54 protein-coding genes and 1 tRNA gene (2 of these 55 cut by a window edge) are annotated in these 57,061 nt (G+C 65.5%); 40 read left to right on the top strand and 15 right to left on the bottom strand.

Annotated features, from left to right (window positions below; translation table 11 throughout):
• A protein-coding gene (locus JOE41_RS03200) for a metal ABC transporter permease (RefSeq protein WP_209750823.1) crosses the window boundary here: on the top strand, positions 1–427 show its end. Its footprint begins 461 nt before the window's first position; the window shows 427 of its 888 coding nt (coding positions 462–888); its start codon lies beyond the left edge, outside the window; the stop codon is at positions 425–427.
• 29 nt (positions 428–456) lie between these two features.
• On the opposite strand, the gene JOE41_RS03195 is transcribed toward JOE41_RS03200, so the two are convergent.
• Entirely contained in the window at positions 457–921 is a 465-nt protein-coding gene (locus tag JOE41_RS03195; protein ID WP_011692479.1) for a Fur family transcriptional regulator, read from the bottom strand.
• Between the two features lie 120 nt (positions 922–1,041).
• On the opposite strand from JOE41_RS03195, the gene JOE41_RS03190 reads away from it, so the two are divergent.
• A complete protein-coding gene (locus tag JOE41_RS03190; RefSeq protein WP_209750821.1) occupies positions 1,042–1,698 on the top strand; it encodes an MBL fold metallo-hydrolase in 657 nt (218 codons plus the stop codon).
• On the opposite strand, the gene JOE41_RS03185 is transcribed toward JOE41_RS03190, so the two are convergent.
• Positions 1,695–2,789, bottom strand: a complete 1,095-nt coding sequence (locus tag JOE41_RS03185; protein ID WP_209750819.1) for a PLP-dependent cysteine synthase family protein — start codon at positions 2,787–2,789, stop codon at positions 1,695–1,697. The two genes, JOE41_RS03190 and JOE41_RS03185, sit on opposite strands and share 4 nt — an antisense overlap.
• Before the next feature lie 110 nt (positions 2,790–2,899).
• Between JOE41_RS03185 and JOE41_RS03180 the strand changes: the two genes are divergently transcribed.
• From JOE41_RS03180 to JOE41_RS03170, 3 genes are all read left to right on the top strand, one after another.
• Positions 2,900–3,736, top strand: a complete 837-nt coding sequence (locus JOE41_RS03180) for a sulfurtransferase (RefSeq protein ID WP_209750817.1) — start codon at positions 2,900–2,902, stop codon at positions 3,734–3,736.
• Between the two features lie 63 nt (positions 3,737–3,799).
• Complete coding sequence (locus JOE41_RS03175) at positions 3,800–4,963, top strand: NAD(P)-dependent alcohol dehydrogenase (RefSeq protein ID WP_245200608.1); 1,164 nt, start codon at positions 3,800–3,802, stop codon at positions 4,961–4,963.
• A complete protein-coding gene (locus JOE41_RS03170) occupies positions 4,960–5,388 on the top strand; it encodes an HIT family protein (RefSeq protein ID WP_011692474.1) in 429 nt (142 codons plus the stop codon). The genes JOE41_RS03175 and JOE41_RS03170 overlap by 4 nt, the downstream gene beginning before the upstream one ends.
• Positions 5,389–5,425: 37 nt before the next feature.
• On the opposite strand, the gene hrpA is transcribed toward JOE41_RS03170, so the two are convergent.
• On the bottom strand, positions 5,426–9,406 hold the full coding sequence (hrpA, locus tag JOE41_RS03165; protein ID WP_209750815.1) for an ATP-dependent RNA helicase HrpA: 3,981 nt from the start codon (positions 9,404–9,406) through the stop codon (positions 5,426–5,428).
• 144 nt (positions 9,407–9,550) lie between these two features.
• Complete coding sequence (locus JOE41_RS03160) at positions 9,551–9,718, bottom strand: hypothetical protein (protein WP_198011511.1); 168 nt, start codon at positions 9,716–9,718, stop codon at positions 9,551–9,553.
• An 81-nt stretch (positions 9,719–9,799) separates the two neighbouring features.
• On the opposite strand from JOE41_RS03160, the gene JOE41_RS03155 reads away from it, so the two are divergent.
• Positions 9,800–10,768 carry a GlxA family transcriptional regulator gene (locus JOE41_RS03155; protein ID WP_209750813.1) on the top strand — a complete coding sequence of 323 codons (969 nt, stop codon included), beginning with the start codon at positions 9,800–9,802 and terminating at the stop codon, positions 10,766–10,768.
• 56 nt (positions 10,769–10,824) lie between these two features.
• Here the strand turns inward: JOE41_RS03155 and JOE41_RS03150 are convergent, their stop codons facing one another.
• The 6 genes from JOE41_RS03150 to JOE41_RS03125 all read right to left on the bottom strand — a co-directional run bounded on the left by JOE41_RS03150 (position 10,825) and on the right by JOE41_RS03125 (position 15,394).
• Entirely contained in the window at positions 10,825–11,127 is a 303-nt protein-coding gene (locus tag JOE41_RS03150) for a protealysin inhibitor emfourin (RefSeq protein WP_011692471.1), read from the bottom strand.
• Positions 11,128–11,192: 65 nt separating this feature from the next.
• Positions 11,193–12,236, bottom strand: coding sequence for a M4 family metallopeptidase (locus JOE41_RS03145; RefSeq protein ID WP_209750811.1), 1,044 nt, complete (start codon positions 12,234–12,236; stop codon positions 11,193–11,195).
• A 114-nt stretch (positions 12,237–12,350) separates the two neighbouring features.
• Positions 12,351–12,423 (bottom strand) — tRNA-Arg (locus JOE41_RS03140).
• Between the two features lie 77 nt (positions 12,424–12,500).
• Positions 12,501–14,012, bottom strand: coding sequence for an FAD-dependent oxidoreductase (locus tag JOE41_RS03135; protein ID WP_209753519.1), 1,512 nt, complete (start codon positions 14,010–14,012; stop codon positions 12,501–12,503).
• Between the two features lie 5 nt (positions 14,013–14,017).
• Positions 14,018–14,890 (bottom strand): FAD:protein FMN transferase, encoded by an 873-nt coding sequence (locus JOE41_RS03130; RefSeq protein ID WP_209750809.1) that lies wholly within the window; start codon positions 14,888–14,890, stop codon positions 14,018–14,020.
• A gap of 39 nt (positions 14,891–14,929) precedes the next feature.
• Positions 14,930–15,394, bottom strand: a complete 465-nt coding sequence (locus JOE41_RS03125) for an FMN-binding protein (RefSeq protein WP_209750807.1) — start codon at positions 15,392–15,394, stop codon at positions 14,930–14,932.
• Positions 15,395–15,559: 165 nt separating this feature from the next.
• Between JOE41_RS03125 and argS the strand changes: the two genes are divergently transcribed.
• The 10 genes from argS to JOE41_RS03075 all read left to right on the top strand — a co-directional run bounded on the left by argS (position 15,560) and on the right by JOE41_RS03075 (position 28,334).
• Entirely contained in the window at positions 15,560–17,224 is a 1,665-nt protein-coding gene (gene argS, locus JOE41_RS03120) for an arginine--tRNA ligase (RefSeq protein WP_209750805.1), read from the top strand.
• A 5-nt stretch (positions 17,225–17,229) separates the two neighbouring features.
• On the top strand, positions 17,230–18,732 hold the full coding sequence (locus tag JOE41_RS03115; RefSeq protein WP_011692465.1) for a diaminopimelate decarboxylase: 1,503 nt from the start codon (positions 17,230–17,232) through the stop codon (positions 18,730–18,732).
• A complete protein-coding gene (locus JOE41_RS03110) occupies positions 18,733–20,049 on the top strand; it encodes a homoserine dehydrogenase (protein ID WP_011692464.1) in 1,317 nt (438 codons plus the stop codon).
• Positions 20,050–21,156, top strand: coding sequence for a threonine synthase (gene thrC / locus JOE41_RS03105; protein ID WP_209750804.1), 1,107 nt, complete (start codon positions 20,050–20,052; stop codon positions 21,154–21,156).
• Positions 21,157–21,158: 2 nt separating this feature from the next.
• A complete protein-coding gene (thrB, locus tag JOE41_RS03100; RefSeq protein WP_043429874.1) occupies positions 21,159–22,145 on the top strand; it encodes a homoserine kinase in 987 nt (328 codons plus the stop codon).
• A 349-nt stretch (positions 22,146–22,494) separates the two neighbouring features.
• Entirely contained in the window at positions 22,495–24,672 is a 2,178-nt protein-coding gene (gene rho / locus JOE41_RS03095; RefSeq protein ID WP_209750802.1) for a transcription termination factor Rho, read from the top strand.
• A gap of 108 nt (positions 24,673–24,780) precedes the next feature.
• Positions 24,781–25,854, top strand: a complete 1,074-nt coding sequence (gene prfA, locus JOE41_RS03090; RefSeq protein ID WP_011692460.1) for a peptide chain release factor 1 — start codon at positions 24,781–24,783, stop codon at positions 25,852–25,854.
• An 18-nt stretch (positions 25,855–25,872) separates the two neighbouring features.
• On the top strand, positions 25,873–26,769 hold the full coding sequence (gene prmC, locus JOE41_RS03085; RefSeq protein WP_209750800.1) for a peptide chain release factor N(5)-glutamine methyltransferase: 897 nt from the start codon (positions 25,873–25,875) through the stop codon (positions 26,767–26,769).
• A gap of 72 nt (positions 26,770–26,841) precedes the next feature.
• Positions 26,842–27,579: an L-threonylcarbamoyladenylate synthase gene (locus JOE41_RS03080; protein WP_209750798.1), complete on the top strand. Its 738-nt coding sequence runs from the start codon at positions 26,842–26,844 to the stop codon at positions 27,577–27,579.
• Positions 27,576–28,334: a WecB/TagA/CpsF family glycosyltransferase gene (locus JOE41_RS03075; protein ID WP_011692457.1), complete on the top strand. Its 759-nt coding sequence runs from the start codon at positions 27,576–27,578 to the stop codon at positions 28,332–28,334. Before JOE41_RS03080 ends, JOE41_RS03075 begins: the two co-directional genes overlap by 4 nt.
• Before the next feature lie 18 nt (positions 28,335–28,352).
• Here the strand turns inward: JOE41_RS03075 and JOE41_RS03070 are convergent, their stop codons facing one another.
• Positions 28,353–29,249 (bottom strand): glycosyltransferase, encoded by an 897-nt coding sequence (locus JOE41_RS03070; protein WP_209750796.1) that lies wholly within the window; start codon positions 29,247–29,249, stop codon positions 28,353–28,355.
• Between the two features lie 296 nt (positions 29,250–29,545).
• Between JOE41_RS03070 and JOE41_RS03065 the strand changes: the two genes are divergently transcribed.
• From JOE41_RS03065 to JOE41_RS03000, 14 genes are all read left to right on the top strand, one after another.
• Complete coding sequence (locus JOE41_RS03065) at positions 29,546–30,706, top strand: MraY family glycosyltransferase (RefSeq protein ID WP_209750794.1); 1,161 nt, start codon at positions 29,546–29,548, stop codon at positions 30,704–30,706.
• A gap of 107 nt (positions 30,707–30,813) precedes the next feature.
• Positions 30,814–31,305, top strand: coding sequence for a hypothetical protein (locus tag JOE41_RS03060; RefSeq protein WP_209750791.1), 492 nt, complete (start codon positions 30,814–30,816; stop codon positions 31,303–31,305).
• A 16-nt stretch (positions 31,306–31,321) separates the two neighbouring features.
• Positions 31,322–31,621 carry a hypothetical protein gene (locus JOE41_RS03055; protein WP_209753518.1) on the top strand — a complete coding sequence of 100 codons (300 nt, stop codon included), beginning with the start codon at positions 31,322–31,324 and terminating at the stop codon, positions 31,619–31,621.
• A gap of 91 nt (positions 31,622–31,712) precedes the next feature.
• Entirely contained in the window at positions 31,713–32,513 is an 801-nt protein-coding gene (atpB, locus tag JOE41_RS03050) for a F0F1 ATP synthase subunit A (RefSeq protein WP_011692452.1), read from the top strand.
• A gap of 80 nt (positions 32,514–32,593) precedes the next feature.
• Positions 32,594–32,812 carry an ATP synthase F0 subunit C gene (atpE, locus tag JOE41_RS03045; RefSeq protein WP_011692451.1) on the top strand — a complete coding sequence of 73 codons (219 nt, stop codon included), beginning with the start codon at positions 32,594–32,596 and terminating at the stop codon, positions 32,810–32,812.
• Positions 32,813–32,864: 52 nt separating this feature from the next.
• On the top strand, positions 32,865–33,413 hold the full coding sequence (locus JOE41_RS03040) for a F0F1 ATP synthase subunit B (protein WP_011692450.1): 549 nt from the start codon (positions 32,865–32,867) through the stop codon (positions 33,411–33,413).
• Entirely contained in the window at positions 33,413–34,240 is an 828-nt protein-coding gene (locus JOE41_RS03035) for a F0F1 ATP synthase subunit delta (RefSeq protein ID WP_011692449.1), read from the top strand. The genes JOE41_RS03040 and JOE41_RS03035 overlap by 1 nt, the downstream gene beginning before the upstream one ends.
• An 82-nt stretch (positions 34,241–34,322) precedes the next feature.
• Positions 34,323–35,960, top strand: a complete 1,638-nt coding sequence (atpA, locus tag JOE41_RS03030) for a F0F1 ATP synthase subunit alpha (protein ID WP_011692448.1) — start codon at positions 34,323–34,325, stop codon at positions 35,958–35,960.
• A 76-nt stretch (positions 35,961–36,036) separates the two neighbouring features.
• Entirely contained in the window at positions 36,037–36,930 is an 894-nt protein-coding gene (locus JOE41_RS03025) for a F0F1 ATP synthase subunit gamma (protein ID WP_011692447.1), read from the top strand.
• An 82-nt stretch (positions 36,931–37,012) separates the two neighbouring features.
• Complete coding sequence (atpD, locus tag JOE41_RS03020) at positions 37,013–38,467, top strand: F0F1 ATP synthase subunit beta (protein ID WP_011692446.1); 1,455 nt, start codon at positions 37,013–37,015, stop codon at positions 38,465–38,467.
• Position 38,468: 1 nt separating this feature from the next.
• On the top strand, positions 38,469–38,753 hold the full coding sequence (locus JOE41_RS03015) for a F0F1 ATP synthase subunit epsilon (protein ID WP_011692445.1): 285 nt from the start codon (positions 38,469–38,471) through the stop codon (positions 38,751–38,753).
• Between the two features lie 10 nt (positions 38,754–38,763).
• Positions 38,764–39,195, top strand: coding sequence for a DUF2550 domain-containing protein (locus tag JOE41_RS03010; protein WP_011692444.1), 432 nt, complete (start codon positions 38,764–38,766; stop codon positions 39,193–39,195).
• 5 nt (positions 39,196–39,200) lie between these two features.
• The gene (locus JOE41_RS03005) at positions 39,201–40,547 is read left to right on the top strand and encodes an alpha/beta hydrolase family protein (protein WP_209750789.1); all 1,347 of its coding nucleotides are present in this window, start codon (positions 39,201–39,203) and stop codon (positions 40,545–40,547) included.
• Positions 40,548–40,645: 98 nt separating this feature from the next.
• Positions 40,646–43,177: a bifunctional lysylphosphatidylglycerol flippase/synthetase MprF gene (locus JOE41_RS03000; protein WP_245200876.1), complete on the top strand. Its 2,532-nt coding sequence runs from the start codon at positions 40,646–40,648 to the stop codon at positions 43,175–43,177.
• A gap of 178 nt (positions 43,178–43,355) precedes the next feature.
• On the opposite strand, the gene JOE41_RS02995 is transcribed toward JOE41_RS03000, so the two are convergent.
• Both JOE41_RS02995 and nucS read right to left on the bottom strand, forming a co-directional pair.
• Positions 43,356–43,559, bottom strand: a complete 204-nt coding sequence (locus JOE41_RS02995) for a cold-shock protein (RefSeq protein ID WP_011692441.1) — start codon at positions 43,557–43,559, stop codon at positions 43,356–43,358.
• 295 nt (positions 43,560–43,854) lie between these two features.
• A complete protein-coding gene (gene nucS, locus JOE41_RS02990) occupies positions 43,855–44,550 on the bottom strand; it encodes an endonuclease NucS (protein ID WP_011692440.1) in 696 nt (231 codons plus the stop codon).
• 69 nt (positions 44,551–44,619) lie between these two features.
• Between nucS and JOE41_RS02985 the strand changes: the two genes are divergently transcribed.
• Positions 44,620–44,964 (top strand): hypothetical protein, encoded by a 345-nt coding sequence (locus tag JOE41_RS02985; RefSeq protein ID WP_043482553.1) that lies wholly within the window; start codon positions 44,620–44,622, stop codon positions 44,962–44,964.
• Positions 44,965–44,974: 10 nt separating this feature from the next.
• Positions 44,975–45,775 (top strand): alpha/beta hydrolase, encoded by an 801-nt coding sequence (locus JOE41_RS02980; protein WP_011692438.1) that lies wholly within the window; start codon positions 44,975–44,977, stop codon positions 45,773–45,775.
• Positions 45,776–45,784: 9 nt separating this feature from the next.
• Here JOE41_RS02980 and JOE41_RS02975 read toward each other — a convergent pair whose 3' ends face one another.
• A complete protein-coding gene (locus tag JOE41_RS02975; protein ID WP_043430814.1) occupies positions 45,785–47,083 on the bottom strand; it encodes an AI-2E family transporter in 1,299 nt (432 codons plus the stop codon).
• Positions 47,084–47,276: 193 nt separating this feature from the next.
• Between JOE41_RS02975 and JOE41_RS02970 the strand changes: the two genes are divergently transcribed.
• The 8 genes from JOE41_RS02970 (at position 47,277) to JOE41_RS02935 (ending at position 56,833) form a co-directional block, all read left to right on the top strand.
• A complete protein-coding gene (locus JOE41_RS02970) occupies positions 47,277–49,067 on the top strand; it encodes a hypothetical protein (RefSeq protein WP_052309695.1) in 1,791 nt (596 codons plus the stop codon).
• Positions 49,068–49,118: 51 nt separating this feature from the next.
• Positions 49,119–50,129: a tetratricopeptide repeat protein gene (locus JOE41_RS02965; RefSeq protein WP_209750785.1), complete on the top strand. Its 1,011-nt coding sequence runs from the start codon at positions 49,119–49,121 to the stop codon at positions 50,127–50,129.
• Positions 50,129–51,229: an NADH:flavin oxidoreductase/NADH oxidase gene (locus tag JOE41_RS02960; RefSeq protein ID WP_011692434.1), complete on the top strand. Its 1,101-nt coding sequence runs from the start codon at positions 50,129–50,131 to the stop codon at positions 51,227–51,229. The genes JOE41_RS02965 and JOE41_RS02960 overlap by 1 nt, the downstream gene beginning before the upstream one ends.
• Positions 51,230–51,284: 55 nt before the next feature.
• Entirely contained in the window at positions 51,285–52,091 is an 807-nt protein-coding gene (locus JOE41_RS02955) for an ABC transporter ATP-binding protein (protein ID WP_011692433.1), read from the top strand.
• On the top strand, positions 52,073–53,644 hold the full coding sequence (locus JOE41_RS02950; protein ID WP_011692432.1) for a hypothetical protein: 1,572 nt from the start codon (positions 52,073–52,075) through the stop codon (positions 53,642–53,644). Before JOE41_RS02955 ends, JOE41_RS02950 begins: the two co-directional genes overlap by 19 nt.
• 40 nt (positions 53,645–53,684) lie before the next feature.
• A complete protein-coding gene (gene nagB / locus JOE41_RS02945; RefSeq protein ID WP_209750783.1) occupies positions 53,685–54,467 on the top strand; it encodes a glucosamine-6-phosphate deaminase in 783 nt (260 codons plus the stop codon).
• Positions 54,468–54,505: 38 nt separating this feature from the next.
• Entirely contained in the window at positions 54,506–54,841 is a 336-nt protein-coding gene (locus JOE41_RS02940) for a DUF3039 domain-containing protein (RefSeq protein ID WP_043429870.1), read from the top strand.
• A gap of 216 nt (positions 54,842–55,057) precedes the next feature.
• A complete protein-coding gene (locus JOE41_RS02935; RefSeq protein WP_011692429.1) occupies positions 55,058–56,833 on the top strand; it encodes a DEAD/DEAH box helicase in 1,776 nt (591 codons plus the stop codon).
• Between the two features lie 51 nt (positions 56,834–56,884).
• Here the strand turns inward: JOE41_RS02935 and JOE41_RS02930 are convergent, their stop codons facing one another.
• A protein-coding gene (locus JOE41_RS02930) for an isochorismatase family protein (RefSeq protein ID WP_209750781.1) crosses the window boundary here: on the bottom strand, positions 56,885–57,061 show its final stretch. The gene runs 474 nt beyond the window's last position; only the last 177 of its 651 coding nucleotides appear in the window; its start codon lies beyond the right edge, outside the window; its stop codon occupies positions 56,885–56,887.

The following is a 57,061-nucleotide window of genomic DNA, read 5'->3' as shown; positions in this document are numbered from 1 at the left end:
GATGATTGCGCTGGTGGCCATCTGGCGCCCGCTCACCTTTGCCAGCGTGGACCCGGAAGTGGCGGAAGCCCGCGGCGTACCTGTCCGGACGCTGGGCATCGGCTTTATGGTGCTGCTGGGAATCAGCGTGGCGCTGGCCATCCAGGTGGTCGGGGCACTCCTCGTGCTCGCCCTGCTGATCACTCCGGCCGCTGCCGCGCTTCGCGTTACCTCATCGCCCCCGCTGGTGGTGATTCTCAGCGTGGCCTTCGCGGTGACCGCCACCGTGGGCGGCATCATGCTGGCCCTCGGCGGCCGGATACCCATCAGCCCCTACGTGACCACGCTGTCATTCCTGATCTACGTTGTGTGCCGGATCGTTGGCGGCATACGGGCCGGACGCGGCCTCAACGGACGCGTCCTCCCAGCCGGGGCGGGCGCCTCTTAGCCGGCGCCGTCCGTCAGCCCGGGCGGCTCTTAGCCGGCGTCGGCCTTGCGGGCCGTGCAGTCCGGACACAGGCCGAAAATCTCCACGGTGTGGGCCACTTCGGTGTAACCGTGCTCCGCGGCGGTCCGCGCAGCCCAGGTCTCCACGGCAGGTGCTTCCACTTCCACGGCCTTGCCGCAGTTGCGGCACAGCAGGTGATGGTGGTGGCCTGTGACGGCGCACCTCCGGTAGACGGCCTCGCCCTCGCCGTTGCGCAGGACATCGACAAGCCCGTCGTCGGCGAGCGACTGAAGGATCCGGTAGGCAGTGGCCAGTGACACCGAGGTGCCCTGGTTCTGCAGCATCCGGTAGAGCTCCTGGGTGCTGACGAAGTCGTCCAGCTCATCCAGGGCGGCGCTCACCGCCAGTCGCTGCTTGGTGACACGCTGCTCCCGGCCGCCGGCGGAAGCCGGTGCGGATAGCTTTGTGCCTTCGGCTTTGGCGCCGTGGGCCATGGATTGACTCGCTTCCCTAAGGGGTGTTGGCAATGTCCAAGATTACCAGCCGGGAGTTCACGAACGGGTTCGGGGACGGCTTCGTGGACACTGCCGCGCGGCCCACCCTAGGCTGGCTCCATGAAGCTGACTAAATACACCCACGCCTGTGTCCGGCTCGAGAAGGACGGCCAGGTGCTGGTGATAGATCCCGGCACGTTCTCCGAAACCGGGCAGGCCCTCGGAGGGGCTGGAGCCGTCCTGGTCACCCACGAGCACGGCGACCACATCGATGTACCGGCCATGGTGTCAGCGCTGCGGGACAATGAGTCGCTCCAGGTCTTTGCCCCGGCGGGAGTGGCGGCAAAGCTGCGGTCCGAGGCGCCGTTTGCCGGCTCCCGGATCAGGGACGTCGAACCCGGCGAGGCATTCACCGCCGTCGGCTTCGAGGTTCAGGCGTTCGGCGGCCAGCACGCCCTGATCCACCCCCAGATCCCCGTGGTGGCGAACATCGGGTACCTGATCGACTCCAACGTGTACCACCCCGGTGACTCGTTGGTGATTCCGGACGGGATTGGCGTCCGGACACTCCTGGTCCCGGTGCACGCGCCTTGGAACAAAGTGGGTGAGGTGGTCGATTTCGTCATTGGTGTCCGCGCCGCCAAGGCATTCCCTATCCACGACGCCCTGCTCAACGAAACCGGACTCGGCCTGATCGAAGGGCACGTGAAGCGGCTCGGGGCAAAATACGGCACCGAGTACGCGCACCTCTCCAGCGGGGAATCCGTGGAGGTCTAGGCGCGCCAGTTTCCGGTATCGAAAAAGTCCCTGATCGCGGCCTCGTGCGGCCTCGGGTCCAGCCCGCGCGCCGCCAGCCACTCCTCGTTGTAGTAACTCCCTGCGTAGCGGTCGCCGGCGTCGCACATCAGCGAGACCACGCTTCCCCGCTGTCCCTCCGCGATCATTCCGGCGATCAGCTGCCACACGCCCCACAGGTTGGTTCCGGTGGACGGGCCCGCATGCAGCCCCGCCAGGTCCCGCAGGTGCCGCATGGCCGCCACCGAGGCAGCGTCGGGGACCTGGATCATGTGGTCTATCACGGCGGGCACGAAGCTGGGTTCCATCCGCGGCCTGCCGATGCCCTCGATGCGGGATGGCATACCGGTGCTGAAGCCGGCGACGCCGTCCCGCCAGCCAGGGTAGAAGGCGGAGTTTTCCGGGTCCACGACCGCGAGCTCCGTGTGATGGCGGTGGTAGCGCAGGTAGCGGCCGATGGTGGCGCTGGTTCCGCCGGTGCCGGCACCCACCACGATCCAGCGGGGGACAGGGTGCTCCTCGAGGGCGAGCTGCTGGAAGATGGACTCGGCGATGTTGTTGTTGCCCCGCCAGTCCGTGGCGCGCTCGGCGTAGGTGAACTGGTCCATATAGTGCCCGCGGGCGGTGCGGGCAACTTCCTCTGCGGCGGAATACACCTCGGAGGCATGATCCACCAGGAGGCAGGACCCGCCGAACTGCTCAATGAGGGCAATCTTTTCCGGGCTGGTGGTGCGGGTCATGACGGCGATGAACGGCAAGCCAAGGAGCTGGGCAAAGTAGGCCTCCGAGACCGCCGTACTGCCGCTGGAGGCCTCCACGATGGTGGTGTCCTCCCGGATCCAGCCGTTGACCAGGCCGAACAGGAACAGTGAGCGCGCCAGCCGGTGCTTGAGGCTGCCGGAGCGGTGCGTGGACTCGTCCTTCAGGTAGAGCTGGACGCCCCAGTGCTCCGGAAGCGGAACAGAGTAGAGGTGCGTGTCCGCCGACCTGTTGTTTTCGGCGTTGATCCTGCGGACGGCTTCATCCGCCCATGCCCGGTCCTGTTTGCCCGGCCGGTTGCCTAGTTTGTTCACTAATTCAGCCTACCCGGGAGAGGGGTCGTCCGCGGATACAGTGGGTACCGGCTGCCCGTCCGCGTTGTGCGCCGGCCGGACAGCCTGTCATCCGAACCAAAGGAGATTTGATGAACCCCCTGATGGACGTGTCCGCGCTGAACCACCGGATGACCTCCGGCGGGCGCACCGTTCTGCTGGATGTGCGCTGGGCGCTGGGCGATCCCCACGGCCGCGAACACTATCTTGAGGCGCATATTCCCGGCGCCATCTACGTCGACCTGCCTACCGCGCTGGCGGGTCCGGCGGACCCTTGCCAGGGCAGGCATCCCTTGCCGCCGCTGCAGCAGTTCCAGGAATCGGCGCGGTGCTGGGGAATCCGGGACAACGACGTCGTGGTCGCCTATGACGACACAGGCAGCACTGCTGCCGCCAGGCTGTGGTGGATGCTGCGTAACGCCGGGATGTCCACGGTGTTCCTGCTCGACGGCGGCCTGTCCGCCTGGCGGGCGGCCGGATACCCCGTGGAGGGCGGCCTCGAGCAGGCCTCGCTGGGTGACGTCACGCTGACCGACGGAGCGATGCCCGTGATCGACTCGGCCCAGGCCGCGGAGTGGCCCGGGAGGGGAGTCCTGCTGGACGCGCGGGCGGGGGAGCGCTACCGCGGCGAGGTCGAACCGGTGGATCCGCGGGCAGGACACATTCCGGGCGCTGTGAGCGCCCCCACCGCCGGAAACATTGGAAGCGACGGACGGTTCCTGCCGCCGGAGGAGCTGCGCGGGCGTTTCACCGCCCTGGGCGTCAGCCCGGATGTGCCCACCGCTGTCTACTGCGGCTCCGGCGTCACCGCCGCGCACGAAATAGCCGCACTGGAAATCGCCGGCTTTCCGGCTGCACTGTATCCAGGCTCCTTTTCGCAGTGGTCCAATGACCCCGCCAACGAGGTGGCTACGGGAGCGGCTCCCTAAGGCTGGCGCCGCAAGCACCGCTCCGATTGGAGCACCGGCCGGCGGCGGGGGTAGCGTCTGAGGATGACTCCCGGACGCCCCGTACCGCCGCCCCTCGCCAAGCCGCTCCCCGGCACCCCGCCGCTCCAGGGCTCAAGCCAGCCGGCGCCGCCGCGGCTGGCCGCGGCCTACGGGGCCACGGCCGCAGGCGGCGGACTGGTGCCACTGACCGTCGCCCGCCGGGCCCCGAAGGACGACGACGTCGAGATCGCCATTGAGTTCTGCGGCCTCTGCCACTCGGACGTGCACGCAACGCGCGGCGAGTGGGGCGCGCAGAAATACCCGCTGGTGCCGGGCCACGAAATCGTTGGCCGCGTCAGCCGGGTAGGCCCCGCCGTCGACGACTTCGCGCCGGGCGACCTCGTGGGCGTGGGGTGCATGGTGGATTCCTGCCGTGAATGCGACAGCTGCCTCGAGGGGCTGGAGCAGTACTGCGAAAACGGCATGACCGGCACCTACGGAGCGGTGGATGCCCGCAACGGCGGCGTCGTCACACAGGGCGGCTACGCCACGTCCGTGGTGGTGGACCGCCGCTACGTGCTGCGGGTTCCGGAAAACCTTGACTCCGCCGCCGTCGCACCGCTCCTCTGTGCCGGCATCACCACCTATTCCCCGCTGCGGCATTTCGGCGTTGAGGCCGGAGACGTTGTGGGGGTGGTGGGGCTCGGCGGACTGGGCCACCTGGCCGTGAAGCTCGCCAAGGCGATGGGTGCCGAGGTGAAGGTGTTCACCACATCGGAGTCGAAGGTGGCCGCGGCCCGCGAGCTTGGCGCTGACGGCGTCATCCTGTCCCGCGACGAAGCGTCCATGACGGCCGCGGACCGCAGCATCGACGTCATCATCGACACGGTGGCGGCTCCGCATGACCTCAACCTCTACTTCCGGACCCTGCGCCGGGACGGAGCGCTCTTCCAGCTGGGCCTGCCTTCAGGCGCCATGCCGGCAGTCAACCCGGGGACACTGGTCCGGCGCCGGATCTCCTACGCGGGCTCACTCATCGGAAGCATCGCCGAGACCCAGGAGATGCTGGACTTCTGTGCCGGACACGGCGTCGTCTCCGACGTCGAGGTGGTGCGTGCGGAGCAGCTGAACGAGGCCTATGACCGTATGGTGGCAGGCGACGTCAAGTATCGTTTTGTCCTGGACACCAGTACCCTCGGAACCCCTTCGGAAAAGGCAGACGCATGAGCACCGTTTTCACAAAGATCATCAACGGCGAGATCCCCGGACGCTTCGTCTGGCGGGACGAGGACGTGGTGGCCTTCCTGACCATGGGCCCGCTTGCTGACGGCCACACGCTGGTTGTTCCCATTGAGGAAGTGGACCGCTGGACGGACGCTCCGCCCGCCCTCCTGGCCCGCGTGATGGAAGTAGCCCGGAAGATAGGCGCCGTCCAGGTCGATGTTTTTGATGCTGCACGGGCCGGACTGATCGTGGCCGGCTACGAGGTCAACCACCTCCACGTCCATGTGTGGCCGTCCAACTCCATGGCCGACTACGACTTCGGCTCGGTGGACCAGAACCCGGACCCCGCGCAACTGGACGCCAATGCCGAAAAGCTCCGCCAGGGGCTACGCGAGGCCGGCCACGGCGATCACGTCCCCGTCGCCTGACGGTCGGGTCCCGGCCGCCGGAGTTCCCCGGCGGCCGCTACGCCGGGGCCAGAGCCTTGTTCAATACCGCCCGGATCCGCTTCTCGGAGACCGAATAGGCTGTCCCGAGTTCGACGGCGAAGAAGCTCACCCTCAGCTCCTCGATCATCCAGCGCACCTGCGTTAACTCAGCGCCCGCACGCCGCCCGGGCAGAAGCGCCGAAACGGCGTCATCGTAGTCGTCTTCCAATGCCTGCACGGCGGCCATGTGCAGGGCATCCCGCTGGACGTTGCCGGGCAGTTTCTCCAGACGCTTCTCAATCGCGGCCAGGTAACGCGGCAGCTGGCTGAGTTGGGCGTAGCCCGTGCGTGCCACAAAGCCCGGGAAGACGAGTTGCTCGAGCTGGCTCTTCACATCGTTGAGTGCGCTGATAAGGGCCAGGCTCGTGGTGCCCTTCAGCTGCTTCTCGATCCGGCGCGTGCTGGCAAGGATGCGCTCGACTACCGCGGTGACCGTGAACACTGTGTCGATGAGTTCGGCCCGGACCTGTTCGTACAGGGCCTTGAAGGACGCCTCGTCCCACGGCAGTTCGGCCGGCGTGAGCTTGTCGATCGCGGCCAGCGCGCAGTCCGCGATCAGGGCGGACACCGAACCGTGCGGATTCTGGCTGAAAGTCAGTTTCTCGGTGTTGTTCAGGTGCTCCAGGACATACCGGTCCGGCGCGGGCACCTTCAGCGCGAGCAGGCGGATGACGCCGCCGCGCATGGCCTGTTCCTGTTCGGAGGGGGTCTGGAACAGCCGCAGTGCAACGGACGTGCCCTCGTCGACCAAAGCGGGGTAGCCGGTGACGGTGTGTCCTTTCACCATGCCCTGGACCTGTCGCTGGACGGTTCCGAAGGTCCAGTCCGTCAGCCCCGCCTTCTCCGCGAAGCCGGGTGCGACAGCACCGTTTGGGGACGGCGTGAAGGTGCCGGTGTTCTTCGGTGCCTCCGCCGACTTCCTGCCCTGTGCACCCTTCGGGGCTGTCGTCACTGGAGTTGCCCCCAGGGATTCGGCGATCGCCCGCCGGGTGGCCGGGGCCAGCCGCTCCTGCAGTGCCGCGAGGTCCTTGCCCTCATCCAGGACCTTGCCCTGGGCATCAACCACGCGGAAGCTCACCCTGAGGTGGGCGGGCACCGCATCCCAGTTCCACGAACCCGGCGGAATGACCTGTCCGCGGATCCGGCGGAGGACCAGTTCCAGTGAAGGTTCGAGATCGTCGGCGGTCGGATCGAAGTCCGCCTCCAGTGCCGCCACCGCCTGGCGGGCGACGTCCGGGGCGGGCACGAAGTTCTTCCGCACCTGCTTGGGCAGCGACTTGATCAGGGCCGTGACCAGTTCCACGCGCTGGCCGGGGATGAGCCAGCGGAAGGCGGCGTCGTCGAGCTGGTTCAGGAAGAGCACCGGAACCTCGGCGGTGACGCCGTCGGACGGGTTGGGCGGCGAGCCGGGCGCCACCGGATGGAATTCGTAGCTCAGCGGAAGCTCGAAGCCCTTGTGCAGCCAGGTTTTCGGGTAGGCCGAATCATCCAGCGCGTCGGCGTCTTCGCTGATCAGCAGGGACTGGTCGAAGTCCAGCAGGGCGGGGTCCTGCTGGCGTGCTTCCTTCCACCACTTGTCGAAGTGCCGCTCCGACACCACGTCCTTGCCGATCCGGGCGTCGTAGAACTCGAAGAGTGTCTCGTCGTCCACCAGGATGTCCCGGCGCCGCATCCGCGCCTCAAGCTCTTCGATCTCCTGGAGCAGGGCACGGTTGCGGTGGAAGAACTTGTGGTGGGTCTGCCAGTCGCCCTCGACGAGGGCATGCCGGATGAAGAGTTCCCGGCACAGCTCCGGATCCACCTTGCCGTAGTTGATCCGGCGGCTGGGGATGATGGGCACTCCATACAGGGTGACCTTTTCGTGGGCCATCACGGAGCCCATCTTCTTGGACCAGTGCGGCTCACTGTAGCTGCGCTTGACCAGGTCCGGCGCCACCTGTTCGGCCCAGAGCGGATCGAATTTCGCGGCGACGCGGGCCCACAGCCGGCTCGTTTCCACCAGCTCGGCGGCCATCACAAAGGTGGGGGACTTCTTGAACAGCGCCGAGCCTGGGAAGATCGCGAAGCGGCTGCCGCGGGCGCCGGCGTATTCGCGCTTGCGCTCGTCGAGAATGCCGATGTGGCTCAGCAGGCCGGAGAGCAGGCTTATGTGGATTCCCTCATGGTTGCCCACGGGGTCGGCCAGCCGCTTGTTGTCCAGGCTGATGCCCAGCGGGCGGGCGAGCTGACGAAGCTGGGCGAAGAGGTCCTGCCATTCCCGCACCCGCAGGTAGTTGATGTACTCGGCGCGGCAGAGCCGGCGGAAGGCCGTGGAGGACAGTTCCTGCTGCTTCTCCTGGAGGTAGTTCCAGAGGTTCAGGAAACCGGTGAAGTCCGAATTCTCGTCCCGGAACCGCGCATGCTTCTCCGCGGCGAGCTGCTGCTTGTCGGTCGGGCGCTCGCGCGGGTCCTGGATGGTGAGCGCAGCGGCGAGGATCATGACGTCACGGACGCAGCCGCGTTTGCCCGCCTCAACGATCATCCGGCCCAGCCGCGGGTCCACCGGCAGCTGGGCGAGCTTTTGCCCGACGGCGGTCAGTCCGCCGCCGTTCCTGCCTGCGGCAGCGCCCGCGGCGCCCTGCGGACGGGCGGCGCTCACGGCGCCGAGTTCGCGCAGGAGCGTGACGCCGTCGTTGATGGCGCGTGAATCCGGAGGCTCCACGAAAGGGAAGTTCTCCACGTCCTTGGGCCCGCGGGCCACCCCCATGGCGGTCATCTGCAGGATGACTGCCGCGAGGTTGGTGCGCAGGATCTCCGGGTCGGTGAACTGCGGCCTGGACTCGAAGTCGTCTTCCGAGTAGAGCCGGATGGCGATGCCGTCGGACACGCGGCCGCAGCGGCCGGAACGCTGGTTGGCCGAAGCCTGGGACACACGTTCGATCGGCAGCCGCTGCACTTTGGTCCGGTGGGAGTAACGCGAGATGCGCGCCGTGCCGGTGTCCACAACGTACTTGATGCCGGGCACGGTGAGGGACGTCTCAGCGACGTTGGTGGCCAGCACGATCCGTCGTTTGCTGCCGGGGTGGAAAACCTTGTGCTGTTCCTGCAGGCTCAGCCGGGCGAAGAGGGGGAGAACCTCCGTGCCGGCCAGCCGCCGGTTGGACTGGATCCGGGCGTTGAGCGCTTCGGCGGCGTCCCGGATTTCGCGCTCGCCGGAGAAGAAGATAAGGATGTCGCCCGGCGCTTCGAGCGCCAGCTCGTCGACGGCGTCGCAGACGGCGTCAAGCGGGTCACGGTCCTCCTCGAGTTCGTCGTCGGAGGCCGCGACAGCTTCGTCATCGTCTCCGCTGCCGGGCACCCCGCCCGCCGGCTGGGACAGCGGCCGGTACCGGATTTCCACCGGGAATGTCCGTCCGGACACCTCGATGATCGGGGAGGGCTCCTCCTCGGTGCCGAAGTGCTTGGCGAACCGTTCGGGATCGATGGTGGCGGAGGTGATGATGATTTTCAGGTCGGGGCGCTGCGGCAGGATCCGCTTGAGGTACCCGAGGATGAAGTCGATGTTGAGGCTTCGCTCGTGGGCCTCGTCGATGATGATGGCGTTGTACTTGCGCAGCAGCTTGTCCCGCTGGATTTCCGCCAGCAGGATGCCGTCCGTCATGAGCTTGACCTTGGTGGACCGGCTGACCTCGCCAGTGAAGCGGACCTGGAAGCCCACCTCCTGGCCGATCTCGACGCCGAGTTCCTCGGCAATGCGCTCCGCCACGGTCCGGGCCGCAAGGCGGCGCGGCTGGGTGTGGCCGATCAGTCCGTTCTCGCCCAGGCCCAGTTCCAGGCACATCTTGGGGATCTGGGTGGTCTTGCCGGAGCCGGTCTCGCCGGCGATGATCGTCACCTGGTTGGCCGCGATGGCGGCCATCAGGTCCTCGCGGCGCTCGGAAACCGGCAGCTCGGCGGGGTAGGAAATATGAAAAGTCATGGCTGGACACAGTCTACTGCGGCCGGGGCCGGCTGCTGCGTTCTGTTGTCCGACGGCGAAGGACCCGGCCCATAGGCGGGCCGGGTCCTTCCTTGTTCTTGTGCCCGCTGTCCGGGGTGAAACGGAATCCGGGCGTCACCGCTGTCAGTAGTTCCGCAGGGTGTAGCTGATGCTTGGCAGGTCCAGCGCGGACCAGTCCTGCTCCGAGCGTTCGGGAGGAGTGTGGCCCCGACCGTCTTTGAGGAGTGCGGCGATGGTGGCCGGAAGGACGATGAGCAACAGGACGATGAGTACAACTCCGAAGGTTTCCATGCCTCTATGTTTCTCCCGTTACCTTCGGCAAAACAGTGGCAGAAATGCCCAAAAAGCTCTAATTTCTGCCACAATGGAAGCATGCTCAACTCAGTGGCAGTGATTGTCGTACCCAACTTCTCCATCTTCGAGTTCGGGACCGCCTTCGAGGTGTTCGGCATTGACAGGTCGGCGCGGGGGAGCGGTGTGCCGGCCTTCGATTTCCGGGTCTGCACGCCGAAGCCGGGTGATGTCCGGCTCAAGTCAGGGCTGACCATGCACATCGACCTGGGCCTGGAGGCGGCTGCGGATGCCGACCTGGTGATCATGGCTCCCTACGGCCATGACCAGGACGTCCCTGAAACGGTGCTGGATGCGCTGCGGGCCGCCCATTCGCGCGGAGCCTGGGTGATGTCCATCTGTTCGGGCGCTTTTGCCCTGGCGCGTGCCGGCCTGCTCGACGGCCGCCGCTGCACCACGCACTGGCACTTTTCCCGGGAACTGGCCAGCCGCTACCCGGCGGCGCTGGTGGACGAGAATGTCCTGTACGTACAGGACGGCCGGATCATCAGCAGCGCCGGGACCGCGGCGGGCATCGACGCCTGCCTCCACTTGGTGCGCGTGGAACTCGGAGCCGGCGTGGCAGCGAGCATCGCCCGCGACATGGTGGTCCCGCCCCACCGCGACGGCGGGCAGGCCCAGTTCATCGACCGGCCCATTCCGTCCTGCGGGTCACAGCCCATGGAGGAACTGCTGCAGTGGATGGTCCGGAACCTCGAACACGACCACACAGTCAATGAGCTCGCGGCGCGGGTCCACATGTCGCCGCGGACTTTCGCGCGCCGCTTCCGGGCCGAAACTGGCGCCACGCCTGCTGCGTGGCTCAACTCCCAGCGGGTGCTGCGGGCGCAGGAGTTGCTGGAATCAACGGAGCTCAACATCGACGAGATTGCCCGGGAGGCGGGGTTCGGCCATTCCGTGCTGCTCCGGCACCATTTCGGCAAAGTGCTGGCGACGAGTCCGCAATCCTACCGGCGGGCCTTCCGCGGCCACCTGGAACCCGCCGTCTAGCACCCGGCACCTGAAGACAGGGCGGGTGGGGCAGGGCACGTGAAGACGGGGCGTTGCTAATCCGGACGGCGCTCGCCGTTCCTTGCGGCCTCGGCCGCTGCCCTGGTGTTGTCGACAAGGACGCGCCACGGGCCGGTGACGGCCTGTTCCGGGAGGGTGGCGCGGTGCTGGCCGGCTTTGATCGAATACATAAACCGGTCCGGCTGGCCGCCCGCCTCGGCCGTGCGCGGCACGGCGTCCCACGGGCAGGCCTCCACAAGCGGCTCCCAGCGGCTCTTGTCCGTGGGGGTCGTGGCCTGGATGCTCCACACCCGCTTGAGCGCAGCAATCCCGCCGCTGCGCTGGACAGTGATCTTCATGGCCTGGTTTCCTGTGCTTCCTGTACTGCCTGGCCGCCGGCTGACCGCTCCGGCGGCGATCCCAGTTACAGCTTTACCTTCACAGTTTCCCACGCCTTCCGGACGGCGTCATGTTCCGGGGAACCGGCGCCGAACAGTTCTGCGGCCGACGCGGCCGTGGCCTTGGCGAACTTGGTAAACGTTGCGTTGGCAGGCAGCGAACCTCCGGTAAGGGCGTCGTACCAGATCCGGCCCGGGGTTTCCCAGGCGTTGCCGCCAAGTGCCGACGCCACGAGGTAGAACGCGCGGTTGGGGATGCCGGAGTTGATGTGCACGCCGCCGTTGTCCGCGCTGGTCCGGACGTAGGAATCCATGGAGTCCGGCTGGGGATCCTTGCCCAGCACGTCGTCGTCGTACGCGGTGCCGGGAGCCTTCAACGACCTCAGGGCTGAGCCTTGCACCTTGTCGGTGAACAGGTTTTCCCCGATCAGCCAGCTGGCCTCCGATGCCGACTGCTGCGCGAGGTACTGTTCCACCAGTGCGCCGAACACGTCCGACAGCGATTCGTTGATGGCACCGGCCTGGTTCCGGTAGACGAGTCCGGCGGAATGCTGCGTCACGCCGTGCGCCAGCTCGTGGCCAATGACGCTCAGGGACCGGGTGAAACGCTGGAAGATTTCGCCGTCGCCGTCCCCGAACACCATCTGGTGTCCGTCCCAGAAGGCGTTGTCGTAGAGCTTCCCAAAATGCACGCTGGCATCCAGGGCGAGCCCCTGGCCGTCGATCGAGTTCCGGCCGAAGGCCTCTGCGTAAAGCCGGTGGGTGTGTCCCAGTCCGTCGTAGGCCTCATCCGCCGAGGGGTCTCCCGTGGCGGGTTCACCCTCCTTGCGGACCAGCTGGCCGGGAAGGGACTCGGAGGTCCCGGCGTCATACACGGTGCGGTTCGGCGGACCTGGCTTCAGCTGCCGGATACCGGACGGGACTGCCGGCAGCGGAAGCGCGCGGCTGGCCTGGATGGACCTGATATGAAGCAGGGCTTCCTTCGCCGCCCGGGCCACCGCGTACAGGCGGGGTTCGTGCTGTGCCGCAAGGCGCCGCAGCATGTAGGGCGGGATGATGGAGCAGTACATATATGTCCCCTTTACTCGTCGGCGATGAAGACAGCCTACGAGGGGGTTACGACATTGCGGCGGGACACGCCTTAAGCAGGAAACCCCGCCAGCTGGGCTGGCGGGGTTTGTCTGTGCCCTCGATAGGATTCGAACCTACGACCTTCTGCTCCGGAGGCAGACGCTCTATCCCCTGAGCTACGAGGGCAATCAGGGTTTCCTGCCGTTTCCGGCGGGACGTCCTAGAGCTTAGCAGGAAGGTGGCCTTCAAAGGAAAATCGGCGTTCAGTATCCGGAAAACGAATCGGTACGGATCCGCCGCGCACCTGCACTGCGGGCGGCAGCCCGGAGCGAGCGGACGCTGGCGGGCGAGCCGGAAATGAACACTTCGCGGGCGGCAATGTCCGGAACCAGTTCCTTGAGGGCCGCGCCGTCGATCCGCTCCGGCGGCGGGGAGACCGTGCTGGCGTCTTCCATGAACGGCGGCGGCGCGGAACCGTCGGAGAGCCGGGCAATGACCCGGGCGCCGGACTGTTCCAGCGCATCCGCGTAGGCGAGTTCTGCCGCCGACTTTGCCAGGTACAGTAGGACGACGTCCCGGTTCCTGGCCGCACCTGGGGCGAGCTGGGCAAGGTAGGGGGTGATGCCGATGCCGGCCGCCACCAGCAGGACCGGCCCGCGGGACCCGTCCGGGAGGACGAAGTCGCCACCCACCGCGGTGGCCGTCACGGAGTCCCCGGGCCGCAGCGCGAGCAGGGCACGCTTGGCGGCGGACACGGGCTCGGCCGTGCCCACGCCGATCGTCACGTCCTGTGCGTCCGGGGCGCTGGTCAGGCTGAAGACCCTCCGCAGGCCCTTGCCGTCCGACCTGCCATGGGGCAGGTGCAGTTCGATGTACTGTCCGGGCACGAACCGCACCGCGCGGTCGGGCAGGAAGCTGAATTCCGTCGTCGTCGGCGTCAGGGGCCGCGACTCCTGGAAGTTCAGCCGGATACCGCCGCGCTGCCCCGCCAGGAACGCGAGCAGGTTCCCCACCAGCAGGGCCAGTTCAGGAGAGTTCGCCACGAACCCCAGGTTGTAGGGGACGGCAAAGACAACGCCGACGACGGCGGCGAGCGCCAGCTGCTGCCGGCGCCGGGGCGGAAGGGTCAGCGGTTCGGTCAGCATGAAGCCCACGAAGAACAGCACGGGCCGTTGGGCGAGAGGCTGCCACAGTGCCTGGCCCGGCGACATCCCGGCCCGGAGGAGTTCCGTGGCCACGATGGAAACTGAAACCACGGTGAACACGGCGCCCATGAGCATCTTGCGGGTGCGGTAGAGCACCAGCAGGATGCCGGGGACCAGGAGGAAGAGCATCGCGGGAGTGGCCGCCCACCACGTGGCGATGTTAAGGCCGGTCAGCCCGGTCACAAACGCCCCGGCCGCAGCCGGGTTGAAAATGTGCCTGCCGCGCCAGGCCAAGGCGTATTTCGACGCTGATGCCAAGATGCAGGCGAGTGCGACGCCCCCAATATCCAGCGCCTTGAAACTGGGCCAGAACAGGAAATACAGCAGCAAACCGGTTATCAGGGATGATTCCGAGTGCGGCCGGACATGGAACAGCGCAGCAAGCCCGCGGTTCGAGACGTAGGTCAGTCCCAGGCAGAGCACCAGGTGCGTGAGCATTTCGGGGATGCCGAACGTCAGCCAGCCCAGGACATTGAGCACCAGGCTGTACGCGGCAAGTACGGCGAGCACCCACAACACCAGGCGGTACATGGTGAAGCGGTTCAAGGACGTGTCCGCACGCTGGATCATGGAACTCATTCGAACAGCACTCCTTCGAAACCTGCTGAGTAGGCGGCGCTTCCGTCCGAGAAGACCGTAAGCCAGGAAAAATCAAAATCCTGCTCAAGCGCCTTGCCGGAAACGAAGAACAACGCCGTGGCCAGGGCGTCGGCCGTCATGGCATTGCCGGCGAGTGCCCACGTGGCAACCACTGTCCTGACCGGAGCCCCCGTGGTGCCGTCCAGCACATGGTGAAGCCCGTCGCCCCACCCCCTGCGGTTGGCTGCCGAGGCGCACAGGGCTCCCGCGCCCAGGCTGATCGTGCCGATGGCGCGGCCGGGATCGTACGGGTGCTCCAGGCCCACGGACACGGGCACGGGGCCGGAATTGAGCAGGTCGCCGCTGGCGTCGATGAAGTGTTCCGTGATGCCCTGCGACCGGAGTTCCGCGGCTAGCAAATCCGCGAGCTGCCCCTTGCCGGCAGCTCCGACGTCCAGCACCACGGGAGCGCTGGTGGTCACCACGGTGTCCTGCCAGTCCAGCACCTCGTCCCACAGCGGGGCGGGCAGCGGGATTCCGCGCGGCCGGAGCGAATAATCCGGATCGTAGCCAAGCTGTTCCAGGCTGCCGCCGATCAGCGGCGTCATGGCGCCGTCCGTCAGCCGGTACAGGCTCCGGTACAGGCGGCCCAGCGCGCCTGCACCGTCCGGCATCCGGAAGCGGCCGGGCTCCCTGGCCGCCTGCGCCACAATCGAGTCAGGACGGAAACGGGACCACGCGGCGTCGTACGTCTCCACCACGTCGAGCAGCCGGCGGCGCTGGCCGCCGTCCAGGGTGCCCGGCGTTGAAATCTCCCAGCTGGTTCCGATTCCGTCGAAACTGAACGCTGCCCAGCCCGGGTGCGGCACGTTATCTCCTCTTGGCGTGGTAGGCGGGATCAGGGGTACTTACTGGGCTTCGGCCTTGATCTTCTCCACGGCCTGGTTGAAGCCTCCGCTCGTGAGTGAGGAACCGGCAACCTTGGAAACATTCAGTTCATCCAGCTTCTTGCCCACGATCTGCGCCGCGATGCCGCCGGCGAACTCGCCCTGGAACTTGCGGGTGTTGGGGTTGGACGGATGCTGGGTGATGTTTACGCCGGAGACCGTGCCGCCTGCAAGCGTCAGCTCAACGCCCACGGTTTCCGTGCCGTTGGGGGAGACATAATTTCCGTCCGCGCTGTACGTGCCGTCCTTGTAGCCGGTCGCCCCCGGGGAAGAGGCGCCCGTCCCGGCGATCGGGGCGCTGCCGGTTGTGGCAGCAGCGGACTGGGCGGCGGGTGCCTGGGCGGACGGCGCGCAGCCGGCTACGGTTCCGATCAGGGACATGCCGGCGATGCCGACGAAGAGGCTCTTGCGTACGGGGAAGCTCATGCAGGGCTCGTTTCGTGTAGTTGCAGGCAGTTACAGGATGGACAACGTTGGAATCAGCGTAATGGTTCAGCCTGTGACCAAGCCCATGCCTTCCGGTGCGCGCTATCGGCGTCATGGCCTTGCCCCGATTCCGCGGCTTTCGCGGGCCACCGGTAGGCTAGACGCGTGACTCCCGAAGAACTCTCCCTCGCCATATCCGCCTGCCTGAAAGACGCCGTCGCCGCCGGTGAAATCACTCTTTCCGCGTCCGCCGTGCCGGACGAGGTGCGCGTGGAGCGGCCGAAGAACCGGGACCACGGCGACTGGGCCACGAACATAGCCCTCCAGCTGTCCAAGCAGGCCGGGGTCAACCCCCGGGAGTTCGCCACCGTCCTCAGCACCCGGCTCGCGACCATCGACGGCGTTTCAGCCGTGGACATCGCCGGCCCGGGCTTCCTGAACATCACGGTGGACGCCGCGGCCGCAGGGGCTCTCGCCAAGGCCATCGTCGAAGCCGGCCCGGAGTACGGTACCAACTCGGCGCTCGCCGGGCATGTGGTCAACATGGAATTCGTCTCCGCCAACCCCACCGGTCCGCTGCACATCGGCCACACCCGCTGGGCGGCGCTGGGCGACTCGATCGCACGGGTGCTCCGGGCGTCGGGCGCAAAGGTCACTGCCGAGTACTACATCAATGACGCCGGATCGCAGATGAACGTCTTCGCCCATTCCGTACTGTCCCGGCTGCACGGACGCGGGGTGCCTGAGGGAGGCTACCCCGGCGAGTACATTTCCGAGCTGGGCCACCACGTCCTGACGGAACACCCGGACATCCGGGAACTGACCGACGTCGCGGCGCTGCCGGTGATCCGTGGCGCCGCGTACAAGGCGCAGATGAAGGACATCAAGGACACCCTCGCCGACTTCGGCGTCGCCTTTGACGTCTACTTCTCGGAGCAGGAACTGCACGACGCCGGCGCCATCGAAAGTGCCGTCGCCCGCCTTCGCGAGCAGGGCCACGTGTTCGACGACGGCGGTGCCGTCTGGCTGCGCACCACGGACTTCGGTGACGACAAGGACCGGGTGATGATCCGGGCGAACGGCGAACCGACCTACTTCGCTGCGGATGCCGCTTACTACCTCTCCAAGAAGGACCGCGGCTTCGATCAGAAGATCTACCTGCTGGGAGCAGACCACCACGGCTACATCAACCGGCTGAAGGCCATCGCCGCTGCCGCCGGAGACGATCCCGAGGCCAACATCGAGGTGCTGATCGGCCAGCTCGTGTCGGTGAACGGCGCCAAGCTGTCCAAACGCGCGGGCAACATCATCGAGCTCAAGGACCTCATTTCCTGGCTGGGCAAGGACGCCGTCCGTTATTCGCTGGCGCGCTTCCCGGCGGACTCCCCGCTCACCCTGGATCCCGAGCTGCTGAAGAAGCACAGCAACGAGAACCCGGTGTTCTACGTGCAGTACGCGCATGCACGCTCCCGCGGCACAGCCCGCAACGCCGTGGCTGCCGGAGTGGAACGCCGCGTTGATGGAAAAGACGCGTTCGACGCCTCGCTCCTGGACCACGCTACGGAGAATGAACTGCTCTCCTACCTGGGCAGCTACCCCTCCATCGTGGCCAAGGCCGCCGAGCTGCGTGAACCGCACCGCGTGGCCCGCCACCTGGAGGTCATTGCCGGCGCATACCACCGCTGGTATGACGCCTGCCGCGTGGCGCCGCAGGGCGATGAGCCCATCACCGACGTCAACCGCACGCGGCTGTGGCTCAACGATGCCACGAGCCAGGTGCTGGCCAACGGCCTGGAACTGCTAGGCGTTTCGGCGCCGGAACGGATGTGACCCCCATGTCAGCACAGCCCGGGAATTCCTTGAATCAAGCATCCCCCCTGGCCCCGGAGTGGCTCGACGTCCCGGCAGACCTCAACGCGCTCCACGAGCCCATGTGGGCCGCCGGCGTCGCCCGGAACGACGCCGGCGAGCTCGCCATTGACGGCATTCCGGTCAGCGAGCTCCAGCACGAGTTCGGCACGCCGCTGTTCGTGATGAGCGAGAACGACTTCCGGGCCCGGGCGCGCGCCTTCAGCGATGCCTTCAACGACGCGTTCGCTGACATCTGCGGGGGAGTGGACGTCTACTACGCCGGGAAGTCGTTCCTGTGCACCGCGGTTGTCCGCTGGGTGGAGGAGGAAGGGCTGCGCCTGGACACCGCCTCCGGCGGGGAACTCGCCGTCGCCGCCCGCGCGGGCATCCCGGGAGCAGACGTCGCCCTGCACGGAAACAATAAATCCGACGCCGAGATCCACCGTGCCCTGGACATGAAGCTGGGCCGGATCGTGGTGGACAGCCTTGCCGAGCTGGAGCGCATCGCCGCGATCGCGTCTGCCCGCGGCGAAACGGCCAGGGTCATGCTGCGGCTGACCCCGGGCGTGCACGCCCACACCCACGAGTTCATTGCCACCGCGCATGAGGACCAGAAATTCGGTCTCTCCATGGCAGAAGACTCCACGGACCAGGCCGGCCTGTCCGCGGCGGAGGAGGCCGTGGCCGCCGCCACGGGCTTCGCCGGCATCGAGCTCCTGGGCCTGCACTGCCACATCGGCTCACAGATCTTCGAACCGGACGGCTTCGCGCTGGCTGCGGTGAAGCTGCTCCGTTTCCTGGCTGCAATGCAGGAAAAGTACTCCATCGTCCTGCCTGAACTGGACCTCGGTGGCGGTTACGGCATCGCGTACACCCCGGTGGACACCCCACGGCCTCCCGCAGAGATCGCACAGGCGATGGCCGCCGTCGTGCGTTCCACCTGCGAGGAACTGGGCATCACGGCCCCCCGGATCTCGATCGAGCCGGGGCGCGCCATCGTGGGCACCTCCACGTTCACGCTTTACGAAGTGGGAACGCTCAAGACCGTCCGCGTTGACGCGCCGGCCGCTGCGGACGGCGCAGCGGCCGACCAGGCAGGAAACACGGCAAAAAACGTTACGTACCCGCGCCGCTATGTGTCGGTGGACGGCGGCATGAGCGACAACGCCCGCCCGGTGCTCTACGACGCGGATTATTCGGCGATTGTGGCCTCGCGGACCTCCGGCGCGGCACCGCAGTTGTCCCGCGTAGTGGGCAAACATTGCGAGAGCGGCGACATAGTTGTTAGAGATGTATATCTGCCCGAGGACGTGGCAGCCGGTGATCTGCTCGCTGTACCGGGGACCGGCGCCTACTGCTGGGCCCTCTCCAGCAACTACAACTATCTGGCCCGGCCGGGCGTTGTCGCTGTGCGCGACGGATCAGCCCGGCTGATTGTCCGCGGGGAAACCGAACAAGATCTGCTGAACCGCGACATGGGAGTCTGAATGACTGAATTGCGAACCCTGAAGGTAGCCCTGCTGGGCTGTGGCAACGTTGGGGCCCAGGTGGCGCGGATTCTCATTGATGACGCCGACGCACTGGCCGCACGCACCGGAGCCCGCCTGGAGCTGACCGGCATCGCCGTACGCACCATCGATGCACCCCGTGACGTTGAGCTGCCGCGGGAACTCTTCACCACGGACGCAGACACCTTGGTCAAGGACGCGGACCTCGTGATCGAACTGATGGGCGGCATCGAACCTGCCCGTTCCCTGATTCTCGCCGCCATCCAGAACGGGGCCTGCGTGGTCACCGGCAACAAGGCCCTCCTGGCCCAGGACGGCCCCACGCTCTATGAAGCTGCGGACAAAGCAGGCGTCCAGCTGTCCTACGAAGCAGCGGTGGCCGGCGCCATCCCCATCCTGCGCCCCATCCGCGACAGCCTCTCCGGTGACCGTATTACCCGGGTGCTGGGCATCGTGAACGGCACCACCAACTTCATCCTGGACCAGATGGACACCACGGGCGCGACGTTCGCGGACGCCCTGGCCGAGGCGCAGCGCCTGGGCTACGCGGAGGCGGACCCCACCGCCGATGTGGGCGGACTCGACGCCGCGGCCAAGGCAGCCATCCTCGCCTCGCTGTCCTTCCATACCCGTTTTGACCTCGAAAACGTCCATTGCGAAGGCATCACCGGCGTCAGCGCGGCGGACATCGCCGCGGCCAAGGACGCCGGGTTCGTCATCAAGCTGCTGGCCATTGCTGAGAAGCTGACCGCCGCAGACGGTAGCGAGGGCGTGTCTGTCCGAGTGCACCCCACCCTGCTGCCGCGCGAGCACCCGCTGGCCGCCGTCCACGGTGCCTTTAATGCCGTCTTCGTTGAGGCCGAGAATGCCGGCGAGCTGATGTTCTACGGCCAGGGCGCCGGCGGTACTCCCACGGCATCGGCCGTACTGGGCGACCTCGTCTCCGCCGCACGCCGGATTGTCCTGGGCGGCCCTGCGCAGACCGAGACCACCATTGGCAAGGTCCCCGCCCTGCCGATCGACGCCGTCAACACCAGCTACTACATCGGCCTTGACGTTGCCGACCAGCCGGGTGTGCTGGCAAAGATCGCCCAACTGTTCGCGGAGCACGGCGTGTCCATCGAGATCATGCGCCAGACCATCCACCGCGACGCCGACTCCAACGTGGAATCGGCCGAACTGCGGATCGTCACCCACCGCGCAACCGAAGCTGCACTGGCAGCAACCGTCCAGGCCGTGAAGGGCCTCGACGTCATCAATTCCGTTACATCCGTACTGCGGGTAGAAGGAGTCTAAGTGGCTCACCAATGGCGCGGTGTCATCCGCGAATACGCTGATCGTTTGCCCGTAACGGAAAGCACCAAGGTCATCACCCTCGGTGAGGGCGGCACGCCGCTTGTCCACGCGCAGAAGCTCTCCGAGCTGACCGGTTCCACCGTGTACCTCAAGGTGGAAGGCATGAATCCCACCGGTTCCTTCAAGGACCGGGGCATGACCATGGCCATGACTGCCGCGGTGGCCTCCGGCGCCGAGGCCGTGGTGTGCGCCTCCACCGGTAACACCTCCGCGTCCGCGGCGGCCTATGCCACGGCAGCGGGCCTCAAGTGCGCCGTGCTGGTCCCGGAAGGCAAGATTTCCATGGGCAAGCTCAGCCAGGCGATCGCCCACGGCGCCACCCTCCTGCAGGTGGACGGGAACTTCGACAACTGCCTGGACATCGCCCGGAAGCTGGGGGAGTCCTACCCGGTATTCCTGGTGAACTCCGTCAACCCGGCCCGGATCCAGGGGCAGAAAACCGGCGCTTTCGAAGTCGTGGACGCACTCGGCGACGCCCCGGACATCCACGTCCTTCCGGTAGGGAATGCCGGTAATATCACCGCGTACTGGAAGGGCTACAAGGAGTACTCGGCACCGTTCGAATCCGACACTGCCGGCACCCTTCCTGCCGTGTCCACCAGGACCCCGCAAATGTGGGGCTTCCAGGCCGCCGGGGCGGCGCCGTTTGTCGCCGGCCACCCCATCACCGAGCCGGACACCATCGCCACGGCAATCCGGATCGGGAACCCCGCGTCCTGGGACGGCGCCATCGCCGCCCGTGACGAATCCGGCGGGCTGATCGAAGCGGTTACCGACGACGAAATCCTGGCAGCGCACCGCTGGCTGTCCGCCAAGGAAGGCGTCTTCGTTGAACCCGGTTCCGCCGCCGGCGTTGCAGGCCTGATCAAGAAGCACGCCGCCGGGCAAGTCCCCGCCGGAAAGACCATCGTGATCACGGTGACCGGCCACGGACTGAAGGACCCGCAGTGGGCGCTGCGCACCGAAGACGGCAGCGATGTCCAGCCGGTCAAGGTGTCCAACGATGTGGTCACTGTGGCCGCCGAGCTGGGCCTGGAAGAAAAATAGCCTTGGAAACCACCCTCACCGTCCCGGCCGAGTCCGCCGCAGGCGCGCCGGCAGTCCCGGCCGGGCAGCTGGTGACCGTCCGCGTGCCTGCCACCAGCGCCAACCTGGGACCGGGATACGACAGCCTGGGGCTGGCCCTTTCGCTCCACGACACGTTGACCGTGGAAACCCTCGGCAGCGGCGAGCTTGAATTCGAACTCAGCGGCGAAGGCGCGGAGACGCTTCCGCGCGACGCGAGCCACCTGGTGGTCAAGGCGATCACCGTGGCCCTGCACCGGTTGGGTTTCCGGCACGAGGGCCTGAGGATCACAGCCGACAACGTCAACCCGCACGGCCGCGGCCTGGGCTCCTCGGCATCGGCCGTCGTGGCCGCCGTTACCGCAGCCAATGCCCTCGTTCCGGAGGATTCGCGCCGCGGCAAGGACTGGATCCTGCAGCTCACCAGCGAAATGGAAGGCCACCCTGACAACGTCGCACCGGCCATATTCGGCGGTCTGGCGCTGTCGTGGCAGGACAGTGACCAGTACAGCAGCACCTGCGCCACCGTGGCGGACTCCGTGGTTCCCGTTGTCGCAGTACCTGACTATGAGCTGTCCACCGAAGCCGCACGTGCGCTGCTGCCGGCGTCAGTGGGCCATCACGCCGCTGCGATGAACTCCGGCCGGGCGGCGCTGCTCATCCACGCACTCACCAGCAAGCCTGAATTCCTGCTGGCGGGCACGGAAGACTATCTCCACCAGAGCTACCGGGCTGAGGCCATGCGCCCCAGCGCGGACCTGATCCGCGCACTGCGCTACGCCGGACACGCGGCCGTTGTTTCCGGGGCCGGGCCGACTGTGCTGGTGCTCGCCAACGGCGAAGAAGAGGCAGCGGCCGTGGTGGACTTCATCGGGGCCTATACCCGGGCCAACACGCCGGATGTGGGATGGCGTGTGATGAAGCTGGCGGTGGACGTTGAAGGTGCTAAAGTGGGAGTGCACCGGCGGTAATCCCGCAGGCAGTTAGTTATAAGAACCAGAACCCGCAGTCAAAAGAATCCGATGTTGGCCATGGCGCCTGTCTAATCGTTTGCTGCTCTGAACTTCAACTGCGCAACAGTCTCCGGTGCCGCCTGCTTGGTCTGTCGCAGGAATCTGCAGAATAGTTTTGCACCCCTGAACCGTCAGTCCGCCATTCCGGTCTCTTGTTGGAGTGGTCGAGGCGTATCAGTATCCGGCCCTGCTGGCCGAAATTCCATCCGGCAAGGCCGAAATCCGGCTGTAGATCTGAACTGCAGCCCAGATCAAATCATCGCGTCCAGCTCCCAGTCTGGACGCCGTCGAGGGGGAAGGATCCTTCGTGACCGAAACCACTGAGCTGTCTCCAGCTGTGGACACATCTTCTGCTACCGAGTTGTCGGCAGCACCCGCAAAGAGCAGCGGCCTTGCCGGCCTTAAGCTCGCCCAGCTGCAGGCCCTCGCCAGCCAGTTGGGTATCTCCGGCGGATCCCGCATGCGCAAGGGCGATCTGGTGACCGCCATTTCCGCCCATCGTGCGGGTACTCCAACCACCAAGGCTCCTGCCAAGGGTGCCGAGAAGACCGGCGAGACTATCTCGGCCCGGGCCACGGCTCCGGCTGCAGCTGCACCTGCAGCAGGCGCACCTGCGGCCGGAACCGCAGCGGAAGCCGCCGAGGCTCCCGCCCAGGAAGGCACCCGTGCCCGGCGCGGCCGCAGCCGCCGCGCAGGCAGCGACGGCGTGATCACCCCTCCCGCCACCGAGGCTCCGGAAACTGCTCCCAGCGAGGCCCCCGCGGCCGCGTCCGCTCCTGACGCCGGCCAGGCCGCCGTGTCCGAAGGTGCCGCCCCGGAAGCTGCAGAGCGCCGCCAGCCGCGCACCCGCAACCGCCGCCGCGGTGAAGCGGCAGCCCAGGCGACTGCACCGGCCGCCGAAAGCGAAACACAGGCCGAGGCTCCTGCCGAACAGCGTGTTGCTGAACAGCGCACTGAACAGCGTGCCGGGGAACAGCGCGAACAGCGCGGTGCAGACCAGGGCGGCGAAGCAGCCGACGCCGGTCAGCGCAACGAACGCCAGTCAACCCGCACCCGCGGCGGTCGCGATGGTGGAGACACCTCCGGTGCGCCGCGCCGCGATGACACCCGCGACAACACCCGCGACAGCGACGATTCGGACGGCGGAAGCCGCCGCAACCGCCGCAACCGCCGTGACCGCAACGACCGCAACGACCGCTCAGGCGGCCAGGGCCAGGACAACCGGGACAACTCCCGCAACGACCGGTTCCGCGACCGTAACGACCGCCGTCGTGGACGCGCCCAGGGACCGGACGTCGACGACGTCGAGGTCACCGAGGACGATGTCCTGCTGCCCGTCGCCGGCATCCTGGACGTGCTGGAGAACTACGCGTTCATCCGCACCTCCGGTTACCTGCCGGGTCCGAACGACGTCTACGTGTCCCTCGCCCAGGTCAAGAAGTACAACCTGCGCAAGGGCGACGCCGTGGTCGGCGCCATCCGCGCACCGCGTGAAGGCGAAGACCGCAGCCAGCAGTCTGCCCGCCAGAAGTTCAACGCCCTGGTCCGCGTCACCTCCGTCAACGGCAAGACCCCCGAGGAGCTCAAGGACCGCGTCGAATTCGCGAAGCTCGTCCCGCTGTACCCCTCGGAGCGCCTGCGCCTCGAGACGGACCCCAAGAAGATCGGCCCCCGCGTCATCGACCTGGTTGCCCCGATCGGCAAGGGCCAGCGCGGCCTGATCGTTTCGCCGCCGAAGGCCGGCAAGACGCTCATCCTGCAGTCCATCGCCAACGCCATCACCACCAACAATCCTGAGGTCCACCTCATGATGGTGCTCGTTGACGAACGCCCTGAAGAAGTCACGGACATGCAGCGCACCGTCAAGGGCGAGGTCATTGCCTCCACCTTCGACCGTCCCGCCGACGACCACACCACCGTGGCCGAGCTCTCCATCGAACGCGCCAAGCGCCTCGTGGAAATGGGCATGGACGTTGTGGTTCTCCTCGACTCGATGACCCGACTGGGCCGTGCCTACAACCTGGCGGCGCCGGCTTCCGGCCGTATCCTCTCAGGTGGCGTCGACTCGGCAGCCCTGTACCCGCCGAAGCGCTTCTTCGGTGCCGCCCGCAACATCGAAAACGGCGGCTCGCTCACCATCCTGGCCACCGCGCTCGTCGAGACCGGTTCCAAGATGGACGAGGTCATTTTCGAAGAGTTCAAGGGAACCGGCAACATGGAACTGCGCCTGTCCCGCCAGCTCGCGGACAAGCGCATCTTCCCGGCCGTGGACGTCAACGCGTCCGGTACCCGCCGCGAAGAGAACCTGCTTTCCCCCGAGGAAGTCAAGATCATGTGGAAGCTGCGCCGCGTCCTCTCCGGACTCGAAACGCAGCAGAGCCTTGAGCTGCTGACCAACAAGATCCGGGAGACGCAGAGCAACGTCGAGTTCCTCATGCAGGTCCAGAAGACGACGCTTGGTGCGAAGTCGGATAACGACAAGTAGCTACGTTCACCGCTCAAAGTGTGCCGACCCTGTGGTCGGCACACTTTGGGCGGTTCGTCGTTAAGTCCCGGGAAACTAGACTTGTAAGAGTCGAAAGAGGTTGTGAAAATGTTTGAGTCCGTACAGGGCCTGCTGGATGAGCATGCTGCTATCCAGGCGCAGCTGGGGGATCCTGCTGTTTATGCTGACCAGAAGCTTGCCCGGAAACTGGGGCGGCGTTCTGCCCAACTGAACGGAATTGTGGAGGCCTACCACCGTTGGGAAAGCATCCGCGACGACCTGGCGGCTGCCAAGGAAATGGCGGACGAGGACCCCGAGTTTGCGGCGGAGGTGCCGGAACTGGAGGCTTCACTGGAGACTGCTGCCGCCAAGTTGCGCCGGCTCCTTATCCCGCGGGATCCGGACGATGCCCGGAACGTGATCCTCGAGGTCAAGGGCGGCGAAGGCGGCGACGAAGCTGCTCTGTTCGCTGCGGACCTGCTGCGGATGTACTCCCGCTATGCGGAGTCCCGTGGCTGGAAGACCGAACTCATCTCCGCCACCGAATCGGACCTCGGCGGGTACAAGGACGTCCAGATGGCCGTCAAGGGCAACTCCAACGACCCCGCAGAGGGCGTCTACGCGAGACTTAAATTCGAGGGCGGCGTGCACCGCGTGCAGCGCGTCCCGGTGACGGAATCCCAGGGCCGCATCCATACCTCGGCTGCCGGTGTGCTGGTTCTTCCCGAAGTGGACGAACCCGAGGAACTCGAGATCAACCAGAATGACCTCAAGATCGACGTCTACCGGTCCTCCGGTCCCGGCGGGCAGTCGGTCAACACCACCGACTCCGCGGTGCGTATCACCCACCTTCCCACCGGAATCGTGGTGGCCATGCAGAACGAGAAGTCCCAGCTGCAGAACCGTGAAGCCGGCATGCGCGTGCTCCGGGCACGCATCCTGGCGCACCAGCAGGAGCAGATTGACGCCGAGAACTCGGCCCAGCGCAAGTCGCAGATCCGCACCATGGACCGTTCCGAGCGCATCCGCACGTACAACTACCCGGAAAACCGGATCGCGGACCACCGCACCGGCTACAAGGCCTACAACCTGGACCAGGTCATGAACGGCGACCTTGAACCGGTCATCCAGTCGGCCATCGAGATGGACGAACAGGCCCGCCTGGACGCCATCGGCGAATAGCCCCCGGCCGGTCGTTTGATGACACATGGAACAGGACTGAGCCTGGCGGAGGCTGTCGGCCGGGCAACCGCGCTCCTGGCCGAGGCCGGTGTCCCCAGCCCTCGTGTGGACGCGGAGCTCCTGGCCGACCACCTCCTGGGCGTCGGACTGGGCAGGCTGAGAGCCATGCTCCTGGTCGATTCCCCGGCTCCCGAGGGTTACGCCGAACTGGTGGCCGAGCGCGCGCGCCGGGTGCCGTTGCAGCACATCACCGGTGTGGCGCATTTCCGCTACCTGCAGCTTGCCGTGGGGCCGGGGGTCTTCATTCCCCGGCCGGAAACCGAATCCGTGGTGCAGCTGGTCATTGACTGGCTTGGCGACAGGGACCGGCTGCAGGGCCGTGCCCGCCCCAAGGTGGTGGACCTGGGCACCGGATCCGGTGCCATTGCAGGGTCCATCGCACTCGAAGTCCCCGGCGCGGAAGTCTACGCCGTGGAGTTCAGCGAGTTTGCCCACGCCTGGGCCGAACGGAACCTGCGCCCGCTCGGCATCACCCTCCTCCGGGGGGACCTGCGCGACGCGCTTCCGGAACACAACGGAACGTTCGACGTCGTCGTCTCCAATCCGCCCTACATTCCCGCGGAAGCAATCCCCAACGAACCCGAAGTGGCGCTGCACGATCCGCCAGAAGCCCTGTACGGCGGGGGAGCGGACGGAATGGAGCTCCCGACGGCGGCGGCAGCGTCTGCCGCCCGGCTGCTGGTTCCCGGCGGCTACTTCGTGATGGAACACGCCGAAGTCCAGGCGACGTGGATCGCCGCCATGATGAAGAAGTCCGGCCTCTGGTCCGACGTGACGACGCACCTGGACCTCAACGGCAGGGAACGCGCCACCAGTGCCGTCCTTGCCGGACCGGGTAAAGGAACAGCCCGGTAAACGGCAAAGCCCAGTAAGCGGCACGGATCGGTGGATGCGGGTCCGTGCATGAAGTGATGAAAGAATAGGCCAGTGACCACAACCTATGACTGCACGGCAGCTGACCAGCGGGCTGAAGGGCTGGAGAATGCCCAGCGGGCCATCCGCCAACACAAATGCGTCGTGTTCCCGACGGACACGGTTTATGGAATCGGTGCTGACGCGTTCTCGCCACAGGCTGTCACCTTGTTGCTCGCATCCAAGGGCCGCAGCCGGAAGATGCCGCCGCCCGTTCTGATTCCGCGTCTCAACGCCCTGGACGGACTGGCAACGGACGTCCCTGCAGAGGCCCGCAAGCTTGCTGAGGCGTTCTGGCCGGGAGGCCTCACCATGATTTTCCACGCACAGCCGTCGCTGGACTGGGACCTGGGCGAGACCAAGGGAACTGTTGCGTTGCGGATGCCTGCCGACGACGTCGCGCAGGACCTGCTGACTCTCACCGGACCGTTGGCGGTGTCCTCCGCAAACCGCACCGGCCAGCCTGCTGCCCGCACCGCCGCCGAAGCCATGACCCAGCTCGCTGAATCCGTCGAGGTTTACCTCGAAGGGGGATTGCGCCCGGACGGCGACGCGGACGCTGACGCCCTGCCGTCCACCATCGTTGACGCCACAGCACTGCCGCTCAGGGTGGTCCGCCAGGGTGCCATCAGCGTCGAACGGCTTCGCGAGGTCGTTCCGGGTCTCCTGGACATCGACGGCAATGCGGCCGACGTCCCTGCGACTGAGCCGGCGGTTGACAACGAACCCGTGACAGAGCAAGGCGCCGAATGATCCTCACCCGGCAGCACATACCCGTCCTCGGCGTCGACGCCACGCCGCTGACCGTTTCCGGGATGACGGCCACGCTCAACCGCTTTGTTGCCGAAGGCAGCACCCGCACAGTGGTGGGCCACAACCTGCACAGCGTGACGCTTTTTCATTCGGACCCGGAATTCCGCGCCCTCTACGAAGACAGCGACGTCGTGCTGCTCGATGGCGCCCCCGTCCTGTGGCTCTGGGGGAGATCGGGAGAGGCCGATGGGCCGGTCATGGACTACCGGCTGGGCTCCACCGACTGGATCCCTGCCCTCGGCAGCGTCGAAGGGCTTGAACGAATTGCCGTGATCGGAGCCGGAGCGGAAGCCAATGCGAGGGCTGTGGCACGCCTGGCCGGAATTGTCCCCAACGCCAAGGTGGCCGGCATGCCAGGCGAAGGCTGGAACAGTGCCCTTGAGGGCGAAGCTGTAGCCTGGCTGCAGGAGCTGCGTCCCCAGATGGTGCTCCTCGGACTGGGCATGCCGCTCCAGGAGATGGTCCTCCGCCGCAGGCTTTCCGTTCTTCCCCCTGCCGTGTATTGCGCGGTGGGCGGTGCGATCGAACAGATTGCCGGAATCCAGAAGCTGGCTCCGCGATGGCTGGGCCGCCTGGGCCTGGAATGGGCCTGGCGGCTCATGCTGCATCCGCGCAGGGTTGCCTATCGCGTGTTCGGCGAGCCGTGGGTGCTCCTCGCGCTTCTGGTCCGGCGACGCCTCACGTCAAACCGCTAGCAGCCGCCGCCGGGCGGCCTAGAACTTCTGGTCCTTCAGGGGCCCGAAGCCCTTGCCCCGGAGGCCGGTGGAAAACGCCCGAAACCAGTCAGCCAGCCCGCGGAAGTCGCCGCGACGCAGGAAGTAGCCGAGGTAGCCGCCCACGTCAGCCACGAGCGACTTCACCCGGAAATGGCGGCGGATAAGGTATCCGCGGTTCCGGTAGTAGTAATAGCGCTTGAACGCGGTCTCAGGAACAATGACGTGCCACCGGGCGCCGAAAACGTGTTGAGTCTCTGCAAAAGCGTGGGGGTGCGTGATGGCCGTGGTGGTCACCGTGCCGAAGCGGATGCCGGCTTTCCGGAGCCTGATGGTGAAGTCCACCTCGTCGCCGCGGATGAAGAGCCGCATGTCGGGCAGACCCACTTTGAAGAAGACGTCCGAGCGGATCAGCGCGCCATTGAAGAAGTGGCCGTCATCGGGCAGGAAACCGAGTTTTTCCACGTCCGCGCGGTCGTGGGTGACTTTGCCGTCGAGGCGGAAGAAAAAAGACAGCCGGTCCGGGTGGCCGGGCGCGGCAACCAGCGGAACCACGGCGTCCAGGCCGCGTGCCTCGGCCTCGCGGAGCAGCGTGGCTAGGCACTCCGGGTCGCCGGGCTCGGCGTCGTCGTCCATCATCCAGATCCAGTCAGCGCCGCTGGCAACCGCCTTGAGGATGGCGAGGGAGAAGCCGCCTGCGCCGCCAAGGTTCGCTTCTGACCGGACATAGTCCACGTTGGAGTGCCGGGAAGCCACGTCTTTTGCGGGCACGGTGCCGCTGTCCACCAGGCAAATCGAGCGGACCGGAGCGGTCTGCCTGTTGATCGCATCCAGCAGAACGGCGAGCTCACGGGGACGATCGAACGTCACGGCGGCAACTGCAACCGACAGGGACATTGCTGGTTCCTTTCAACACGGCTGCCGGTGGTTTTCCCGCCGGCATTGGGCCGTGTGACGCGAAGCCAGCTAGCCGTTGGCATTAGTATCTTGACTAGAGTCCACTGTAATACAGCCCTGTCAGGCACTACGCACTGCCTGCCGCGCGCACGGCGACGGAGAAGTTTCATTTATCGAAAGTCAGTTCCACAGCAATCGCACCCTAGCTATCCCTGCCACCCTGCACTGACCGGGCCGCAGGGATGCACGCTGCCAGGGGTTGGTTCCGCTGACGGTGCGGGGAAGGTGGTTTCCCCATGATCATGTACCTGCTCATGATGCTGACGGCAGCAGGCGTCTCGTTCGCCGCGACCTGGGGCGCACGGTTCATCGGCAACAGGCTCGAACTCTTCTCGCCGATCCGCAGCCGCGACACCCACTCCCACAAGGTCTCCAGGCTGGGAGGCCTGGGTATTTACGCAGGGTTCCTGGTGGCGCTGGTCGTGGCGAGCCAGTCATTCTTCGTCAAGGACATCTTCCGCGGCAACGCCTCACCGTGGGGGGTCCTCGCCGGCGCCACGCTGATCGTCATTGTGGGCCTCGCCGACGACCTGCTCGACCTGCGGTGGTGGGTGAAGCTGATCGGCCAAAGTGCCGCAGCCATGGTGGTGGCCATCTGGGGCGTCAGGATGACCATCGTCCCCTTTGTTCCCGAGCCCATCATCCTCGAGAACGAGATGGTCCGCATTGTCCTCACTGCCGGGCTGATCGTGACCACCATGAACGCCTTCAACTTCATCGACGGACTGGACGGGCTGGCCGCAGGGGTAGCTATCATCGGCGGTGCAGCGTTCTTCCTGACCGCATACTGGGTGCACCGGTCGGCCGTGCTCCTGGACTATTCGGACCTTGCGACGCTCCTGACTGCGGTTGTGGTGGGCAGCTGCGTGGGATTCCTGCCCCACAACTGGTTTCCCTCGAAGATCTTCATGGGCGACTCCGGCGCCATGCTGATCGGTCTCCTGCTGGCGTCCGCCGGCATCGTGTCGACCGGGCAGATCACGTCCGGCCTTTATGACCGCGCCAACGGTATCCCCACGATCATTCCCATCCTGCTGCCCTTCGCCGTGTTGTTCCTGCCGCTGCTGGATCTTTGCCTGGCTGTCGTACGGCGGACTGCCGTGGGCCGCTCGCCCTGGTCAGCCGACCGCGGACACCTCCACCACAAACTCATGGACATCGGCTATTCCCACCGGGCCTCCGTCCTCCTGATGTACGCGTGGACCTGCGTCCTGGCATTCGGTGGTCTGGCTTTCGCGATTTTCCCGTGGCAGACGGTACTGGCCGTGGACATCGCTGCGGCAGCCATCATGGCTGTGGTCACCGCGTGGCCTTACCTTCGCGACAAGGCGCCCGGAGCGGGGCCGAGGTCGGAAGCGGAGGCAGAGGCCGAAGCTGAAGCGGCCGGGCAGGAGTGACCTTTGGACACCCTTTTCCGAATAATTTCTATCTCATGTAGAATTTCAGTGCAGCTCTTCGCCGCACGCTCCCTTGCCAGCCCGCAGTACACGACGATTGGGATCTTATGACCTCCAACGCCGAACCCGGACACAGATCCGGCAACGGACCCGTTGGTGTCTCCGGTCCCACAAAGTCATTGTGGCTGGGACTTTTGAAGCTGAGCGCAGGCGCGGCGCTTGCCGGCCTTGTGCTCGCCGGAATACCGGCCGCCATGCTCAACGGCTCCGGGGGAGTGCTGTCCAGCACTTTCGGCGGACTCCTGGTGATGGCCTTCTTCGGAATCAGCCTCCTGGTTGGCCATTTTGTCGGGCGGAACAATCCATCGGGTGCCATCGGGGTCTTCGTAGTCACCTACTTCGTCAAAGTAGTGGGTTTTGCCGTCGTGCTCTTCGTTATCGGCGCTCCCGCCTGGCTTCATGGCCGCTGGTTCCTGATCGGCGCCGTTACCGCCGTCGTATTTTGGCAGGCAGCAGAGATCTACGGATTCAGCAAGGCCCGCCTCCGCATTTATAACGACCCCCAACCCGTGAAAGACGGCAATGATGAACAGCCGTAATTCGAAGCGAAAAAACATGCGGGAAAGCCCCAAATCCACCCAAGGTTCAGCAGGCGTATCTTCCGATGGCGGGGACGGCGGATACAACGCCGGCATCGCCGTCTTCAGCTACATAATTGGCGGAATCATCGTCTGGAGTTTGATAGGGTGGGGTCTGGATTATCTGTGGGGAACCCGCTGGATTGTGCTCGCAGGCGCTCTGCTTGGAGCTGCGGGAGGGTTCTATCTTTCTCATATGCACGGCCTCACCAGTAACAGAACGTCAACTGGTGAAGACAGTGCAGCCAGCGGCCCGTCCAAGGACGAGGAACAGTAATGCCTAACAATTTCACAAGGGGAAGGGCGGACACGATGATCGCCGGACCCTCACCAACGCCCAATGATGGACACTGCAGAGAGGAAACGCGTTGATCGCGCTTGCGCTCCCGGCCCAAGATTCAGGAGAGTTCAATCCTCCTGGAATTGAAGAAATGCACCTGCCGGCAATCCTGCCGTGGGGTGCGGCAGACGGATTCTCCAAGCAGATGCTGCTGGTAATCCTGTCGGTCGTCATTATCGCTACATTCTTTCTGCTAGCTGCGCGGAAGCAGCAGCTTGTTCCCGGCAAACTGCAGTTCGCAGGTGAGGCCGCGTACGGCTTCGTCCGCAACAGCATCGCCAAGGACATCATTGGCGGCAAGGACTTCATGAAGTACGTCCCGCTGTTGTTCAGCCTCTTCTTCTTCATCCTGGTGAACAACATCTACGGCGCCATCCCGCTGATCCAGCTTCCGAGCTTCTCGCACGTAGGCGGCGCCTACGTGCTGGCTGCCATTGTCTACCTGACCTGGATCGCCATCGGCGTGAAGAAGAACGGGATCAAGTACTTCAAGCTGGCCACCGTACCCACGGGCGTGCCGGTCTACATTCTCCCGATCGTTATCCCGATCGAGATCATCTCCAACTTCCTGGTCCGCCCGGTCACGCACAGCCTCCGTCTGTTCGCCACCATGCTGGCCGGTCACCTGATCGTGATGATTGCCGGTTCCGGCATCGAGTACCTCGTCATGCAGGAGAACATCCTCCTCAAGGGCACCTCCGTACTGGTGCTCGTCGGCGCTATCGCCATGTACATGCTGGAAGCGCTGATCATGGCGCTGCAGGCTTACGTTTTCACGCTGCTGACTGCCATCTACATTGAAGGCGCTCTGCACGCGGACAGCCACTAGGCACCCACATACTTCCCCTTCGCGGGGATGAAGCAACCCAAACAACCTGCCACACGGGTGGCATCTTGAAAGGAAGAAAAATGGAAGGCTCCATCAACGGCTCCCTCAACCTCATCGGCTACGGCCTCTCCGCTATCGGCGGTGGTATCGGTGTGGGTCTCGTGTTCGCGGCTTACATCAATGGTGTGGCACGTCAGCCGGAAGCCCAGCGCGTCCTGCAGCCGATCGCATTCCTCGGCCTCGCGCTGACTGAAGCACTCGCCATCCTCGGCCTGGTCTTCGCTTTCGTTCTCTCCTAATCGTTAGAACCTAGCGAACATCCAGAACCGAGTAGATAAGGACGGGTGAAATATGAATCAGACGATCATCTCAGCCGCCACCGAAGGCACTAATCCGCTCGTTCCCAACCCTTGGGAAATGGGCGTAGTCCTGGCCGGCTTTGCTGTCCTCTTTTACATCGTGGTCAAGTTCGTTGTCCCGATGTTCGAGAAGACGTTCGCAGAGCGTGCCGAGGCTATTGAAGGTGGCATTGCCAAGGCCGAAAAGGCCCAGGCAGAGGCTTCTGCTGCACTCGAAGAGTACAAGCAGCAGCTCACCGACGCCCGTGCAGAAGCCAACCGCATCCGCGAGGAAGCCCGTGCAGAAGGCGCTCAGATCCTGGCGGACCTGAAGGAAAAGGCAGCTGCAGAGTCTGCCCGCATCACCGCCCACGCCCACGCGCAGATCGAATCCGAGCGCCAGGCGGCCGTTGTGTCCCTGCGCGCCGAAGTCGGCACGCTGGCCACCACCCTGGCAAGCCGCATCGTCGGCGAGTCACTGAGCGATGATGCACGTGCAGCCCGTGTGGTTGACCGTTTCCTGGCAGATCTGGAGAACCAGAACGCAGGTGCAGCTAAGTAATGGCAGGTGTATCGAGCGAATCGCTGACCGCGGCGCTGGTTGCGTTGGAAGCCAAGCTTCCCTTCGCTTCGCTGCAGTTGGCAAAGGAACTCTTCGGAATCCTGGGAACAGTGGACAGCTCGGCTGGCTTGCGCCGTGCCCTGACTGACCCGTCCCGCAGCGGCGACGAAAAGTCGGCACTGGTCAAGCAGCTCTTCGGTGGAAAAGTCTCCACCGATGCTGCGGAAATTGCGAGCGGACTGGCCGGTTCACGCTGGGCGTCGGCTCGGGATATCGGCGATGCACTCGAGACTCTTGCCGCTTCGGTGGTAATAGCCGTTGCTGAGAACAAGTCGGCCGTCTCTGCCTCAGGAATCACCGGACTGGAAGCGCTGGAGAACGATCTGTTCGCCTTCAACCACGCCGTTGATTCCAGCCACGAGGTACAGCGTGCTCTGTCCGAGCCGCAGGCGAGCCCGGCTGCCAAGATTGCCCTCGCCGAAAAGCTCGTTCCCAATGCAAGCGAGGAAGCGAAAGTCCTTATCGGACAGGCAGTTTCGCATCCCCGTGGCCTCAAGGCGACCAACCTTGTGCGTCGGTTCGCAGAACTTGCAGCCAAGCGCCAGCAGCGCTGGATCGCAACGGTCAGCGTCACCCGTCCGCTGACGGAGTCGCAGACCGGCCGTCTGCAGGCAGGGCTGAACGCCCTGTACGGGCGCGAGCTCAAGATCAACATGAACGTTGACCCGGCACTGATCGGTGGCATCCGGATCCAGGTTGGTGATGAAGTGGTAGACGCTTCGCTGCTCACCCGCCTGGGCCAGCTCCAGCGTCAGCTTGCCGGCTAACCGGACAAGCACAACTTAACTGATAGAAACCCCGGTCATCGTGACAACGATGATCACGAAAACAGGAGAGCAGGGACTGCAGATGGCCGAATTGACCATCAACGCCGACGACGTCCGTATTGCGTTGAACGAGTTCGCGGCGTCCTACGAACCCGGAAACGCAGAGCGCGTAGAGGTCGGCCGTGTGACCACCGCAGGTGACGGCATCGCCCGTGTTGAGGGCCTTCCCTCGGTCATGGCGAACGAGTTGCTTCGTTTCGAAGACGGCACGCTGGGCCTGGCCCAGAACCTCGACGTCCGCGAAATCGGTGTCATCGTCCTCGGTGACTTCACCGGAATCGAAGAAGGCCAGGAAGTCCACCGCACGGGTCAGGTTCTGTCCGTGCCGGTTGGCGACGCCTTCCTCGGCCGCGTGGTTGACCCGCTGGGCCAGCCGATCGACGACCTCGGCGAAATCAAGGCTGAGACCACCCGTGCACTGGAACTCCAGGCGCCCGGCGTGACCCAGCGCAAGTCGGTTCACGAACCGATGCAGACCGGTCTGAAGGCTATCGACGCCATGATCCCGATCGGCCGCGGCCAGCGTCAGCTGATCATTGGCGACCGCCAGACCGGCAAGTCGGCAATCGCTATCGACACCATCATCAACCAGAAGGCCAACTGGGCTTCCGGAGACGTCACCAAGCAGGTGCGCTGCATCTACGTGGCCATCGGCCAGAAGGCGTCCACCATCGCGGCTGTTCGCCAGACGCTCGAGGACAACGGCGCACTGGAATACACCACCATCGTGGCTTCCCCGGCGTCCGACCCCGCAGGCTTCAAGTACCTGGCTCCTTACGCCGGTTCGGCTATCGGCCAGCACTGGATGTACGGCGGCAAGCACGTCCTCATCGTGTTTGATGACCTCTCCAAGCAGGCTGAGGCCTACCGTGCAGTTTCACTGCTCCTCCGCCGCCCGCCGGGACGCGAAGCCTACCCTGGTGACGTCTTCTACTTGCACTCCCGTCTGCTGGAGCGTTGTGCCAAGCTCTCCGACGAGCTCGGCGCAGGCTCGATGACCGGCCTGCCGCTCATCGAGACCAAGGCAAACGACGTCTCTGCTTACATCCCGACCAACGTGATCTCCATTACCGATGGCCAGATCTTCCTGCAGTCGGACCTCTTCAACGCCAACCAGCGTCCCGCCGTCGACGTGGGTGTCTCCGTTTCCCGCGTGGGTGGCGCAGCGCAGGTGAAGTCGATGAAGAAGGTCTCCGGTACTTTGAAGCTGGAATTGGCCCAGTACCGCGACATGCAGGCGTTCGCAATGTTCGCGTCGGACCTCGACGCCGCATCGCGCCAGCAGCTGACCCGTGGTGCACGCCTGATGGAACTGCTCAAGCAGGGCCAGTACTCGCCGTTCCCGGTCGAGAACCAGGTTGTGTCCATCTGGGCCGGTACCAACGGTTACCTGGACGACGTTCCGGTTGAGGACATCAGCCGCTTCGAGACCGAGTTCCTGGAGCACCTGAAGCACAAGTCCTCCATCCTGACGACGCTGGCACAGACCAACGTCATGGACGATGACACCGCTGAAGCACTGAAGACCTCGATCGTGGCCTTCAAGAAGGGCTTCTTCGGCGAGGGCGACAACCTCCTGGTTGGTGCGGGGCACGAGGAATACGCTCCCATCGACGAGGCGCAGGTCGACCAGGAAAAAATCGTCAAGCAGAAGCGCTAGTTTCGCTGGCAGGGACTGCCGGGACCCAGACGGGTTCCGGCAGTCCCGGCCACCGGGATCTTAGGAAAGGATAAGTATGGGAGCCCAGATTCGGGTCTACCGCCAGAAGATCAGCTCGACGACGTCGATGCGCAAGATCTTCAAGGCGATGGAACTGATCGCTACCTCGCGCATCGGCAAGGCCCGCGCACGCGTAGCGGCTTCACTGCCTTACGCAAACGCGATCACGCGTGCCGTTTCTGCTGTCGCAAGCCAGAGTGAAATCGACCACCCGCTGGTCACCGAGCCCGAGCAGATCCGCCGCGCCGCCGTCCTGGTCATCACTTCGGACCGTGGCCTCGCAGGTTCGTACTCGGCAAGTGTGCTCAAGCAGGCGGAAGGCCTCACCGAGCTGCTCCGTGAGGAAGGCAAAGAAGTCAAGACATACGTTGTCGGCCGCAAGGCCCAGGCGTACTTCGACTTCCGCAACCGTCCCTACGCACAGGTATGGACCGGGAACACCGATTCGCCGGTGTTTGCGACCGCTCAGGAAATCGGCGCAGCGCTGCTCGAGGATTTTGCCACCGCCTACGAAGAGGGAGGCGTGGACGAGATCCACGTCGTCTACACCCGCTTCAAGTCCATGGTGACGCAGGAACCGACGGTCATCCGCCTGCTTCCCCTCGAGGTCGTCGAAGAGCAGGCCGCGTCCGAATCGGACCTCCTGCCGCTCTACGAATTCGAGCCGGAAACGGAGCAGGTGCTCGATGCCCTGCTGCCGCGCTACATCGAATCACGTATCTTCGCCGCCATGTTGCAGGCAGCAGCTTCCGAGCTCGCAGCCCGTCAGCGGGCGATGAAGTCTGCCGGCGACAACGCCACGGACCTCATCAAGAAGTACACGCGTCTGCGCAACACTGCCCGCCAGGCTGAAATTACGCAGGAGCTTTCCGAAATCGTGGCCGGTGCCGACGCTTTGAACGCGTCCTAGCCAGCACGCTTCCGGATCCAGCTGTACCTGCACTAAAAGATAAACTTAACCCCCACGCCATCTACTGAGTGAAGTGAGAGAGATGACTGCCACCGCTACCGAACACGTAGCCGCAACGTCCGGTGCTACCGGCCGTATTGCACGTGTTATTGGCCCGGTTGTCGACGTCGAATTCCCGGCTGACGCAATCCCCTCGATTTACAACGCACTCACCACGGAGATTACTCTCAACGGTGAGACCAAGACCATCACGTTCGAGGTCGCCCTCCACCTGGGTGACAACCTCATTCGCGCCATCTCCCTGCAGGCCACCGACGGACTCGTCCGCGGCACCAACGTCGTGGACACCGGCTCGCCCATCACCGTGCCCGTCGGCGACGGCGTCAAGGGTCACATCTTCAACGTCCTCGGCAAGCCGCTCGACGTTGACGAGTCCGAGATCCAGGCTTCGGACCACTGGGCGATCCACCGCAAGGCTCCCGCCTTCGCGACCCTCGAAGGCTCCACCGAGATGCTGGAAACCGGCATCAAGGTGATCGACCTCCTCACCCCGTACATCAAGGGTGGAAAGATCGGCCTGTTCGGTGGCGCCGGTGTCGGCAAGACCGTGCTGATCCAGGAAATGATCACCCGTGTTGCCCGCAACTTCGGCGGCACCTCGGTGTTCGCCGGTGTCGGCGAGCGTACCCGTGAAGGTAACGACCTCTGGGTTGAAATGGAAGAGGCAGGGGTCCTCAAGGACACCGCCCTTGTATTCGGCCAGATGGATGAGCCGCCGGGAACGCGTCTGCGTGTGGCGCTGTCCGCTCTGACCATGGCGGAGTACTTCCGCGATGTGCAGAACCAGGACGTGCTGCTCTTCATCGACAACATCTTCCGCTTCACGCAGGCAGGCTCCGAGGTTTCCACCCTTCTCGGCCGCATGCCGTCCGCCGTGGGTTACCAGCCGAACCTTGCCGACGAGATGGGTCTCCTCCAGGAGCGCATCACGTCCACCAAGGGCCACTCCATCACCTCGATGCAGGCCATCTACGTTCCCGCGGATGACTACACCGACCCGGCACCGGCCACCACCTTCGCACACCTCGACGCGACCACGGAACTTTCCCGTGAAATCGCTTCGCGTGGTCTGTACCCGGCCGTGGATCCGCTGACGTCGACCTCCCGTATCCTGGACCCCCAGTACATCGGCAAGGACCACTACAACACGGCTGTCCGTGTGAAGCAGATCCTGCAGAAGAACAAGGAACTCCAGGACATCATCGCCATCCTCGGTGTTGACGAACTGTCTGAAGAGGACAAGATCGTCGTGTCGCGTGCACGCCGCATCCAGCAGTTCCTCTCCCAGAACACCTACACCGCCAAGCAGTTCACCGGCGTCGAAGGCTCCACCGTTTCCATCAAGGACACGGTTGAAGGCTTCACCGCCATCTGCGACGGCGAGCTTGACCACGTTGCAGAGCAGGCGTTCTTCAACGTCGGTGGCCTGGATGACGTTGAGCGCCAGTGGGCCAAGATCCAGGAACAGACCAAGTAATATGGCTGAGCTTGAGGTTGAGATTGTCGCAGCGGATCACTTCGTGTGGTCCGGAGCGGCCAAGATGGTCAAGGCCCGCACCAGCGATGGTGAAATCGGAATCCTGCCCGGCCACTCGCCCCTGCTGGCGATTCTGGCCGAGGGTGAACTGGCCATTGAGCCGGTTTCCGGTGAACGCATTGCTGTAGTTGTCGACGGCGGATTCTTCTCCGTCGACAACAACAGGGTGGTCATTGTCGCTGACAACGCCCAAATGGGTGAAGCAGCTACTGCGGGGATCCGCTAGCCCGACCTTGATGAACGATCCTGGTTTTCCGTTCATCGCATTGGCAACTGTCCTTGCGTTGCTGATTTTCGCACTGTGCCTGTCCGGGGTACGCCGCTTTAACCTGCGGCGTGCCCTGGGCACAGTGGACGCCTCCATTTGCACGGCCGGAAAGGGCTGGCAGATGGGGGTTTGTCGTTATCAGGACAACGACCTTGAGTGGTTCAAGCTGCTCTCGCTCAGCGTCCGCCCCAAATACACGTTCCGGCGCAGTTCACTGGAACTCGTGGGACGCCGCCAGCCCACCGAGGCGGAACTCGTGAAGGTCCAGCCTGACTCAGTCATCGTGGAACTTCACTACGAAGGCCAGGACGTCCTGCTGGCCATGAAGTTCGACGCCTACACAGGACTGTCCTCGTGGCTGGAAGCCGGGCCGGTCATCGGTGTGGGCACCTGGCGCTAACGCCGGTGGATCTCGTCGCTGATGTCCATCTAACCGACGGACCTGTGCTGTGGGTTGCCTGGGCCGCCGGTGCCGCCGGCTTTGGCTGGCTTCTGTGGGCACGCGGACGCCGCTGGCCCCTGAGCGCCGGCGCTGCCCTCCTGCTGGCGGCCGGCGTTGTGGCCGCCGTGCACTGGCTGCTGATTTACACTTTTTCGGCCCTGCCCGAGAGTCTCCCGCGCGAAGTACTCGCGTGGTTTGTGGCAATGGTCTTCGTCCTCTTCCTAGGGGTGCTCCGGCTGTGGAAGCTTCGACGCTCCTCTCCGGCGGAGGGACCTTCCCCGCCGGCCGGCGTGCACACCTGGCGGGGGAGGGCCGCCGCCGTGGCGTCGATCCTGGGAGTCCTCCTGCTCGGTGCCGTCCAGATCAACGCCTATTTCGGCCTCAACCATACGGTGAGTGATGTGATGGGCACCGCCGTAGCCAGGATCCAGCCGCTGGAAGCCGGTTTGGAACGCCAGCCCGCGGCCGCCGCCCCTACAGCCCTGGCAGCCTGGCGGCCGCCGGAGGGAATGCCTGCCGACGGCGTTGTGCGGAAGGCGCAAATCCCGGGCACTGATTCGGGTTTCAGCAGCCGTGAGGCATACGTCTACCTGCCGCCCGCCTACCAGGCTGTGCCCCGCCCGGCGCTTCCCGTCCTTGTTCTTTTTTCAGGACAGCCCGGAGGGCCGGCCGATTGGCTCACAGGCGGGGCGCTGCGCAGCCGGATGGACCGCTTCGCAGCGGACCACGACGGCGTGGCCCCGGTTGTCGTGGTGGTGGATCCCAACGGAACAGCGTCGGCCAATACTCTCTGCATGGATAGCCGCATAGCCAAGGCTGATACGTTTCTTGCACGGGATGTACCTCGCTGGATCAAGCAGACCCTGGACGTTTCCGCGGACCACCGGCAGTGGGCTGCAGGCGGATTTTCCTTTGGTGCCACCTGCGCATTGCAGATGGGAACCCGCCATCCCGGCACCTACGCCTCGGTCCTTGCGTTCTCGAGCGAACGGGAGCCGGCACTGGCGAAGGAGCGGCAGAAGACCATTGACGCGTCGTTCGGCGGCGATGGTGCAGCCTTTGATGAGCAGACTCCCTTGAACATCATGGCTAGAACACGGTTTGAGGGTCACGCCATATATTTCGGCGCCGGAGCAAGGGACCCGGAATTCCTCGCCTACATGGATGAGCTGTCCGCAGCGGCCCGGCGGGCAGGCTTCGCCGTTCAGGCCGACCCGGTTGCCAACACCGGACATTCCTGGGAGGCGGCATCCAAGGCACTCCCGGCCGCCCTGGATTTCCTGGCACCACGGTGGGGAATCGCGCCATGAACGGGCAAGGGAACTCTACTCAGGTGATCGTCAGGAAGGGCTCCGTGCCGGACGGCGGCGTCAGGTGGTCTGACGTTGCGCTTCGGGCCCTGCGCCGCATGCAGGAGCACTTCAAGGCCGTGCCGTTTACCTTGGCCGTCCTTGGCCTGTTCCTTGGCGCCGGCGCGGCCACCAACAGCTTCCTGTCCGGGCCTCCGGAGGCACTTCTTGACGTGGCCTCGGTGCACGCGGCCGCCCTGAAGGACGGCCGCTGGTGGTCCATGTTTACATCGCTCTTCTTTGCCACGAACCCCGCCGCGTACCTCACCGCCGCAACAATGATCCTGCTGTTCCTGGGCCTGGCCGAGCGCCGGCTGGGCACATTGCGGACCGCGGCGTACTTCTTCGGCGGGCAGTTCGCGGCCGTCTCACTGTTTCTGCTGGTCACCCAGCTCGCCCGCTTCGCCGGGGACGGATGGCTTGGCCTGATGGTGGATGCCCGGCTCATTGGCCCCTACGCTGCGGTCCTGGCTGCCGTGCTGGGGGCCAGCGGCCTAGCGCCCACCCTGTGGCAGCGGCGACTGCGTACGGGCATCGTGTCAGCGTCGCTGCTGCTCGTCCTCTATGTGGGGCATCCGGAGACGGTCGTCGGTTTCCTGGGTGCCCTGGCGGGGCTTGCTGCCGGGTGGTGGATCCAGAGCGACCAGGGGACCCTACACCGGCACCGCTCCACCGGCCGCGAGACGCGTAACCTGCTGGCCCTGATCGTGGGGATCTTCGCCGTCGGCCCCATCCTGACCGCCGCCGTCCGCAGTCCCACCGGGCCGCTGGCGCTCCTGCGGGACGTGGTCCTCAACCCGTTGCCCACCCTGAGCCAGCTTGAGCAGAACTGCGGCGGCACTGTTGACGTGAGCTGCCTGGAAATCGGGCGGACGGGGTTCGCCGGACCGCTGGGCCTTGCACTGGCCGTAGTGCCGGTACTGCTCCTGCTGATCTGCGCGGACGGCCTGCGGCGTGGCCGCCGGCTTGCCTGGCGGATCACCATCGGGGTCCAGCTGGCCGTCACGGCCTTGTCTGCCGTGTACCTCACGCTGTTTGCCCGGATACCCCACTACCCGTCACGGCCGCACACGGCCGTGATGGGCTCAGGATTCGTCCACGTGCTCCCGCTCGTGGCTGTCCCGTTGCTCCTCATCCTGCTGCTGTGGATCAACCGGCGCCAGTTCCGTGTGGAGACTTCGGCAAGGGGACGGCGTACCCTGACCCGGGTGCTGGCAGCAACGTGGCTTGCACTTGCCGGTACCTACACCATCGCGTGGCTAAGTGCCGGCGGAATGGAGCGCGACGGCGGACTGTCCGGGCTCGCGGCCGAGCTGGCTCGCCAATACCTTCCGGTTCCCATCCCCAGTCTCTACAACCGCATTTTCCAGGACAGGCAATCTGTGGAGGCTTTCCTGTTTGCCTATTCCGGCATCGCGTTCTGGGCGGTGGCACTCGTAGGCGTCTGGATGGTGTTGCTGGGGCGGCACCACGGCGCCGGCGCGGGTGTCGTGGAGAGGGATGTGGCCCGCCTGCTGGTGCGCCGCGGCGGCGACTCACTTTCCTGGATGGCGCTGTGGGAACCGAACAAGTACTGGTTCACACCGGCCGGGGATGCCGGGGTGGCCTACCAGCAGCATGGCAGTGTTGCCCTCACGCTGGGCGGTCCCTTCGGAGACCCGGCGCTGCGGGAGGAAGCCGCTGCCGGATTCATGCAGTACTGCGCCGAGCATGCGTTGGTGCCATGTTTCTATTCCTGCACCGACGAGCTGTGGCCCATGCTGCACTCCCGTGCGTTCAGCAGGGTGGCCGTCGCGCAGGAGACGCGGCTCGCCGTCAGGGAACTCGAATTCAAAGGCAAGGAATGGCAAAACGTCCGCACTGCACTGAACCGTGCCCGAAAGACCGGCGTGACGGCCGTCTGGGGACGCTACAGCGGGTTCCCCGCCGCGCTGCGCGCCCAGCTCCTTGAGGTATCCGAGGAATGGGCTGCGCAGAAATCCGTTCCGGAGATGGGATTTACGCTCGGCGGCATGGACGAACTGATGGACGACGACGTGCTGTGCTGCGTCGCCGTCGACCCTGAGGGCCTGGTGCATGGCGTGACCAGCTGGCTGCCGGTATATGAGGAGGGACGGGTGGTCAGCTGGACGCTCGATTTCATGCGCCGGCGGGAGGACGGATTCCCCGGAGTTATGGAGTTCCTGATTGCCTCCGCAGTACTGGAGCTGCGGAATTCGGTGGAAGTTATTTCCCTCTCCGGCTCGCCCCTGGCTAAGGAGCCGGAGGAAGCGGCAGTGTCCGACGCACCACGGGATTCGGACCAGGACACCGGCCGTGACAAGGACCAGGAACCGGACCGGGGGAGGGCGCGGGAGCCGGAGGCCCTCACGGCGATCCTTGATGTGGTGGGGCGGGCACTCGAACCGGTGTACGGATTCCGTTCCCTGGCCACCTTCAAATCCCGGTTCAAGCCTGATTACCGCACGCTCTACCTCTACTACCAGGACCCCCTCCAACTGCCGGCGATTGGCCGGGCCCTGAGCCGCGCCTATCTGCCGGGTCTATCGGTCCGCCAGAGCGCCCGGCTGCTGAGGACAATGGTCAGCTAATTCCGTAACGTCCGTTGAAATTTCCGGGCATCATGATTTCAGATTCCGAAAACATTTGTGACAAGCAACAATGCGTGGAACGGCCAATGGAAAATTCCCAAAAAAATGATCCCCGGCACTAATGCCGGGGATCATTGATTCGCAGGAAGCCGCCGACAGGCGGCAATCCGACGAGGGACTAGACCAGAGTTACGCCGGTAGCCTGGGGGCCCTTGGCGCCCTGACCGATCTCGAACTGAACGCGCTGGTTCTCGTCGAGGGTCTTGAATCCGCCGGTCTGGATCTCAGAGTAGTGAACAAAGACATCACCATCGGAGTCGTCCGGGGTAATGAAGCCGAAGCCCTTTTCAGCGTTGAACCACTTGACGGTTCCCTGTGCCATTTATTTCTCCTCATTATGGAACTTGCTTAAGTCCGGCACACTTCGTGCCGTACTTGGTCACTCCGCGAGAAGAATCCTGGCTTGCCGCCCGGTGGTACCGGACACTAGCTGACGAAGCTTCGCGCTCGCAACATGTCTTGCGAGCATGAAAAACACCTACACAAAGACTTATATAAGAATTTCACGTGGGTTGCGTCAGGTCAACGGGCAAAAGAGGGAATTCGATAAATTTTGCGTAAAGTCCTTGTGAACCGCTTCGTTATGACAGAGCACCGGGCGATTGACCGGCCGCCTATTAGAAGAGGCGTGATTCGCTGTCGTCGACGCCGCGCATGGCGTCGTAGTCCAGGGTGACGCAGTCGATGCCGCGGTCGTTGGCCAGCACCTTGGCCTGCGGCTTGATCTGCTGCGCGGCGAAGATGCCGCGGACCGGTGCCAGCAGCGGATCCCTGTTGAGGAGCTCAAGGTAGCGGGTCAGCTGTTCGACGCCGTCGATGTCGCCGCGCCTTTTTAGTTCAATGGCCACCGTGGCGCCGTCGGCGTCCCTGGCGAGGATGTCCACGGGACCAATGGCGGTGAAGTACTCGCGCCGGATCAGCGAAAATCCGGTGCCGAGCCGCTCGATCTGGTCAGCCAGCAGCCGCTGCAGGTCAGCCTCGACGCCGTCCTTTATGAGGCCCGGATCCTGGCCCAGCTCGTGGGAGGTATCGTGCAGCTGCTCGTGGATGTTGATGATGAGCCGGTCATCGGTCTTCGCGGACTGGACCGTCCACTGTTCAGTGACGCCGAGCTCCAGGTCCACTTCGTCGGGAGTGGAGACCCGAAGGCTGGCCGGAGGGCTCATCCAGTTCAGCGGCTTGTAGGAGCCGCCGTCGGAGTGCACCAGCACGGACCCGTCCGCCTTGACCAGCAGAAGCCTGGTGGCAAGAGGCAGATGGGCCTTGAGGCGGCCGACATAATCAACAGAACAACGGGCTATGACTAAACGCACCCGGTATACACTACCTTCTGGGCGCCGCGCAGCGACAGCGCCGGTCGTCTGCTGGGGCAGAATGGAAGCATGCCCCGTTCCAACCGCCCCCGCCGTGCCGCCTCCGGAAAGCTGGGACAGGCCAGCCGCAAGCACGCCGCGGGTCCCGTGCCGGAGCTTGACCTTGAGCGCGCCCGGTCGGGGATCGCGCGGCGGGAAAGTGCCCCCGACGGCGAGTGGATGGTCCGCACCATGACGGCCAAACGTGCCGAAAAAGCCTACATCTGTCCGGGGTGCTCGACTGCAGTCCTTCCCGGCGTGGAGCACCTGGTGGTCTGGGCGGAGGACCACCTCTTCGGCGCGGCCGCGGGGCTTGCGGAGCGCAGGCACTGGCACTCGAACTGCTGGACGTCACGCACGTACCGCTATCGCTAAGCTGTTAGTCATGACTTTTGACCCGGCGTCGTTCGTATTCAGCCAGCCCTCCGAAGCAACCGCCATCCGGGCTTCAACCGTCCTCCCGGCCCGCCGGGAAAACATCGAACTACGTACCGAGGATGGTCACGTCCTCGTTGGCGAGCTGGCTGTCCCCGAATCGGGCGGGATCAGTGCCACGCTGATCACGCTGCATCCCCTGCCCACCCATGGCGGCTTCATGGACTCGCACGTTTATCGCAAGGCCTCCTACCGGCTGCCGGCACTCGCCGGCGTCGCTGTCCTCAGGTTCAATACCAGGGGGACCAGTTCGCCCCGCGGGACTAGCGAGGGCCGGTTCGAGGAGGGCATCGGTGAACGGCTCGACGTCGAGGCGGCCGTGCGGTTCGCAGCGTCGAGGGATCTGCCCAACCGCTGGCTGGTGGGCTGGTCGTTCGGAACGGAGCTGGCCCTCATGTACGGCGCAACGGATCCCGTGGCATCACTGGTGGAAGGCGCCGTGCTGCTTTCACCCCCGCTGCACCGTGCTACAGACGCGCACCTGCAGGAATGGGCCGCCTCCGGCAAGCCCATGAAAGTGCTGGTCCCCGAACATGACGACTACCTCCAGCCGGCGGCCGCCGCAGAGCGCTTCAGCCTGGTGCCGCAGGCCGAGGTTGTGGGTGTCGACGGCGCCAAGCACCTGTGGGTGGGGGAGAAGTACGCCTCCCGGGTGCTCAACGAAATCGTGGACGAGGTCACGGTGCGGGGCGCTGGCCCCGACGGCCTGCCACAGGAATGGAGCGGGCCCGTCGCCTCGGCAACGCCGTAAGCCCCGGGGCTAGTGCTTATCCTGGCGGACGATGAAGATTTCCTTCACGAGCAGCATGACCGCGGCAGCAGTGGGAATGGCGATGAGGGCGCCGAGGACGCCGAGGAGGCTGCCTCCGGCGATCACCGAGATGACAGCCACTGCGCCCGGCACAGCCACAGCTTTTTGCATGATGCGGGGTGAGATGAAGTAGGCCTCGAACTGCAGGTAGGCAAAGTAGCAAATGGCGTAGACAAGGGCGGTCTGCCAGCCTGCGGTCAGCGCGATCAGCGTGACCAGCACGCCCGCAATCATTCCGCCGACCAGGGGGATGAAAGCCAGCAGGGCCACGACGAACGCCAGCAGCACGGCAAACGGAACGCCGACGATGGACATCACGATGAACGCAAACGTCGCGTTGAGGAGGGCGACGCAGGCCTGGCCGATAACGTAGTTGCCCACGGACCCGGTGATCTCTTCCGAAAGCGCCTCCACCCGGGCCCGGCGCGAGCGGGGCGCCAGCCGGTACCCCCACTTTTTCATGGCGGGAAGGGCCGCGAGGAAGTAAAGGCTGAGCACTAGGACGATCAGGGTTCCGAAGAGTCCGTTGGCCACCGTCGATCCGAAGCCCACGACGCCGCCGAAGATGCCACCCATGGCATCCGGATTGTTGACAAACTTTTCCAGCTCCTGCGTAATGCGCTCCCGCACGCCGAACTGGTCGTCAACACTGCGGAAGAAATCCGAATCGATGAAGTCCTGGATCCAGCGGGGTGCTTCCTGTACGACCTGGGTGACCTGCTGGACGATGGTGGGGATCAGCGTGGCGAAGAATCCGGCAACAGCGGAGACGAGGACCGTGACGGAGACCAGGATGCCGATGGGCCGCGGGAGCTTGCGTCCTTCCAGCCAGCGCACCACAGGGTCCAGGCCCAGGGCGATGAACAGCGCGGTCACGATCCAGAGCAGGAGCTGTGTGGTGTTCGACCCAATCCAATACACGAGCAAGGCCAGCCCGACGCCCACGGTGCCCATGAAACCCATATATAAGGGATGCTGGGACGACATGCGCGGACCGGGATGCCCAAAGCGGGTACTGGTCTCGGTTTCGGGTGTAATGGAATCTTCATCGAAGTCGGGCGGCATCTCGAAGCGGAGCCGGGGCTGCGCACCGGGAAGGGGCGTCCGCAGCCTGCGCAGCAGTGCCGCGGCCAGGCCCGGCAGCACCGGTTTGCGCTCGTGCTGCGAACTGCCCGGGGCATTCTCCCGGGGACCGGATTCGGGCGTGGCTTCGTGTCCTGGGGTGGACGAATCCGTGTGTTCAGTCACTGCGTTTTGGGGCCCTTTACCGTCTGTGGCGCCGCTGCTGCGGGACCGTGTGATGATCATCGCAAACACTATCAGCAGGCCTGTCAGCGCCCTGTTTTCCCCTTGGCGCGGCCGGTTGCCCTAGGCTGGGAACCAAGCTCCGATCTGACTCATTGGTAACAAAATGGTTACTATTGAAAGTAAACCCCCGCTGATGATAGGTATCCCTTTGCGTTTCAAGACTGCAGTTGCACTAGTGCTGCTCGGCCTCCTGACACTGCTGGCCGGCGTAGGACAGAAGACCATCTGGGCTCCGGCCGAGACCGTGACAGCCTCGGCGCCATCCGACGGCACCGCCGCACCACTGACCGTTATCGACCAAAAATTGCGGACCCTTCACGGGGGTACGGTCAAGATCAATGTCAAGGGCGAAGGCAGCTTCATGCTGGCGGCAGGCCGTCCCGACGACGTCGACGCCTGGGTAGGCAAAACGGCCCACAACACGGTCTCCGGCGTTTCCGAAGACAGCAAATCGCTCCAGCTCACGCACACGGACGGCGAAGCAGCCGCGCCATCGCCCGCCGGCTCCGATCTCTGGGTTACCACCGAGAATGCCAGCGGTGAACTGAACTACACCTGGAGCGCCCCCGCAGACGGCGAGTGGTCACTCCTGCTGGCCTCGGACGGCACCAAGCCGGCACCGTCGTCCATCTCCATGACGTTCCCCAACGACACGTCAACTCCGTGGGCCGTGCCGTTGATGGTGCTCGGCGGCCTCCTGATGCTGGCCGGTCTGGCGCTGCTGGTGATCAAGCCCAAGGGCGGCAAGCCCGCCGGAGTTGGCGGGGACGACGCCGGCGAATCCCTGAAGGACAAGCTGATCCGCCGTGCACGCGCAGCCCGCCCGGCCGGCACGCCGGCACCTGACGCACCCTCGCCCGCTGAGTCGCCCGTCGACAAGCGTCCCGGCACTGCCACCTTCAGCCCCACGCGCGCCGGAGTGGCCATGGCCGCCCTCGCCGCCACCATCGTGGCCGGAACCGGCGTAGCTGCCCAGGCAGCCACGAGCCCCGCTCCGTCGCCGTCATCAAGCGAGGCAGCCGGCGCGGACACCGCCCCCGACTCACCGGTGCTGCTGGATGCCCAGTTCCGCCGCATCCTGGAACAGGTTTCCAGTACCGTGGACGCCGGCGACGCCGCCAAGGACGCAGCCAAGCTGAAGCCCCGTGTGGACCGCACCGAGCTTGAGGTCCGCACCCAGAACTACAAAATCCGCTCGCAGGTGGGCGCATACGAGGCACGCATGCCTGTCCGCGCCACTAAGCTGCTGACCACCGTCGTCACCAGCAAGCGCGCGTGGCCCCGTTCGGTCTTGGCGGTCACCCAGGGCGAGGGCAACGTTGTGCCCCAGCTGCTGACCCTCGTGCAGAAATCCCCCCGCGAGAACTACAAGCTCGTGGAAACCACCCCGCTGCAGCCGGGCACCACGTTCCCCGCCATCGGACGCACCGGAACGGAAACCCTTGCCGCTGACGACAAGTCCGGCCTGCTTTACAGCGGCCAGGAAGCCCTAGCCGGACTGGGCGACCGCCTGACCAAGGCAGATTCGACGTTCAAGGACAAGCTCGTGGAGGGCCAGTCCTCGCCGTACATCGCCGACACCCTGGCCTACCAGGCCGATGTGGCCAAGACCGGTGTCAACGGCAACTTCAGCTTCACGCACAAGGTGGTCCCCGAGGACACCGTGGTATTCCGCACCGCGGACGGCGGCGCCCTGGTCCTGGGCCGGTTGAACTTCGCGTTCGACGGCACACCCAAGGCTGAGGGCGACAAGCTGGCGATCGGTGACGACGCAGCCGTGCTGGCCGGCGGCAAGGAAACGAGCTCCGGCATGGTGCTCAACTTCGCCGAGTCAGCGGCCGTCTACATCCCGCCGGCCGGATCCAAGGACCCGATGAAGCTCGTGGCCGCCACCCGCGGACTTGTGGGAGCCAGCTTCAAGTAGCCTCCGACGCGGGTATGACCGGCAGCGGCCGGAGTGGCTAGAGTGGAGGCTATGAGTTCGCCAGCCTCCCGTCCAGTCCCTTCAGCCGCTGCCAGCCAGCTCAACCTGCGCGGCGCCGTCGACCTTTCCAGCCTGAAACAGCGCACCGCGCCACCGGCCGGGCAGTCGCCCGCCGGCGGGCAGCCTGGCCCCGGCCAGCCGGCCTCTGCCCAGGGGACGGCGCCGGACACCGGCGGCCAGCCGCTCCGCGTGGATGTCACCGAGGGAAACTTCCAGCAGCTCGTTGAGCTGTCCGCGCAGGTGCCTGTGGTCTTCGGCCTCTGGGCAAGCTATTCACCCGCCTCGGGCGACCTGATCAACGTCCTTGAAGGCATCATCAACAGCTATGGCGGCCGGCTGGTCCTTGGTGCCGCGGACATCGACGCCTTCCCCCAGCTTGCCCAGGCATTCCAGGTCCAGGCTGTCCCCACCGCCGTGGCGGTGGTGAAGGGACAGCCCGTTCCCCTGTTCCAGGGCGGAGCCGACGAACAGCAGGTGCGCAGCCTGCTGGATGAACTGCTTAAGGTTGCAGCCGCCAACGGCGTCACCGGCAGCCTGGGCGGTGCAGGCACCGCAACTGCCGAGGCCGAACCGGCCCCGCTGCCGCCACTGCACCAGGCAGCCTTCGACGCCATCGAGGCGGGAGACTACGCTGCCGCTGCCGCGTCCTACCGCCAGGCCCTGCTGGAGATGCCGGCGGATGCCGAAGCCAAGGCAGGACTCGCCCAGGTGGAGCTGATGGCGCGGCTGCAGTCCCTGACCGGTCCGGACGGCGAAGCGCTCCGCAAACTCGCGGCCGAAGAGCCGGACAACCTTGATGCGCAGCTGGGTGTGGCGGACCTGGACATCGCCGGCGGGCACATCGATGACGCCCTGGGCCGGATCGTCGGTTTCATCGGCCGGAACTTCGGCCCGGAGCGTGAGACCGCCCGCGTACGGCTGCTCGAGCTCTTCGAGGTGGTGGGTCCGTCTGATGAACGCGTTGCCAAGGCGCGGCAGGGACTGGCGCGGGTGCTGTTTTAATGCACTCGGCCCTGTTTTCACCGCTGGAGCTGCGCTCGCTGAAGCTGCGCCACCGCGGCTGGGTTTCGCCCATGTGCCAGTACAGCTGCGGCCCGGACACCGGTGAAGGCGTCCCGCATGACTGGCACCTCATGCATCTGGGGTCCTTCGCCGCCGGGGGAGCGGCCCTGATCCTCACCGAGGCGGCCGCAGTGAATGCGGCAGGCCGGATCAGCCCGCGTGACGCAGGCCTTTACAACGACGAACAGGCCGCGGCGTGGGAGCGGATCACGGCGTTTGTGCACCGCTACGGCGCTGCTGACGCAAAAATCGGCACGCAGCTGGCGCACGCGGGCCGCAAGGCCTCGACCTACTGGCCCTTCTCGGGGAAGCACGGCTCAGTGCCGGCGTCCGACGGCGGCTGGGAGACAGTGGGGCCCGGCACCGGGGCGTTCGACGGCTATGCGCCACCTGCAGCCTTGACAGCGGCGGAGATTGACGGCGTCATTGCGGATTTTGCAGCGGCTGCCGTCCGGGCGGTCGACGCAGGTTTCGACACAATTGAAATCCACGGCGCCCACGGTTACCTGCTGCACCAGTTCCAGAGCCCGCTGATCAACGACAGGACAGATGCCTGGGGCGGCGACGAGCCCGGGCGCAACCGGCTTACCCTGGCCGTGGTGGATGCAGTACGGAATGTCATCCCTGATTCGATGCCGCTGCTGCTGCGCATCTCCGCCTCGGACTGGGCCGACGGCGGTATCGACGCCGCCGCCTCGGTCCGGCTGGCCAGTGCCGCCGCAGAACGCGGTGTGGACCTGGTGGACGTCTCCAGCGGGGGTGCCGTGGCGCACCAGCAGATTCCGGCCGGCCCGGGTTACCAGACCGGGTTCGCGGCCCGGATCCGTCGCGAGGCAGGCGTCCGCACCGGCACCGTGGGACTGCTCACGTCGGCCGGGCAGGCGGAACACGCTGTGGCCACCGGACAGGCGGACGGGGTCTTCATTGCCCGCGCTGCCCTCCGCGACCCGCACTGGTGGCTGCGCGCCGCCTTCGAGCTCGGCCACGAGCTGCCGTGGGTCCCGCAATATGAACGCGCCGTTCCGCGCCACTCGTTCTAGGAAGTAGCCCTTTCGGACGATCCTCCCGAGGCGCCCGGGAGGCTACGCTGGCACCATGACTGAACCGCAACCCGGGATACGTCCGCCGGCCAGCCCCCAGCAGCACCCTGTTCCCGCCCTGTCGATCCGCGGCCTGGCAAAACGCTTCGGCGGGAAGATCGCGGTGGACGGGATCAGCCTGGATGTGCCGGCAGGGTCCTTCTACGGGATTGTGGGTCCCAACGGCGCAGGGAAGACCACCACGCTTTCCATGGCTACGGGGCTGCTCCGGCCGGACTTCGGCACGGCGCTGGTGCACGGCGTGGACGTCTGGGCCCGGCCCCTTGACGCCAAGAAGCTTATGGGCATCCTCACCGACGGCGTCCGGCTGTTCGACCGGCTGACGGGCGAACAGCTGGTGAGCTATGCGGGCCTGCTGCGGGGGATGAACAAGGACGTGGTGTCCGCCCGGGTGGCGGAACTCCTCGCCGCACTTGATCTCAGCGCCGACGCCGGAACCCTCGTGGTGGATTATTCCGCCGGCATGACCAAGAAGATCGCCCTGGCTTCCGCCCTCATCCACGCCCCCAGATTGCTGGTGCTGGATGAACCCTTTGAGTCGGTTGACCCGGTTTCCGCGGCGAATATCCGGGACATCCTGGACCGCTATGTTGAATCCGGCGGGACGGTGATCGTCTCCAGCCACGTCATGGACCTGGTGCAGCGGATGTGCGACCACGTTGCCGTGGTTGCCGGAGGCCGGCTGCTGGCGGCCGGCACGGTGGAGGAAGTCCGGGCCGGAGCTTCGCTGGAGGACCGGTTTGTCCAGCTGGTGGGCGGCCGCAGCCAAACGGAGGGCCTGGAATGGTTGCGCACCTTCTAAGGCTCAAAGTGACGCTCCTGCGCAACAGCCTCCGGCGCAGCCCCTGGCAGCTGCTGGGGCTGATCATCGGGGGACTGTATGCCGTCGGCATTGCCGGCTTCTTTGGGGTGGCGCTTGTGCTGCTCCGGACCGCAAGCCTGGAGCTCGCCCAGACCGTGGTGGTACTGGGCGGTGTCGCAGCGTTCCTGGGCTGGGCACTGGTTCCCGTCATTGCCTCTTCAGCTGACATGACCCTGGACCCGGCGCGCTTCACCACCGCGGCAGTCCCCATGCCCCAGTTGCTCACCGGCCTGGCCCTCGGCGGACTGATCGGGATCCCCGGCATCGCAACCGCACTCGTAGCGCTGGCCACGGTGGGCACCTGGAGCAGGGGATGGCCCCCGGCTGTGGCCGCCTTAGCGGGAGCCGTCCTGGGCGTGCTGACATGCATTGTCCTTTCCAAAGTGGTGACGACGGCGACTGCCGGCCTGGCATCCTCCCGGCGGTTCAAGGACGTCAGTGCGCTCGCCTTTATGGTGCCGCTGATGTTGATGGGGCCGATCGTGGCATTCCTGGCCCAGGGAGCCGCCGGCTCCGCCGGTTTCCTGTCCGGCCTAGCACGGATCCTGGCCTGGACACCGGCCGGTGCCGCGTGGTCGCTGGGCGGAGACACCGCGGCAGGCCAGTACGGACCTGCCGTGCTGAAGCTCCTGATCGCCCTGGCAACATTGGCAGGCCTGGCCTGGTGCTGGAAGATGCTCCTGCAGCGTGCCCTGGTCACACCGCCCTACGCTGCCAGCGGCAGGAAGCGCGCCGGCCGGATGGGCCTCTTCGGGGTGCTGCCGGCCACGCCCACCGGCGCCATTACGGCCCGGGCCCTCACGTACTGGATCCGGGACCCCCGGTACTCGGGATCCCTGGTGGTCATTCCGCTGCTGCCCGTCCTCATGTTCTTCCAGGCGAGCCAGACCGGGAACTACGGGGTCCTGGCGATCATCGGTCCGTTGGCAGCGTTCCTGCTGGCGTGGTCGATTTCCGCGGATGTGTCCTATGACAACACGGCGTTCGCCCTGCATTTGTCCAGCGGGGTCCGCGGCGTCCATGACAGGCTCGGGCGCGCCCTCGCCTGCCTGGCGTTCGCATTTCCCATCGTGCTGGTCTTCAGCGTCGGCCCGTTCTTCTTTACCGGCGACTGGGAATGGCTGCCGGCGCGGCTCGGACTCTCCCTGGGTGTCCTGTTCACCGGCCTTGGCCTGGCATCGGTCATCTCGGCACGGTATACGGTGGCGGTCCCGCTTCCGGGCGACAGTCCGTTCAAGAAGCCACCGGGAAACGTCGCCCAGACCATGGCGGTGCAGTTCGGCGGGATGGGCATTTTGCTGGTGCTGGTGCTGCCGGAAGCTGCCCTGGTCGTCGCGCAGTCCGTCACGGGCAGCATGGTGCCCGGATGGATCAACCTGGTGCTGGGCCCGGCCCTGGGGTTGCTCCTCTTCGCCGCAGGTGTCCGACTCGGCGGGAAATGGCTGGACGCCCGCGGCCCTGAACTCCTGGCTCAGCTCTCAGTCAACCGTTAGGGGCATGATGGGTACTACAGGATGCGAAAGGCGGTAGGCCATGGAAGTGGTTATTCTTCCGGGGAGCAAACAGATCGGGGCGCTCGCCGCGGATGCCATCGAGGCGTTGCTGCGCCGGAAACCGGACGCGGTGCTCGGTCTGGCAACCGGGTCCTCACCGCTGCCGGTCTACGACGAACTCGCCCGCCGGCACGAGCAGGCCGGCCTCGACTTCAGCCGCGTCCAGGCGTTTGCGCTGGACGAATACGTGGGGCTTGAACCGGGGCACCCGCAGTCCTACCGCGAGGTCATCCGCCGGGAGTTCACGGACCGGGTGAACATTGCTCCCGGGAACGTGCATCACCCCGATGGCTCCGCGGCGGATATTCTGGCGGCCTGCCAGGCCTACGAAGACGCCATCAAGGCCGCCGGAGGGGTGGACCTCCAGCTGCTGGGGATAGGCACCGACGGCCACATCGGATTCAACGAGCCCGGCTCCTCGCTGGCGTCCAGGACGCGGATCAAGAGCCTCATCGAACAGACACGCCGGGACAACGCCCGGTTCTTCACAAACATCCATGATGTTCCCCACCATGTGCTCACCCAGGGGCTGGGCACCATCATGGACGCCCGCCATGTCATCCTGATTGCCACCGGTGCGCAGAAGGCGCAGGCGGTCCGGGACTTCGTGGAAGGTCCGGTGGCCGCCATCTGTGCCGCGTCCGTCCTGCAGATGCACCCGCACGTCACCGTCCTGGTGGACGAGGCCGCCGCGTCATCCCTGCGGCTGGCGGACTACTACCGCCACACCTATGACAGCAAGCCAGCCTGGCAGGGCCTGTAGCCCGGAGGTCCGGTTTTTTGTCCGGCGCAACGGCTAAGATGGATGCCATGACTAGCATGACGGACCCCCTCGAAAACGACCCGATGCGTGAGCTTTCCGGAGCAGGAACGTCCACAGCCACTATCGAGCGCGAGGAACTGCGCCAGGAAGTGGAACCCGGCGACCGGGAACGGTTCTCCCACTACGTGCGCAAAGAAAAGATCATGGAATCCGCCATGACGGGCGATCCGGTCATCGCACTGTGCGGAAAAGTGTGGACCCCGGGCCGCGATCCCCAGAAGTTCCCGGTCTGCCCGCAGTGCAAAGAGGTCTATGAAGGCCTGCGTCCCGGTTCGGACGGCGGCAAGGGCTCCGACGGCGATTCCGGCAAGTAGTGCCGGTTACCGGTCACCCGGCTGATTCGGGTGACCGGCCCGTCCTGCGGTGGCGGGGCAATACAACCACGGGGCGCTGATCTCTGCTGCGCGTGTCCCCGTGCCTACTAAGATTTTGATGACCGGACCAGTGCGGCTCCTCCGGAACAGATTGGTGTTTATGTATATGTGTCTTTCGCTCACGGCTGCCGCAATGCGGGGAATTGAGGGCTCTGCGTGACGGAGACACTCTTTGGCGGGCCAACGCTGCCACCGGCCTACCCGGAACGGGCAGCGTGGGGAACCGCGCCGAAGCTCCGTGCATGGCAGCAGGAAGCGCTCGACCGCTATTTCGCAACCGGCCCCAAGGACTTCCTGGCGGTGGCAACCCCCGGGGCAGGCAAGACCACCTTCGCCCTGCGCGTGGCGTCGATGCTGATCGAGGCCGGCACCGTGAACCGTGTGACCATCGTGGCGCCCACGGACCACCTCAAACGCCAGTGGGCTGATGCGGCGGCACGGGTCGGCATCGCGATCGACCCCAACTTCAAGAACTCGGACGGACAGCACGGCCGTGGCTTCATCGGCGTGGCCGTGACCTATGCCCAGGTGGCCAGCAAGCCCATGCTGCACCGCGCCAAGACGGAAGCGGCCCGGACCCTGGTGATCCTCGACGAGATCCACCACGGCGGCGAAGCGCTGTCCTGGGGTGACGGCCTCCGTGAGGCCTTCGACCCCGCCGCACGCCGGCTATCGCTGACGGGAACGCCCTTCCGCTCCGACACATCGCCCATTCCGTTTGTGGAGTACGCCGAGGACCGGGACGGCATCCGCCGCTCCAAGGCGGACTACACGTACGGCTACGGCAACGCCCTCCGCGACCATGTGGTCCGTCCGGTGATGTTCATGGCGTACTCGGGACAAATGCGCTGGCGCACCAGCGGCGGTGAGGAGATGGCGGCTTCGCTGGGTGAATCGGCAGTCACCAAGGACATCATTGCCCACGCCTGGCGGACGGCCCTCAACCCGGCCGGTGAGTGGATCCCGGCTGTCCTGGCCGGGGCGGACAAGCGCCTGAGCGAGGTCCGCCGCACCGTGCCTGACGCCGGCGGCCTCGTGATCGCCACAGACCACGACGCTGCCCGCGCCTACGCCGGCCAGCTGAAGAAGATCACCGGTGAATCTCCCACCGTGATCCTTTCTGATGACGCCAAGGCCTCCAGCAAGATCGAGGAATTCACCGCCAGCGAGAAACGCTGGATGGTGGCCGTCCGCATGGTGTCCGAAGGCGTTGACGTGCCCCGGCTTTCGGTGGGCGTTTACGCCACCTCCACGTCCACGCCATTGTTCTTCGCCCAAGCCGTGGGCCGTTTTGTGCGCGCCCGCAAGCGCGGCGAAACCGCCTCCGTGTTCCTCCCGTCAGTGCCCCAGCTGACCGCGCTGGCGAACTCGATGGAAGCCGAACGGGACCACGCCCTGGACCGGCCGGAGAAAGAGGACGCCGACGGCCTGTTCAACCCCGAAGACTCGCTCATGGACGAGGCCAACCGGGAGGACAAAGCCTCCGACAGCCTCACCAAGGGCAAGTTCGAGGCCTTGGACTCGCAGGCATCATTCGACCGCGTGCTGTTCGACGGCGGCGAGTTCGGCACCGGCGGCGACATCGGATCCGACGACGAACTGGACTTTCTGGGCATTCCGGGCCTGCTGGACGCCGAGCAGGTGGGAACGCTGCTGCGCCAGCGCCAGCACGAACAGCAAAGCCGCAAGAAGCTGAGGGCCCCCGAGAGCGCACCGGCTCCCACCGTGCCGGACCACCGGATGCTGATGGACCTGCGCAACGAACTTGCAAAGAACGTGGCTGCCTGGTCCGCCCGGACCGGGACTCCGCACGGCGTGGTGCACACGAAGCTCCGCACCGTGTGCGGCGGCCCGCCGGTGGCGCAGGCGAATGAGGAACAGCTGCAGGCCAGGCTGCGGAAGCTTCAGGACTGGTTCATCGGCCGCAAGTAGGGCGCGGCAAGGTAGGGCGCGGCCGGGGCGGGCTGTCGAAGGAGCGCCGGATCAGGCGAGGTCCACGCCGCCGAGTTCCATCTCGGCGAAGGCGTCGTCAAGGTCGGCAGCGATCCCGGCCGTCAGGTTCCGGACCACCGTAACCGAATAGCCGGCCTGGACGGCATCCAGGGCCGTTGCCATGACGCAGTAATCGGTGGCGATGCCCACGATGACGACGTCCTCCAC

Origin of the sequence: Arthrobacter sp. PvP103 (assembly GCF_017833075.1) — a bacterium.
Lineage (GTDB): Bacteria > Actinomycetota > Actinomycetes > Actinomycetales > Micrococcaceae > Arthrobacter.
The sequence above is the reverse complement of the archived record's forward strand: the minus strand, read 5'-3'. Positions and strand labels throughout refer to the sequence as shown.

Bases quoted from the DNA above. Each gene is read 5' to 3' on its own strand.
- JOE41_RS02940 (WP_043429870.1), top strand. From the start codon at position 54,506: ATGGATGCCATGACTAGCATGACGGACCCCCTCGAAAACGACCCGATG.
- JOE41_RS03040 (WP_011692450.1), top strand. From the start codon at position 32,865: ATGAATCAGACGATCATCTCAGCCGCCACCGAAGGCACTAATCCGCTC.
- JOE41_RS02970 (WP_052309695.1), top strand. From the start codon at position 47,277: ATGATAGGTATCCCTTTGCGTTTCAAGACTGCAGTTGCACTAGTGCTG.
- JOE41_RS03055 (WP_209753518.1), top strand. From the start codon at position 31,322: ATGCGGGAAAGCCCCAAATCCACCCAAGGTTCAGCAGGCGTATCTTCC.
- JOE41_RS03125 (WP_209750807.1), bottom strand. From the start codon at position 15,394: ATGAGCTTCCCCGTACGCAAGAGCCTCTTCGTCGGCATCGCCGGCATG.
- atpA (WP_011692448.1), top strand. From the start codon at position 34,323: ATGGCCGAATTGACCATCAACGCCGACGACGTCCGTATTGCGTTGAAC.
- JOE41_RS03135 (WP_209753519.1), bottom strand. From the start codon at position 14,012: ATGATCCAGCGTGCGGACACGTCCTTGAACCGCTTCACCATGTACCGC.
- atpD (WP_011692446.1), top strand. From the start codon at position 37,013: ATGACTGCCACCGCTACCGAACACGTAGCCGCAACGTCCGGTGCTACC.
- JOE41_RS02995 (WP_011692441.1), bottom strand. From the start codon at position 43,559: ATGGCACAGGGAACCGTCAAGTGGTTCAACGCTGAAAAGGGCTTCGGC.
- JOE41_RS03195 (WP_011692479.1), bottom strand. From the start codon at position 921: ATGGCCCACGGCGCCAAAGCCGAAGGCACAAAGCTATCCGCACCGGCT.
- JOE41_RS03025 (WP_011692447.1), top strand. From the start codon at position 36,037: ATGGGAGCCCAGATTCGGGTCTACCGCCAGAAGATCAGCTCGACGACG.
- JOE41_RS03160 (WP_198011511.1), bottom strand. From the start codon at position 9,718: ATGGAAACCTTCGGAGTTGTACTCATCGTCCTGTTGCTCATCGTCCTT.
- prmC (WP_209750800.1), top strand. From the start codon at position 25,873: ATGACACATGGAACAGGACTGAGCCTGGCGGAGGCTGTCGGCCGGGCA.
- JOE41_RS03115 (WP_011692465.1), top strand. From the start codon at position 17,230: ATGTCAGCACAGCCCGGGAATTCCTTGAATCAAGCATCCCCCCTGGCC.
- JOE41_RS03010 (WP_011692444.1), top strand. From the start codon at position 38,764: ATGAACGATCCTGGTTTTCCGTTCATCGCATTGGCAACTGTCCTTGCG.
- prfA (WP_011692460.1), top strand. From the start codon at position 24,781: ATGTTTGAGTCCGTACAGGGCCTGCTGGATGAGCATGCTGCTATCCAG.
- JOE41_RS03155 (WP_209750813.1), top strand. From the start codon at position 9,800: ATGCTCAACTCAGTGGCAGTGATTGTCGTACCCAACTTCTCCATCTTC.
- JOE41_RS03065 (WP_209750794.1), top strand. From the start codon at position 29,546: ATGATCATGTACCTGCTCATGATGCTGACGGCAGCAGGCGTCTCGTTC.
- JOE41_RS03070 (WP_209750796.1), bottom strand. From the start codon at position 29,249: ATGTCCCTGTCGGTTGCAGTTGCCGCCGTGACGTTCGATCGTCCCCGT.
- JOE41_RS02985 (WP_043482553.1), top strand. From the start codon at position 44,620: ATGCCCCGTTCCAACCGCCCCCGCCGTGCCGCCTCCGGAAAGCTGGGA.
- atpE (WP_011692451.1), top strand. From the start codon at position 32,594: ATGGAAGGCTCCATCAACGGCTCCCTCAACCTCATCGGCTACGGCCTC.
- JOE41_RS02960 (WP_011692434.1), top strand. From the start codon at position 50,129: ATGCACTCGGCCCTGTTTTCACCGCTGGAGCTGCGCTCGCTGAAGCTG.
- JOE41_RS03150 (WP_011692471.1), bottom strand. From the start codon at position 11,127: ATGAAGATCACTGTCCAGCGCAGCGGCGGGATTGCTGCGCTCAAGCGG.
- JOE41_RS03035 (WP_011692449.1), top strand. From the start codon at position 33,413: ATGGCAGGTGTATCGAGCGAATCGCTGACCGCGGCGCTGGTTGCGTTG.
- JOE41_RS03000 (WP_245200876.1), top strand. From the start codon at position 40,646: ATGCAGGAGCACTTCAAGGCCGTGCCGTTTACCTTGGCCGTCCTTGGC.
- JOE41_RS02980 (WP_011692438.1), top strand. From the start codon at position 44,975: ATGACTTTTGACCCGGCGTCGTTCGTATTCAGCCAGCCCTCCGAAGCA.
- JOE41_RS03145 (WP_209750811.1), bottom strand. From the start codon at position 12,236: ATGTACTGCTCCATCATCCCGCCCTACATGCTGCGGCGCCTTGCGGCA.
- JOE41_RS03110 (WP_011692464.1), top strand. From the start codon at position 18,733: ATGACTGAATTGCGAACCCTGAAGGTAGCCCTGCTGGGCTGTGGCAAC.
- JOE41_RS03175 (WP_245200608.1), top strand. From the start codon at position 3,800: ATGACTCCCGGACGCCCCGTACCGCCGCCCCTCGCCAAGCCGCTCCCC.
- JOE41_RS02965 (WP_209750785.1), top strand. From the start codon at position 49,119: ATGAGTTCGCCAGCCTCCCGTCCAGTCCCTTCAGCCGCTGCCAGCCAG.
- JOE41_RS03180 (WP_209750817.1), top strand. From the start codon at position 2,900: ATGAACCCCCTGATGGACGTGTCCGCGCTGAACCACCGGATGACCTCC.
- JOE41_RS03170 (WP_011692474.1), top strand. From the start codon at position 4,960: ATGAGCACCGTTTTCACAAAGATCATCAACGGCGAGATCCCCGGACGC.
- JOE41_RS03060 (WP_209750791.1), top strand. From the start codon at position 30,814: ATGACCTCCAACGCCGAACCCGGACACAGATCCGGCAACGGACCCGTT.
- JOE41_RS02955 (WP_011692433.1), top strand. From the start codon at position 51,285: ATGACTGAACCGCAACCCGGGATACGTCCGCCGGCCAGCCCCCAGCAG.
- JOE41_RS03015 (WP_011692445.1), top strand. From the start codon at position 38,469: ATGGCTGAGCTTGAGGTTGAGATTGTCGCAGCGGATCACTTCGTGTGG.
- JOE41_RS03075 (WP_011692457.1), top strand. From the start codon at position 27,576: ATGATCCTCACCCGGCAGCACATACCCGTCCTCGGCGTCGACGCCACG.
- JOE41_RS03190 (WP_209750821.1), top strand. From the start codon at position 1,042: ATGAAGCTGACTAAATACACCCACGCCTGTGTCCGGCTCGAGAAGGAC.
- nagB (WP_209750783.1), top strand. From the start codon at position 53,685: ATGGAAGTGGTTATTCTTCCGGGGAGCAAACAGATCGGGGCGCTCGCC.
- hrpA (WP_209750815.1), bottom strand. From the start codon at position 9,406: ATGACTTTTCATATTTCCTACCCCGCCGAGCTGCCGGTTTCCGAGCGC.
- JOE41_RS02950 (WP_011692432.1), top strand. From the start codon at position 52,073: ATGGTTGCGCACCTTCTAAGGCTCAAAGTGACGCTCCTGCGCAACAGC.